Annotated in this window: 40 protein-coding genes, 1 tRNA gene, 1 other RNA gene and 2 pseudogenes; 13 read left to right on the plus strand and 31 right to left on the minus strand. The window is 65.0% G+C overall.

Annotated elements, in window-relative coordinates; all coding sequences use genetic code 11:
- Positions 1–257 precede the first annotated feature (257 nt).
- The 20 genes from flhA to purL form a co-directional block, all read right to left on the minus strand.
- Positions 258–2369, minus strand: a complete 2112-nt coding sequence (flhA, locus tag G372_RS0104395) for a flagellar biosynthesis protein FlhA (RefSeq protein ID WP_018864357.1) — start codon at positions 2367–2369, stop codon at positions 258–260.
- Positions 2369–3520: a flagellar biosynthesis protein FlhB gene (gene flhB, locus G372_RS0104400; protein ID WP_018864358.1), complete on the minus strand. Its 1152-nt coding sequence runs from the start codon at positions 3518–3520 to the stop codon at positions 2369–2371. The genes flhA and flhB overlap by 1 nt, the downstream gene beginning before the upstream one ends.
- 1 nt (position 3521) lies before the next feature.
- Positions 3522–4283, minus strand: coding sequence for a flagellar biosynthetic protein FliR (gene fliR, locus G372_RS0104405; RefSeq protein WP_018864359.1), 762 nt, complete (start codon positions 4281–4283; stop codon positions 3522–3524).
- An 18-nt stretch (positions 4284–4301) separates the two neighbouring features.
- Positions 4302–4571 carry a flagellar biosynthesis protein FliQ gene (gene fliQ, locus G372_RS0104410; protein ID WP_018864360.1) on the minus strand — a complete coding sequence of 90 codons (270 nt, stop codon included), beginning with the start codon at positions 4569–4571 and terminating at the stop codon, positions 4302–4304.
- Positions 4572–4583: 12 nt separating this feature from the next.
- Positions 4584–5351 (minus strand): flagellar type III secretion system pore protein FliP, encoded by a 768-nt coding sequence (fliP, locus tag G372_RS0104415; RefSeq protein WP_019624265.1) that lies wholly within the window; start codon positions 5349–5351, stop codon positions 4584–4586.
- Complete coding sequence (gene fliO, locus G372_RS0104420) at positions 5351–5794, minus strand: flagellar biosynthetic protein FliO (RefSeq protein ID WP_018864362.1); 444 nt, start codon at positions 5792–5794, stop codon at positions 5351–5353. The genes fliP and fliO overlap by 1 nt, the downstream gene beginning before the upstream one ends.
- 3 nt (positions 5795–5797) lie before the next feature.
- Entirely contained in the window at positions 5798–6412 is a 615-nt protein-coding gene (gene fliN / locus G372_RS0104425) for a flagellar motor switch protein FliN (protein ID WP_019624266.1), read from the minus strand.
- Positions 6413–6424: 12 nt separating this feature from the next.
- A complete protein-coding gene (gene fliM, locus G372_RS0104430; protein ID WP_019624267.1) occupies positions 6425–7399 on the minus strand; it encodes a flagellar motor switch protein FliM in 975 nt (324 codons plus the stop codon).
- 8 nt (positions 7400–7407) lie between these two features.
- Entirely contained in the window at positions 7408–7899 is a 492-nt protein-coding gene (locus G372_RS0104435; protein WP_018864365.1) for a flagellar basal body-associated FliL family protein, read from the minus strand.
- Between the two features lie 294 nt (positions 7900–8193).
- Positions 8194–9291: a flagellar hook-length control protein FliK gene (locus G372_RS0104440; protein ID WP_019624268.1), complete on the minus strand. Its 1098-nt coding sequence runs from the start codon at positions 9289–9291 to the stop codon at positions 8194–8196.
- Between the two features lie 65 nt (positions 9292–9356).
- Positions 9357–9809 (minus strand): flagellar export protein FliJ, encoded by a 453-nt coding sequence (locus G372_RS0104445; RefSeq protein WP_018864367.1) that lies wholly within the window; start codon positions 9807–9809, stop codon positions 9357–9359.
- 1 nt (position 9810) lies between these two features.
- Entirely contained in the window at positions 9811–11187 is a 1377-nt protein-coding gene (locus G372_RS0104450) for a FliI/YscN family ATPase (RefSeq protein WP_018864368.1), read from the minus strand.
- Complete coding sequence (locus G372_RS0104455; protein ID WP_019624269.1) at positions 11184–11885, minus strand: FliH/SctL family protein; 702 nt, start codon at positions 11883–11885, stop codon at positions 11184–11186. The genes G372_RS0104450 and G372_RS0104455 overlap by 4 nt, the downstream gene beginning before the upstream one ends.
- Positions 11882–12895 (minus strand): flagellar motor switch protein FliG, encoded by a 1014-nt coding sequence (gene fliG, locus G372_RS0104460; protein ID WP_019624270.1) that lies wholly within the window; start codon positions 12893–12895, stop codon positions 11882–11884. The genes G372_RS0104455 and fliG overlap by 4 nt, the downstream gene beginning before the upstream one ends.
- Complete coding sequence (fliF, locus tag G372_RS0104465) at positions 12885–14543, minus strand: flagellar basal-body MS-ring/collar protein FliF (RefSeq protein WP_019624271.1); 1659 nt, start codon at positions 14541–14543, stop codon at positions 12885–12887. The genes fliG and fliF overlap by 11 nt, the downstream gene beginning before the upstream one ends.
- Before the next feature lie 29 nt (positions 14544–14572).
- Entirely contained in the window at positions 14573–14902 is a 330-nt protein-coding gene (fliE, locus tag G372_RS0104470; RefSeq protein WP_018864372.1) for a flagellar hook-basal body complex protein FliE, read from the minus strand.
- A gap of 138 nt (positions 14903–15040) precedes the next feature.
- Positions 15041–16414, minus strand: coding sequence for a sigma-54-dependent transcriptional regulator (locus G372_RS0104475; protein WP_019624272.1), 1374 nt, complete (start codon positions 16412–16414; stop codon positions 15041–15043).
- A gap of 187 nt (positions 16415–16601) precedes the next feature.
- Positions 16602–17990, minus strand: coding sequence for a sigma-54 interaction domain-containing protein (locus tag G372_RS0104480; protein WP_019624273.1), 1389 nt, complete (start codon positions 17988–17990; stop codon positions 16602–16604).
- Positions 17991–18076: 86 nt separating this feature from the next.
- Entirely contained in the window at positions 18077–18610 is a 534-nt protein-coding gene (locus G372_RS0104485) for a PilZ domain-containing protein (protein WP_019624274.1), read from the minus strand.
- A 71-nt stretch (positions 18611–18681) separates the two neighbouring features.
- A complete protein-coding gene (gene purL, locus G372_RS0104490) occupies positions 18682–22557 on the minus strand; it encodes a phosphoribosylformylglycinamidine synthase (RefSeq protein ID WP_019624275.1) in 3876 nt (1291 codons plus the stop codon).
- Between the two features lie 240 nt (positions 22558–22797).
- Between purL and ssrA the strand changes: the two genes are divergently transcribed.
- From ssrA to G372_RS0104520, 7 genes are all read left to right on the plus strand, one after another.
- Positions 22798–23158, plus strand: a transfer-messenger RNA (tmRNA) gene (ssrA, locus tag G372_RS13805).
- Between the two features lie 473 nt (positions 23159–23631).
- A complete protein-coding gene (locus G372_RS0104495; RefSeq protein ID WP_018864377.1) occupies positions 23632–24084 on the plus strand; it encodes a CBS domain-containing protein in 453 nt (150 codons plus the stop codon).
- Between the two features lie 30 nt (positions 24085–24114).
- On the plus strand, positions 24115–24804 hold the full coding sequence (locus G372_RS0104500; RefSeq protein ID WP_019624276.1) for a DUF5752 family protein: 690 nt from the start codon (positions 24115–24117) through the stop codon (positions 24802–24804).
- The gene (locus G372_RS0104505) at positions 24801–26042 is read left to right on the plus strand and encodes a glycosyltransferase (protein ID WP_019624277.1); all 1242 of its coding nucleotides are present in this window, start codon (positions 24801–24803) and stop codon (positions 26040–26042) included. Before G372_RS0104500 ends, G372_RS0104505 begins: the two co-directional genes overlap by 4 nt.
- A gap of 102 nt (positions 26043–26144) precedes the next feature.
- Positions 26145–27725: a trehalose-phosphatase gene (otsB, locus tag G372_RS0104510; protein WP_244263182.1), complete on the plus strand. Its 1581-nt coding sequence runs from the start codon at positions 26145–26147 to the stop codon at positions 27723–27725.
- A gap of 15 nt (positions 27726–27740) precedes the next feature.
- Positions 27741–30341, plus strand: coding sequence for a glycoside hydrolase family 65 protein (locus G372_RS0104515; RefSeq protein ID WP_019624279.1), 2601 nt, complete (start codon positions 27741–27743; stop codon positions 30339–30341).
- 106 nt (positions 30342–30447) lie between these two features.
- Positions 30448–30867, plus strand: coding sequence for a secondary thiamine-phosphate synthase enzyme YjbQ (locus G372_RS0104520; protein ID WP_019624280.1), 420 nt, complete (start codon positions 30448–30450; stop codon positions 30865–30867).
- A gap of 63 nt (positions 30868–30930) precedes the next feature.
- Here the strand turns inward: G372_RS0104520 and rlmM are convergent, their stop codons facing one another.
- The 6 genes from rlmM to G372_RS0104550 form a co-directional block, all read right to left on the minus strand.
- Positions 30931–32013, minus strand: a complete 1083-nt coding sequence (gene rlmM, locus G372_RS0104525) for a 23S rRNA (cytidine(2498)-2'-O)-methyltransferase RlmM (RefSeq protein ID WP_019624281.1) — start codon at positions 32011–32013, stop codon at positions 30931–30933.
- 95 nt (positions 32014–32108) lie between these two features.
- On the minus strand, positions 32109–33842 hold the full coding sequence (gene soxB, locus G372_RS0104530) for a thiosulfohydrolase SoxB (RefSeq protein WP_026340386.1): 1734 nt from the start codon (positions 33840–33842) through the stop codon (positions 32109–32111).
- A 476-nt stretch (positions 33843–34318) separates the two neighbouring features.
- Positions 34319–35323 carry a class I fructose-bisphosphate aldolase gene (locus G372_RS0104535; protein WP_019624283.1) on the minus strand — a complete coding sequence of 335 codons (1005 nt, stop codon included), beginning with the start codon at positions 35321–35323 and terminating at the stop codon, positions 34319–34321.
- A 132-nt stretch (positions 35324–35455) separates the two neighbouring features.
- Entirely contained in the window at positions 35456–36013 is a 558-nt protein-coding gene (locus G372_RS0104540) for an RDD family protein (protein WP_019624284.1), read from the minus strand.
- A gap of 44 nt (positions 36014–36057) precedes the next feature.
- On the minus strand, positions 36058–37623 hold the full coding sequence (locus G372_RS0104545; protein ID WP_020008832.1) for a phospholipase D family protein: 1566 nt from the start codon (positions 37621–37623) through the stop codon (positions 36058–36060).
- Between the two features lie 135 nt (positions 37624–37758).
- Positions 37759–37835 (minus strand) — tRNA-Val (locus G372_RS0104550).
- A 428-nt stretch (positions 37836–38263) separates the two neighbouring features.
- Between G372_RS0104550 and G372_RS0104555 the strand changes: the two genes are divergently transcribed.
- On the plus strand, positions 38264–41743 hold the full coding sequence (locus G372_RS0104555) for a DNA methyltransferase (protein WP_019624286.1): 3480 nt from the start codon (positions 38264–38266) through the stop codon (positions 41741–41743).
- Between the two features lie 225 nt (positions 41744–41968).
- Complete coding sequence (locus tag G372_RS14170; protein WP_155998825.1) at positions 41969–42592, plus strand: hypothetical protein; 624 nt, start codon at positions 41969–41971, stop codon at positions 42590–42592.
- 540 nt (positions 42593–43132) lie between these two features.
- On the opposite strand, the gene G372_RS14300 is transcribed toward G372_RS14170, so the two are convergent.
- The 4 genes and pseudogenes from G372_RS14300 to G372_RS14440 all read right to left on the minus strand — a co-directional run.
- Entirely contained in the window at positions 43133–43282 is a 150-nt protein-coding gene (locus tag G372_RS14300; RefSeq protein WP_019624288.1) for a hypothetical protein, read from the minus strand.
- A 161-nt stretch (positions 43283–43443) separates the two neighbouring features.
- Positions 43444–44007: a hypothetical protein gene (locus tag G372_RS0104570; RefSeq protein WP_019624289.1), complete on the minus strand. Its 564-nt coding sequence runs from the start codon at positions 44005–44007 to the stop codon at positions 43444–43446.
- A complete protein-coding gene (locus G372_RS0104575; RefSeq protein WP_019624290.1) occupies positions 44004–44999 on the minus strand; it encodes a hypothetical protein in 996 nt (331 codons plus the stop codon). Before G372_RS0104575 ends, G372_RS0104570 begins: the two co-directional genes overlap by 4 nt.
- A gap of 499 nt (positions 45000–45498) precedes the next feature.
- Positions 45499–45600, minus strand: a pseudogene (locus tag G372_RS14440) (type II toxin-antitoxin system RelE/ParE family toxin); the annotation flags it as partial.
- Positions 45601–45791: 191 nt separating this feature from the next.
- On the opposite strand from G372_RS14440, the gene G372_RS0104580 reads away from it, so the two are divergent.
- From G372_RS0104580 to G372_RS0104605, 4 genes are all read left to right on the plus strand, one after another.
- Entirely contained in the window at positions 45792–46799 is a 1008-nt protein-coding gene (locus G372_RS0104580) for a restriction endonuclease (RefSeq protein ID WP_019624291.1), read from the plus strand.
- Between the two features lie 647 nt (positions 46800–47446).
- The gene (locus tag G372_RS13815) at positions 47447–48262 is read left to right on the plus strand and encodes a TonB C-terminal domain-containing protein (protein ID WP_081621276.1); all 816 of its coding nucleotides are present in this window, start codon (positions 47447–47449) and stop codon (positions 48260–48262) included.
- A gap of 408 nt (positions 48263–48670) precedes the next feature.
- Positions 48671–49942, plus strand: coding sequence for a 3'-5' exonuclease (locus tag G372_RS0104600; RefSeq protein WP_019624295.1), 1272 nt, complete (start codon positions 48671–48673; stop codon positions 49940–49942).
- A gap of 473 nt (positions 49943–50415) precedes the next feature.
- The gene (locus G372_RS0104605) at positions 50416–52377 is read left to right on the plus strand and encodes an HD domain-containing phosphohydrolase (protein ID WP_019624296.1); all 1962 of its coding nucleotides are present in this window, start codon (positions 50416–50418) and stop codon (positions 52375–52377) included.
- A 649-nt stretch (positions 52378–53026) separates the two neighbouring features.
- On the opposite strand, the pseudogene G372_RS13820 reads toward G372_RS0104605, so the two are convergent.
- Positions 53027–53236: pseudogene (locus G372_RS13820) on the minus strand (DUF4172 domain-containing protein); the annotation flags it as partial.

A 53236-nucleotide genomic window follows, 5' to 3' on the forward strand; every position in this document is an offset into this window, starting at 1 on the left:
GCTTTTGCGTGCGAACAAGGCGCGGTGACCGCCGTGCAGTCATTCTGCACAAGGGAGCCGCAACGCCGTGCGCGCGCAAAAGCGGCCGAGCCCCTTCGGGGTTGGCACCCCAGGTTCCCCGATCCTGCGTTGCGGCCCTTGCCGGTAGAACCACTACCGGCTGCGCACCGCGCCTTGTCTCGGAAAACCTGGGGTACCAACGCGAGCGTGTACATTGATCAGTGTTTCCCTCTCGTATCCGATCGCTACTGTTCGTCTCAGGCACTCGTGGGGGCTGCCTGGCGGGCCGAGTCTTCCTGACCCACCGTGGCTACCACACGGATCCGCCGATTGTCGGGGATCTCGGTAAAGGCCAGCACCGCCAGGTTGCGCACCGCCCCGCGCAGCCATCCGGCAATCCAGGAGCGGATCTCCGGGGCCACCACCAGGATGGCCGGCTGGCCGCTGGCCTCCTGACGCTGCGCCGCCTCCGACACCGAACGCTGCAGGCGTTCAGCCAGGCCCGGCTCCAATCCCACGGTCTCGCCATTGCTGCCCTGCAGGGACTTATGCAAGAGCTGTTCCAACGATGGGTCCAGCGCGATCAAAGGCAGCTCCTCGTCCGGCCCCACAAGGTCCTGCACGATCGAGCGCGACAGCGCCACCCGGACTGCCGCGGTCAAAACGCCGGGATCCTGACTCTTCACACCCTCCTCTGCCAGGGTTTCGGCGATCGTGCGCAGATCGCGGATCGAGACCTGCTCGGCGAGCAGGTTCTGCAGCACCTTCAGGATCACCGACAGCGAGAGCGTCTTCGGCACCAGGTTCTCGACCAGCTTCGGCGAGTGCCGTGCCAGCTGGTCCAGCAGATGCTGCGCCTCTTCGTGACCAATCAGGCGATGCGCGTTCTCGCGGAACACCTGCGACAGATGCGTGGCGATCACGGTGGAGCAGTCGACCACGGTGTAGCCGGCCCCCTGCGCCTGATCGCGATCAGCCGGATCGATCCACAGGGCGTCGAGGTTGAAGGTCGGGTCCTTGGTCGGCGTCCCCGGCACGGTGCCGAACACCTCGCCCGGGTTGATCGCCAGCTCGCGATCGGGAAAGACCTCGGCCTCCGCCACGGTGACGCCCAGTAGCGAGATGCGATAGGCATTCGGACCCAGTTCCAGGTTGTCGCGGATATGCACCGGCTGCAGCAGGAAGCCGAGTTCCTGGGAGAGCTTGCGGCGCACCCCCTTGATCCTCCCCATTAGCTGGCCATCCTGGGTGCGATCCACCAGCGGGATCAGACGGTAACCGACCTCCAGGGAGACCAGATCCACCGGCGGCACATCGTCCCAGGTCAGGTCGCGGCTCTCGGGGCTGCTGTCCGCGGGCTCGTCGGGAACACGCTCCACCTCCACGGCCTGCTCCCGCTCACGTCGCTGCATCAGGTAGGCCGAGCCCATGGCCAGCGAGGCCAGCCCCAGGAACACGGCATTCGGCATCCCCGGAACCATACCCAGCACCGCGATCACGCCACCGGCCACGTACAGCACGCGCGGGTTGGAGAACATCTGCCCGAACACCTGCTGGCCCATGTCCTGCGTGCTGTTGACCCGCGTGACGATGATGGCGGTGGCCGAGGACAGCACCAGCGACGGGATCTGCGCGACCAGTCCGTCGCCAATGGTCAGCAGCACGTAGTTGGTCGCGGCGTCGCCCATCGACATGCCGTGCTGCAGCGTCCCGATGGTCAGCCCGCCGATGATGTTCACGAACAGGATCAGGATCCCGGCGATCGCGTCGCCGCGCACGAATTTCGAGGCACCATCCATCGAGCCGTAGAAGTCGGCCTCGCTGGCGATCTCCTCGCGGCGCTTGCGCGCCTCTTCCTGGGTCAGCAGCCCCGCATTCAGGTCGGCGTCGATCGCCATCTGCTTGCCGGGCATGGAGTCCAGGGTAAATCGGGCGCTGACCTCCGAGACGCGCCCCGCGCCCTTGGTTACCACCACGAAGTTGATGATGATCAGGATGGCGAACACCACCAGCCCGACGGTGTAGTTCCCGCCCACGACGAAATCGCCGAAGGCCTGGATCACCTGGCCCGCCGCGTCGGTGCCGGTGTGCCCCTCCAGCAGGATCACGCGCGTGGAGGCCACGTTCAGCGCCAGGCGCAGCAGCGTGGCGACCAGCAGTACCGTCGGGAAGACCGCGAACTCCAGCGGGCGCGGCGTATACACCGCGACCATGATCACGACCAGCGACAGCGCGATATTGAAGGTAAACAGGACGTCCAGGGCGATGGGCGGCAGCGGCAGCACCATCATCGAGAGCATCGCGATCAGCAGGATCGGCGCCCCCAGCCCCCACTTTCCGACAGTCCCCAGGCGGTCGAAGAAGGCCATCAGCGGTTCCTCCTGCGGCCGCGCTGCTGCTCCGGATCGAGATAGTCGTCCGGCACCGGCAGGTCATCCGGCATCGCGACGTCCGCATCCGAGCGCTTCAGCTGATAGACATAGGCGAGGATGCGCGCGACGGCGACGAACAGCCCGTTCGGGATCTCCTGGTTCAGGTCCGTGGTGAAGTAGATTGCGCGGGCCACCCGTGGCGCCTCGACGCGAATGATCTTGTGTTCGTCCGCCACTGCGCGGATCGAGGCCGCGACCTCGTCCGCACCCTTGGCCACCAGCTTCGGGGCCGCCATGCGTGAGGCCTCGTAGGTGATCGCGACGGCGTAGTGGGTCGGGTTGGTGATGACCACATCGGCCTTGGGCACCTCCTCCATCATCCGGCGCTGTGCCATCTCCTGCTGCAGCTGGCGGACCTTCTGCTTCACCTCCGGCTTGCCGTCCGTCTCCTTGTATTCGTCCTTCAGCTCCTGACGGGTCATGCGCAGCTGCTTCTGGTGATTCCACATCTGGAACGGCGCATCGATCGCGGCGACCAGAATCAGCGCGGCCGACACCGCGACGAAGGTGCCGAGTGCCAGCTGTGCGGCATGCACGATGGCCTGTTCCAGGGGCTCGTAGCCAAGCATCAGCAACCGGTCCGAGAACATCCACAGCACCGATACCGCGACCCCTGCGATCAGTACAAACTTGGCAAAGGTCTTGCCGAACTCCATCAGCCCCTGCCAGGAGAAGATGCGCTTGAGCCCCTTGAGCGGATTGAGCTTGGAGGCCTTGGGTTTCGCCGCCTGCCAGGAGAAGTTCGCCCCCCCAATCACGATGGGCGCGAGCACCGCCGCCACCATCAGTACCCCAAACAGCGGGAGCAGCGTGCGCAACGTGGCGAAGATCTGTTCCGTGAGATAGGGCAGCAGCAACGAGCTGTCGTAGGCCAGCTCGCGTTCGAAGTCGAAGCGAGCGGCCGTCTGCTCGGCCAGCTGGCCGCCCATCGTCGGGCCGAAGAACGTCATGAAACCGCCGGCCGCCATCAGCACCAGGAACGTCGAAAGCTCCCGGGAACGCGGGACCTGACCCTTCTCCTTCGCCTCGCGCAGGCGTTTCGGAGTCGGCTGTTCGGTTTTCTCTTGTCCGCTCTCGTTCTCGGCCATCCTAGAACCCCAGCATCGCTTGCATCAGGCCAAAGCCGTCGAACAACAGATCGCCGAGACGCTCCGGCAGGCCGGGCATCGTCAGCAGCAGCAGGATGAAACCCATCAGGATCATCATCGGGAAGCCCACCGCAAAGATGTTCAGCTGCGGCGAGGCGCGCGTGATCACGCCCATCGAGAGATTGACCAGCAACAGCGAGGCGACCGCCGGAATGGCGACCAGCACCGCTCCCTGAAACATCACGCTGCCGAATGCGATCAGCGACATCAGCGCCTCGGCATTCAGCCCCGAAGGGGCGACCGGAAGTGTTTCGAAACTGGTCAGCAGCAGCTCCAGCGCGATCAGATGCCCGTTCATCGCCAGGAAGATCAGCGTGGCCATGATCACGAAGATCGTGGAGACCACCGGCACCTGCACGCCCTGCGCCGGATCGACGATCGAGGCAAAACCAAGCCCCATCGACAGCGCAATCACCTCGCCCGCCTGGGTCAGCGCGGAGAACACCATCTGCAGGATGAAGCCCATCACCAGGCCGATCAGGATCTGGTGCACGGTCACCACCACGCCCTCGATACTGATCGGGTCTACCGCCGGCAGCGCCGGCCCCTGCATGGCCACGAAGACCGCGAGCACCAGGGCAAACAGGATGCGCACCGTCGCGGTGAGCTGGTCGCCCCCGAACACGGGCATCACCAGGAGCATCGCCCCAATGCGGGCGAACGGCCACATGACCGCCCCCACCCACACAAGGATCTGATCCATGGCGAGGTTCACGGACGGCTACCCCACCATACCCGGCGCGGCGTCATAGAGCCGCTCCGTAAAATCGATGATCAGTGCCAGCATCCAGTGCCCGGAGATCAGCAACGCGGCAAACATCGCCAGCAGCTTGGGGATGAACGAAAGCGTCATCTCCTGGATCTGCGTCGCCGCCTGCAGCATCCCGATCGCCAGGCCCACGGCCAGGGCCGTCAGCAGCGGCGGCGCGGCCAGCAGGACCACGACCGTGAGCGTCTCGCGCCCGACATCAACCACCATCTCCGGCGTCATCGCGGAATCCCCCTAAACAAAGAAGCTGGTGGCGAGCGTGTTCATCATCAGCGCCCAGCCATCGACGAGGACGAACAGCATCACCTTGAACGGCAGCGAAATAATCAGCGGCGACAGCATGACCATCCCCATCGACATCAGGACCGAGGCCACCACCAGGTCGATAATCAGAAACGGAATCAGGATCAGGAACCCGATCTGGAAGGCCGTCTTCAGCTCGCTGGTGACGAAGGCCGGGACCAGCAGGCTCAGCGGGACGTCATCGGCATCCTCGAATCCGTCGATGCCGTTGATCTCGGCGAACATGCGGATATCGCTCTCGCGGGTATGCGCGAGCATGAAATCACGAAGTGGCTGCACCCCCGCCTGCAGGACCTCCTCGGTCCCCATCTCCTCGTTCATGTACGGCACGACCGCGGTTTCGTAGATCTCCTCGAACACCGGCGCCATCACGAACAGCGTGAGGAAGAACGCCAAGCCGATGAGGATCTGGTTCGAGGGGGTCTGTGTCGTCCCCAGCCCCTGGCGCAGGATCGCCAGGACCACCAGGATGCGCGTGAAGGCCGTCATCATGATCAGCGCTGCGGGCAGCAGCGTCAGCACTGTCATCAGCAGCAGAATCTGCAGCGTGACGGAATAGGTCTCGCCACCGTCCCCGTCGGTGGTTACCGACAGTGCCTCGATGCCCTCGCCGCCGAACTGGCCCCAGGCCAGCCCCGGAAGCAGCAACAGCGCCAGCGCCACAAAGGTGCGCGGCAGGTATCTGAGCCGCCCGACCATCACGTCCGTTCGCCTCCCGCCTCGCGACGGCCGGAGACCGCCCGGCGCAGGGCGCTCGAGAAATCAGGTGTCGCGGTTTCCTCGACATTCACCGGCTCGCGCAGCGTATGGAGGGTTCGCATACCGGAGGGCGCGACCCCGATCAGGACCTGCTCCCCTCCCACCTGGACCAGCATCAGGCGTTCACGGGTACCCACCGAGCGCACCGCGACCAGTTCGATGGCCTGCGATCCCCGGCTCAGGCCACCCTGCGTGCGCCGCAGAATCCAGCCCAGAAGCACGATCGCCACGATCACGATCACCAGACCGCCGATCATCTGCGTCAGGTGAGCGGCGGCCGAGATCCCGCCACTCGCCTCCTCGGCGAGGGCGATCGCGGGCCAGAGCCCCCCTGTGCCGGCCAGTCCGAGGACTGCCAGCGAGCGTAGAAAGCGTAGTTTCATCAGTTACTTGAGCTTGCGGATTCGTTCACTCGGGCTGATCACGTCGGTCAGCCGTATGCCGAACTTTTCGTTGACCACCACCACCTCGCCGTGCGCGATGAGAGTCCCGTTGACCAGCACGTCCAGCGGCTCCCCTGCGAGCCGGTCGAGCTCCACCACCGAGCCCTGGTTCAGCTGCAGAAGGTTGCGGATCGGGATTCGGCTGCGCCCGATCTCCATCGAGATGGTGACCGGTACATCCAGCACCATCTGCAGATTGATGTCTTCGGCCGACATCCCCGCTGACGCAGCCAGCTCCTCCGGCTTCAGGGGTTCAGCGTCCGGGTCGGGCTTGTGCTTGCGCTCCCGCTTTTCCGCCCCGGTCAGCGCATCCACCGATTCGCCCCCAGCAGCGTTCGCCTGCGCCTCGTTCAGCAGCGCGTCCGGGTCCGCCGCCGCGTCGCCGTCGGTCTCCTTCTGCTCGGCCAGCGCCGCGGCCCACTCGTCCGCGAGGGCGTCCTGGTCTTCCTCGGGCGCATCGCCCTCGGCGCCTTCGGCTGTTTCCGTCGTCACATCGCCCTCCTCTTCGGAGGCCCGAGTTTCATCTTCTTTCTTCTGGTCGTCGTCGGTGTCTGCCATGGGTGCAGCCCTCTATCGCTTGATGATGCGATCCGTCACCTGGATCGCATTCATGCCGTCGGATACGCCGAACTTCCCGCGAAACAGCGGGATATCTTCGACTTTCAAGGTCACGACCTCGGGGAGATCGATCGGGATGATGTCGCCCGGCTGAATGTCGAGCAGTTCCTGCACGGTCACTTCGGTCTCGGTCAGGATCGAGCTGATCTCGACCTCGGCATCCTGGATCTCTTCCTCCAGTGCTTTCATCCAGCGCTGATCCACATCCGAACGGTCGGATTGCAGCCCGGTATCGAGCTGTTCACGGATGGGCTCGATCATCGAGTACGGCAACGTGAAATGCAGATTGCCGCCACCACCATCAAGCTCGATATGGAACTCGCTGATCACCACGATCTCGGTGGGCGACACGATGTTCGCGAACTGAGGGTTCACCTCCGAGTTCAGGAACTCGAAACGCAGATCCATCACCGGCTTCCAGGCCTTGGTCATGTCCTCGAAGGCACCCTCAAGGATGCCGTGGACCACCCGCATCTCCATCGGGGTGAAATCACGCCCCTCGATGCGGGTATAAAAGCGCCCGTCGCCGCCGAAGAAGTTGTCGACCAGGATGAACACGAGCTTCGGGTCGAACACGAAAAGCCCCGTCCCGTGCAACGGATGGGCCCGGACAAGGTTCAGGCTGGTGGGGACAAACAGGGAGTGCATGTACTCCGAGAATTTGGAGACCCGAGTCCCGACCACCGAGATCTCGGCCGACCGACGCAGCATGTTGAACAGACGGACCCGCAGATGTCGTGCAAACCGCTCGTTGATCATCTCCAGCGTGGGCATCCGCCCACGAACGATGCGATCCTGCGTGGCGAAGTTGAACTCCCGAGCCTGCCCGTCATTCGGAAACGGATCTTCCGTCTCGATATCGCCGTCATCGACGCCATGCAGGAGGGCGTCGATCTCGTCCTGACTGAGAATGTCCGTCTGCGCCATGGCGGGACCTACTGCATGACCAATTCGTTGAAACGCACCGCTTCCACATCGTGTGGCGCGTCCCGCTCCTCGAGAATCTGTGCAATGGCATCGCGCAGATCCTCCGCCAGGGACTCCTTGCCCTCGCGGGTATTCAGGTCGTCGTAGTGCATCTCACCAAGAAGCCCCAGCACGTCGTTGCGCACGGCCGGCATATGCCGCTCCAGCCCTTCGATCACCTCGGGGTCGGTCGTAACGACGCTCAGCTCGACCCGCAGATAGCGGATGCGGCCGGGCCCGTCGATATTCACCGTCATCGGCTCCAGCCCGTGGTAGTGGCGCTCGGCCGGGCCTTCCTCACTGGCCTCGTCCTCGTCCGCACCACTCGCCAGGAAGAACCACGCCGCGGCGCCCCCCGCGCCGGCGAACACCAGCACCAGCAGGATGACAAGCAGGATCAACCCCTTCTTGCCCTTCTTGCCGGCGCCCTCTTCCTCCAGTTCGACTTCCTTTTCCGCCATTTCCCGCCCTCGAAGTTCTCGCATCCGCCCATGCTGATGGCACAGGCTCACCCTGACTATTGCGTGATGTCATTGCAAAGCCGGTGCCAATATCATTTTTGTGCTTGAGTTCAGTGACTTACAAGACGGTCGATACGGACTGACGGGAATCCAGCGCGTTACCGGGGAAGGGAATCGTCAAGATTCAGCCGCGCCAGCCCCGGTAGAAGACGGGATCTTGGCGGGATGATGGAGCGGGCGGACCGTTACAGGACCGGCGGGCGGCCGGTCCCGGCCCCTGAAGAAAAGCAGCGCTCAGGCGAACAGATCGAGGCGACGGTTCAGGATGGACAGGGTGCTGTCCGCGCCCTGCTCGTCGTCGATCTCTGACTCGTCCGCGTCTTCCGCTGCCACGGCTCCGTCGGCCCGGGCCTGCTGACCCTCACGCTCCTCGGCGGCCTGATCCGACACCGTGGCATCCTCGAGAGTGAGCCCGCTCTGGGCAAGGCTCTCGCGCAGGCGGGGCATCGCGGCCTCCAGTACCTCCCGGGTGACCGGATTGGTGCTGATGAACTGGACGGTCGCCCGATCACCGTCCACATTCAGGCGCACATCCAGCGTCCCCAGCTGCGGGGGGTGCAGCTTGATCTCGGTGCGCCCGCCCTGGGCACGCGCCAGCATGCGGATCTGGTCGCTCAGTTCGCGCTCCCCCCCGGGCTGCAGCAGGCGGGTCAGGTCCAGACGAACCGGGCTGCGCGAAGCCTCGCTGCCTTCCGCGGCCTGTACGTGCGCCGGCAGGATCCCGGCGAGGGGTTCGGCGCGGGCCTGCCCCCGCTGCGCATCACTCCCCTGGGCCATCCACTGCGCCAGCAGCTCGAGGACGTTCTCGCGCGACAACCGGCTGTTCGGGCCAAGCAGATCCGCGGCCGCTCCTTGCCCGTTTGCGTTGCCCTGTGCGGTCGCGTTCTGGCTGGATTCAAGGAACAGCCGCATGACCGCCGCGGGCAGTGGCTTGACCTCGCGTGCGCCGCCACCGTCTTCGCTCTGGCTTGTCCGCGCGACCGGCGCAGCAGGGCGATCATCCACTGCCGGCATCAGCGCGGCCAGCGGCAATTCCTTGCCGCCGGTGTCCATCTCGGCGGCAATCCCATCCTCGTCCATCAACGTCTGGAGACGGACCAGCATCGCCTCCAGGTCGAGCCCGTCGAGTTCCTCCTCGCCGACGCCCAGATCGGCCAGCAACGCCTCGAGCTGTGGCTGAAGGATGTCCAGGAAACTCTGCCCGTCAGCGGTCTTCAGCTCCTTCAGACCTTCCAGGCCCTCCAGGGCCTGCAGGTCTTTGAGGTCACCGCCGCCCCCCAGCAACTGCAGTAGCGGCATCATCCCCTGACCGGAATTGCTTGTCGCGATCATCAATGGATCCTCTGATTCATTGCCCGGCTCACACGGCCGGGCTGGGTATTACCCGTCTCTACTATTCAAGAACCTTGCCAGTCGCCACTCGGATCCTGCGTGCGGGCATGCACCTGCCGTGTCGCCCAAAGGTCCTGTTCGTGCTGACGCCTCCGGTCGGCCTCCCGTTGTTGTTCGGCAACGCGCCGCTCGAGCAGCTTCTCCAGAGACATCACGGCCCGGTGACGGAGCAGCCACTCCTGGCGCGCCTGCTCCGCTTGCGCCCCCGCGGCCTGGGCACGCAGGTCCTGCTGTTCCAGCGCGTGGCGCAGTTGATCCCGCATCCCGGAAAGCCACTTGAGTCGATTCGTATCGTCGGGTAGCGGCGCGCGCAGATACTCCAGCTGATAGCCCTCGAGCTGAGTCCGTTGAGCCTCCACCGCGTCCAGTTGTTGCAGTCGCGTCCCCAGCTGGCGGGTCGCCTCGCTTTCCTCGATGCGTCGCAGACGCAACAGACGCTCCAGCCGCCGAGAGTCCATATCAGGCGCCTCCGGTCAGCGCCAGCAGTTCGTCGCGCGCCTGATCAAACCCGATGGCCTCGTCGCGACCCTGACCAAGGTAGGCCTCGATCCGGTCATGCATGGCCACCGCTTCGTCCAGGTGCGGATCCGCACCCTTGCGGTAGGCCCCCACGGCGATCAGGTCGCGGTTGCGCATGTAGGTCGACGCGAGGTCGCGGAAGCGTCGGGCTGCCCGTTCGTGCTCCGGCGTGATCAGCGCGCTCATCACTCGCGAGACCGACGCCGACACGTCGATCGCGGGATAACGCCCGGTCTCCGCGATCTCGCGCGACAGGACCACGTGCCCGTCGAGGATCGCACGTGCCGCGTCCACGATCGGATCGTTCTGGTCATCCCCCTCGGCCAGCACCGTGTAGAACGCCGTGATCGAGCCACCGCCCACATCCCCGTTGCCGGCCCGCTCCACGAGCTGGGGCAGGCGCGCGAAGACCGACGCGGCATAGCCTTTCGAGGCCGGCGGCTCGCCGATCGCCATCGCGATCTCGCGCGCCCCCTGGGCAAAGCGCGTCAACGAATCCATCAACAGCAGTACATTGAGTCCTCGATCACGAAACGACTCGGCCACGGTCGTGGCCACCCAGGCACCATGCTGGCGCAGCAGCGGCGATTGGTCCGCCGGTACCGCCACCACCACGGTGCGCTGTCGAGACTCCTCGTCCAGGATCTCGTGGATGAACTCGTTGACCTCTCGCCCACGCTCCCCGATCAGCCCGACCACGATCACATCGGCATTGGTATTGCGGGTCATCATCCCGAGCAGGACACTCTTCCCGACGCCGGAACCGGCGAACAGGCCCAGACGCTGGCCCCGTCCGACCGACAGCAGCCCGTTGATCGAGCGAATGCCGACATCCAGCGGCTCCCGTACCGGCGCCCGCTGCAGAGGGTTGATCGGGCGCCCCGAAAGTGGGCTGTGATCACGCGCGCGCAATGGCCCCTTGCCGTCCAGCGGCTGGCCGTTGGCATCGATCACGCGCCCCAGCAGCGCGTCCCCGACCGGGATCTCGCGCTGGGCGTCGAGCGGCTCGATGCGCGCACCGGGCGTCAGGCCCGAGGCCAGCTCTTCCGGCATCAGGAACGTCCGGTCATTCTGGAACCCGACGACCTCGGCCGGAACGGCCATCCCGGTCTCGCCGTGGATCAGTGCGCGCCCCCCCATCGGCAGACGCAGGCCCTCGGCCTCGAAAGTCAGGCCCGTCAGCCGCGACAGCCGACCCTCGGACTGTGGCGGATGCACGCGTTCCAGCCGCCCACGCGACTGCTGCAGGCGATCCAGCAGCCCCGTAGTCAGTTGCTCCTGTCCGCGCTTGCGCAGGGAGTCGAGACGCGAACTCACGACTCCTCCTCCGATCCCGACCCATTCTCGGACGGCATCGAATCGGCAGGATCTACCAGTTCGCCCCAGACCGCCTCAACCGCCTGTTGCAGACGACGTTCAAGCGAGGCATCCACAGACGCGGCGCCGGCTTCGACGCGGCAGCCACCCCGCGCCAAGTTGGAGTCGGCGATCCAGTGCACCCGCGCATCCAGCGACTGCGCATAGTCGTCCAGCAGGGCGCGGTCCTCCGGGTGAACATGCACCCGCACCTCCTGGTGCCGCCCCGGGAGCTGCTCCAGGGCCTTGTGCAGTACCCGTTCGATCAGCTCGGGGCGGGTGGTGAGTTCGGCATTCAGGACCTTGCGGGCCAGTGCGACCGTCAGGGCCAGCAGTTCCGGCTCCAGCTGGTCAGTCGCCTCGGCGAGGGGGTCGGTCAGGCCACCGGCAAGGGACTCCAGGGTAGCGACTGTCTCGCGCAGCTGTTTGTCGGACTTCGCGCGGGCGGCCTTCTCGGCCTCCTGCTTTCCGATCTCGTGCCCCTCGGCGTAACCGACCTCGAATCCGTTCTGACGCGCCTGCTCCTCGATCTCCTCGATCTCGGCAGCGGTAGGCAGCCGGCGTGGCGGACGCAGCCCTTCCTCGCCAATCTCCGGCGGCTCCCAAAGCGATGCATCGGGCTCTTCGAGCTGCGCCTGGGCAACCGGACGCGAGGTCACAACATCGCCTCGCTACCCTGTCCGCCGAGCACGATCTCGCCGTTCTCGGCCAGACGGCGGGCCACCGCCAGGATCTCCTTCTGCGCCCCTTCGACCTCGCTGACGCGGACCGGGCCCTTGGCCTCCAGGTCCTCACGCAGCATCTCGGCCGCGCGCTTGGACATATTGCGGAAGATCTTGTCCTTCAGTTCATCTTCGGCGCCCTTCATGGCCAGCACCAGCGAGTCCGTGGAGATCTCGCGCAGCAGCGTCTGAATACCGCGATCGTCGATGTCGACCAGGTTCTCGAACACGAACATCTCTTCTTCGATGCGGCCGCCAAGATCCGAATCGGACTCCTTGATCGTCTCCATGATCTCGGCCTCGCGAGATCCCTCCATCAGGTTCATGATGTTGGCCGCTGTGCGCACCCCGCCCAGCATCGAGGTCTTGCTGGCGGCATTCCCCGAGAGCTGGCGATCGAGGATCTCGTCCAGTTCCTGCAGCGCCTGCGGCTGGATGCCATCCAGGGTGGCAATCCGCATTACGATGTCGCTCTGCACCCGGGAAGGCAGATATTGCAGTGTGTCCGATGCCTGGTCGGAATCCAGGTGCGACAGGACGATCGCGACAATCTGCGGATGTTCGTTACGCAGCATGTCGGCAATCGCGCGCGGATCCAGCCACTTCAGGGCATCGATCCCTTTGGAATTGCGCCCCAGCAGGATCCGGTCGATGACGCCCGAGGCCTTCTCCCCCAGCGCATTCTCCAGAACGCTGCGCACGTACTCGTCAGCACCCACGCCGAGCGCCGTCTGTTCCTGAACATGCGTGGAAAAATCGTGCAGCGCGGCGTCCACATCGGCTCGCGAGATGCGCTCCATCGAGGCCATCGCGGTCCCGATCTTCTGCACCTCTTTCGGCCCCATGTGGCGCATGACCTCGGCGGCGGCATCCTCGCCGAGGCTCATCATGAACACCGCGGCGCGTTCCGCGCCATCCATCTTCTTGGCTTGCTTGTCAGCGGCCATCGTCACCCAACCAGGTCTTCATTACCTGTGCCACGCGCTTCGGGTCCTCGCGCACCATCTCGCGTACCGCCTCGAGATCCATCTCCTGCTGATCCGGCCCCTTGGGCCCGGTCAGGGCGGCCACGGCCGAGGGCGACTCCGACGGCGCGGCGGCGGCACCTTGTTCCATCTCGTCCGTCAGCGCCCGTGGTTGTTCCGCCCGCGTATCGCGCGGCGGCCGAGCCGTCAACTGCTTCAGTGCCGGGCGCACCACCGTCAGCAGCAGGATCAGCGCCAGCAGCAGGCCTGCGCCGATCTTGACCATCTCGTGGAACCATGCCTGCGACCAGAACGGCACCTCGTCCTCGACCATCTCCTCCACCGGTGCCTCGAACGGTGCGGTCACCACGTTCAGCGTATCGCCACGGGCCTCCGAGAATCCAACCGCCTCGCGTACCAGGGCCTCGATACGCTCGAGCTCCTCCGCGTCGCGGGCCACACTCTCGGTGGCGCCGTCTTCGCCCGCCTGCTCGCGAAAGTCCACAACCACCGCAGTGGACACTCGGCGAATACCGCCCGGTGCCTCGCGGATATGATTGATGCGCCGATCCACCTCGTAGTTGCGGGTGACATTCGCGCTGCGATTGCTCGGCAACGGGGCCGGCGCCACCTCGCCCTCCGGATCTTCCACCGCGCCACCTTCCGGCGGCTGATTCGTCAGCGCCCCGGGGACCCCGGTCGGGCCGCCATCCATTCCGGTGCGCTCGTCCTCGCGCGTCTGCTCCGACCGCAGGGCAATGGTCTCCGGATCGTAGAGTTCCTCGGTGCGTTCCACCTGCGAGAAATCGATATCGGCGTTGACCTGAACGCGCACCTTGTCCGAGCCCACGATCGGTGCGAGCAGGTCATGGATGCGTTCCGCATAGCGCTGCTCGACCTCGCGCGAGTACGAGAGCCGGTCACTATTCCCCATGCCACCGCGATCGCCTCCGTCCTGCGTCAGCAGTCTGCCCCGCTGGTCGACCACGGTCACACTCTCCGGCTCCAACTCCGAGGTACTCGAGGCCACCAGGTGCACGATCGACGACACTTGGGAATCCGACAGGGAACGACTCCCCCGCAGGTGCACGACCACCGAGGCACTCGCTGGGCGGCGATCGCGTACAAATACTGACTCTTCCGCCTGCGCAATATGCACCCGTGCACGCTCGACCGCGTCCAGGGAGGCAACGGTGCGCGCAAGCTCTCCCTCCATCGCGCGATGGAAGCGGGCCCCCTCAATCATGCGGCTGGTACCCAGCCCCGTATCTTCCTGCAACAGTTCGAAGCCCACATCGCCCGAGCGCGGCAGGCCCTCCGATGCCAGCTGCAGGCGGGCCTCGGCCACGTCCCCCTGCGGCACCTTCACCTGTCCGGTGGTGGAATCCACCTCATAGGAGATTCCAGCCTGCGAGAGGGCCTGCACCACTTCCGCCGCTTCCTCGCTTTCCATGCGCGGGAACAGCGGCACATAGGTCGGCCGGAAGGCCCAGTACAGCACGGCCACGATCACCACGATCGCGCCGGCCAGCATGCCCAGCAGCGCAAGCTGGCGACCGGCCGGCATGCCATTGAACTCGCGAAAACCGCCGGTGATCACGGCGGGCAGGGTTTGTGCGTTCTCGGCCATGGGTGCTTATTCTCCGTAAGGTCCCGGCGTCAGACCTGCATCCGCATGATTTCCTGATACGCGTTCAGAAGCCGATTGCGTACCTGGTTCGTCGCCTCGAATGCGAGGCTGGACTTGTTCATCGCGACCATGACCTGCGGCAGGCTGACATTCTCGTCGCCGAGTTCGAAACGGGTCTGAAGATCGCTTGCATCCTGCTGCACTTCATTCACCCCGCGTAGCGAGTCACGCAGCACGTTCTGGAAGTCCGCACCGCCAACCTGACCCGGCTGCTGCGTGGGATTGGTTTGCTCCACGCCCGAGTTCTGGGTCAGCTGGCGCATCTGGGCCAGTACGTTCTGAATCTGCATCTCGCTCATGATTCAACTCCCCTTTTCACCACCACGCGCGGCACGAAAGACGTTTGGCCCTACGCGTGACCGCCTCGTCCGGCAATCGCCCTGTGGGCCCCGGCAGCTTCGCCATAGCAGAAAGCAAGGCCCGTGCCAGTGATCGCCCTAGTTCCCCGAAGAAGGCACCGCGAATCCCGACTCGCGCAGCCGGGCGATCTTGTAACGCAATGTTCTGGGGCTGATTCCCAGTCGCTCCGCCGCCTCCTTGCGACGCCCGCCCGACTCGCGCAATACATTCAGGATGACCCGGCTCTCCTGGGTCTGCAGGGTCTGTTCCAGCATCGGCGTCGAGTTCTCGTCGGCGGGCCGGCAGTCATCGAACTCACCCGTGTCCGATGCCTGACACTCGTGTGTGCCCCAGGGCATCAGCATATCCAGGTCCAGCCAGATCGCCTCCACACCAATGGTCGATCCGCGTGCCGGGTCGTGCAGGGTGACTGCACGTTCCATCACATTCGCCAGCTCGCGAACATTGCCCGGCCAGTCATGCTCGACCAGGCGCCTCTGGGCCGAGGTATCGAGATCAGTCAATGCATTGCCGCTCAACCGACGCAGCAGGGTGCGCGCCAGCGGAACGATATCCTCCGGGCGCTCGCGCAGCGGCGGGATCCAGACGGGGAAGACATTCAGACGGTAGTACAGGTCATCGCGCAGCACGCCTTCGGCCAGGGCCTCGCGCAGGTCGCGGTTCGAGGTGGCGATCACTCGCACGTCGATACGCCGGCTTTGCCGCCCGCCGAGCGGCTCCACTTCGCGTTCCTGAAGCACGCGCAGCAGCTTCGCCTGCAGGTTGACCGGGATCTCGGTGACCTCGTCGAGCAACAACGTCCCGCCATGCGCCTGGACGAACTTGCCCGGCCGCGCCTCCAGCGCCCCGGTGAATGCACCCTTGGCATGCCCGAACAGCAGGGCCTCCAGCATCGTCTCCGGCAACGCCGCGCAGTTGACGGCCTCGAACGGCCCGTTGGCACGCGGCGAACGCGCGTGCACCTGCCGCGCCAGTACCTCCTTGCCCACACCCGATTCGCCGGTCACGAATACCGTGGCCGGGCTCGCGGCAATCCGCGATACAAAGGCATCCAGCAGTTGCATCGAGACGCTCTGCGCCACCATGCGGGGGACCACGATCCCGGGAGACGGCTTGACGACCGAACGCAGCCACTCGGCCATGGGCTCGGCCATGTCGGGGAGCGCGAAATGGGCGGTCAGGCCCTCGCGCAGGGCCCGGATCTCGTCGTCGTGTGCCGCGTCGTGTCCAACGGCGGCGACCGGCACCTGCCCGTTCAGGGCGCTCCAGTCACGCCGAACGCCACGATTCGCCACCAGTACCGCGCGCGGGCGATGCCTCTCCAGCGCATCGGAAAGTTCGTCACCCTGACAGGACTCCAGCCGTACCCTGGGGATCGTCGCCAGCACGCGCACCACCGCCTCGCGCAGCGCGGGTTCCGCATCGACTAGGAGAATGGTCGCTCTGGACATAAACCGGTTCCTCGGAAGTTCGGGAGGCAACCAGCAAGAACCAAGCCAGAACAGACAATAAGGGTGTATTACAAAGACTTAGGGTATATTCCGGATGCTTGCCGTCAATTCATCGTCGGGTCTTAGGACTGCAGGACCATCATTAGATGACGGCTTCCCGACGATGTAGAGTCCGGCGAATGTTCCGTCAGCCCTTGCCCAGTCCGAACTTGCGCATGCGCTCGACCAGCGTCGTACGTCGCATGCCGAGGCGCCGGGCGGCCCGGGCCACGACCTGGCCCGTTTCGTTCAGCGCGGCGACGATCATCTCGCGCTCCAGGTCATTCAGATAGCCGCGCAGGTCGACACCTTCGGGCGGGAGACCCTCGCGCGCCAGTCCCAGCGCCCCATTCGGGACATTGGCGAGCTGGCCATTGGCATCGGCCTGCGGCGGCACGGTCAGGTCATCGATTCCCTCGGGACGGACACGCGGGGGCAGCTGACCGAGGTCCACCGGCAGGTCGGGATACATGATGGCCAGCTGCTCCAGCAGATTCGCCAGTTCGCGGATGTTGCCCTGCCACGGCAGCTGGCTCAGGTGCGCCATCACGGCCGGCGTCAGATGCGCCGGCGTCATGCCCTGCTCCCGCAGCCGGTCCTCCAGCGCAGCCACCAGCGACGGGATGTCGCTGGCGCGCTCGCGCAGCGGGGGCAGTTCGATGGGAAATACATTCAGCCGGAAGAACAGATCCTGGCGGAAGCTGCCTTCCGCCACCGCGTCATCCAGGTTGCGATGGGTGGCCGCGATGATCCGGGCGTTGGTGGAGACCGACTTGTTCGAACCAACCCGCTCGAACACCCGCTCCTGCAGCACGCGCAGCAGCTTTACCTGCATCGGCAGCGGCATGTCGCCGATCTCGTCCAGGAACAGCGTCCCGTCGCCGGCCAGTTCGAAGCGACCCGTGCGGGCGGTAAACGCACCCGTGAATGCCCCTTTTTCGTGGCCGAACAACTCGCTTTCCAGCAGATCGGCCGGGATCGCCCCACAGTTGACGGCGACAAAGGGCTTGTCAGCACGATCGGAGGCCGCATGAATCGCGCGCGCGATGACCTCCTTGCCGGATCCCGTCTCCCCGAGGATAAGCGCGGTCGCATCGGTACGCGCCACCTGCGCGACGAGACGCTTGACCGCCAGCATGGTGGGGTGCACCCCCACCAGACCGGGCATGTCGTCATGTCCTGGCTCGCGCCCGTAGCGCAGCCACTGCAGGACCTGACTGACCTGGGCGATCGACAACGGGTGTTCGACCACGCAACCCGAGCCCGGCGCGTTGACCGTTTCGCCATCGGTTGGCTGAACGACCACGGTGGTCTGGTCGTTGAGACCCTCGAGCAAGCGCGAGTCGAGTTCCGCCCCCGGGCCGCACCACCACACCGCGGCGGCATCGGAACCGCGGTCGAGCAGCGCCTCGGGGCTTTGGTGGGACTCGGTTTCGCAGCCAAGACACGTCAGGATCGCCTGCGTATCGCGGGCTGCGCCGGGTTCACCGGTGAGAGCTATCCGTAGTTCCTGGTCGCGCCCGTTCAGATCCGTCATTCCGGCCACCGCTAGCAGACTGAGTTAACTCATGCAGGGTCTTCGCCAAACCCATACAAATGTGTGATGAGCGTCTCAGTATCGGGCTAGTTGTGACCGCCGTCAACTTTCTGTCGTTTGTCGGCAATCTCGCGTCGGTGAAGCCGGAAGATCCAGCGCCCGAGCGCTTCGCGCAGGCTGTCCTCCATGCCGGTCCAGCGCATCAGCTGGACGTTTCCGGCAGTAGTCGGACTCTCGACACCCAGCACACAAGGCTGCGGCAGGAGACGGCTGAGGTAGATCTCCACCCTGTCACAATCCTCCGGAACGGTGCCTGCCGGCAACACAAGCCCGTGGCGCGACAAAGTCGCCTCCACGGGGGCCGGGCGTTCCGGGTGCAGCGACTCGGCCACCAGATGCAGCAACAGATCGAGCTTGTGCTCCAGGCGCTGGATCTCGGGTGCCGCTTCGTCTTCGTGCGGGACCGAACGCGGATGCGTGTCGTCGAACAGGTCCAGGCTCTCGATCAGACGCTGCGCGAGCCCCGGGTCGGTAAAGGCTCGGTCGGACGGGCCGATCGCGAGCGAGCTGGTCACTCGCAGATCATCCCCCAGGTATTCGCTCCATTCGCTCGCCGTCATCGGACCTCCTGGTTACCGACGGGTCAGGTTCCCGCCGCGCTTGCGCGGCTTGTACAGACGCTTATAGACGATCAGCCCGCAAACACGCGCGCGTTGCGGAACAGCCGCATCCAGGGACCGTCCTCGCCCCAGTCCCGCGGGTGCCAGCTGTGCTGTACCGTACGGAATACGCGTTCCGGGTGCGGCATCATGATCGTCGCGCGCCCATCCTGCGAAGTGAAACCCGTCGCCCCACCGGGCGAGCCGTTGGGATTGGCCGGATAGCGCGTCGCTGGCGTGTCGTCCGCCTCGACGTAGCGCAGCGCCGCCTGGTCGTGCACCGGGGCCTCTTCCCGATACGCCACGCGGCCCTCCCCGTGCGAGACCACCACCGGAAGCAGGGACCCGCCCATGCCGTCCAGCAGCACCGAGGGGCCCGGCTCCACCCGCACCAGCGACAGCCGCGCCTCGAACTGCTCGGAACGGTTGCGCACAAAGCGCGGCCAGTGGTCCGCCCCGGGGATCAGCGGGGCCAGATGGGACAGCATCTGGCAGCCATTGCAGACCCCGAGCGTAAAGCTGTCGGTACGGTCGAAGAAGGCCTGAAACTGATCGCGCAGCGCGGCATGTTTCAGGATAGTCTGGGCCCAGCCACCCCCGGCGCCGAGCACGTCCCCGTAGGAAAACCCGCCGCAGACGGCAAGACCCTGCATCTCGTCCAGCGCCCGCCGCCCGGAGAGCAGGTCCGTCATGTGTACATCCACCGGCTGAAACCCGGCACGCTCGAATGCCGCAGCCATCTCCAGCTGCCCATTCACCCCCTGCTCGCGCAGAATCGCGACGCGCGGACGGACACCGGTCGCGATCAGGGGAGCGGCAAGGTCCTCCGAAGGATCGAAACCGACACGCGCAACCAGTCCCCCGTCCGCCTCGACCCGCGAGAGCTCCTCGTCGGCACACTCGGGATCGTCACGCAGGCGCTGCATCGCGGACGAGGTCGCCTGCCACTCGCCCTGGAGCTGCGCGCGGGTGGACTCCAGCAGGTCCTTCGGCCCCTGGCGCACCAGGATATGGTCGTCCACGCGCAGGGTCGCAACGCGATGCAGGTGCGCGCCCAGCCCGACGGCGTTCAGCCCGTCACGAAGCGCGGCCTCCGCCCCCGGCGCCAGCTGTACCACCGCACCCAGTTCCTCGTTGAACAGCCATTCCTGAGCCCGATGGTCGTCGGGGACCGTCACATCCAGGCCACAGCGACCGGCAAAGGCCATTTCCACGAGCGTGGTGAACAGGCCACCATCGGAGCGGTCGTGATACGCGGTCAGCAGCCCCTTGCGGCGCAGCCCCGTGATCACGTCAAAGAAGCCCCGCAGTCGTGCCACATCGACCAGATCCGGTGCCTCGCGCCCGATATGCCCCCAGGCCTGGGCCAGCGCCGAACCGCCCATGCGCGTATGCCCCTCGCCCAGGTCGATGAGCCACAGGGCCGGGTCCGCATCCGGATTCAGTTCGGGCGTCACGCTGCGGCGGACATCGACCACCGGTGCGAATCCCGAGACGATCAGCGATACCGGCGCATGCATGTCGCGCGCCTCGCCACTCCCGGTCTCCCAGACCGTTCGCATCGACAGCGAGTCCTTGCCGACCGGGATCGAGATCCCCAACCCCGGGCACACGTCCTCGGCCACCGCGCGTACCGTATCGAACAGGTTCGCGTCCTCTCCGGGGACGCCCGCGGCGGCCATCCAGTTAGCGGACAGTCGGATCCTGTCGGTACTGTCGATATCGGCGGCAGCCATATTGGTCACGACCTCGCCGATCGCCATGCGCCCGGAGGCCGGGCCGGAGAGGATCGCCAGGGGCGTACGCTCGCCCATGGCCATCGCCTCGCCGGTATAGCCCTCGAAGTCGGTCAGCGTCACCGCGCAGTCGGCCACCGGTACCTGCCACGGGCCGACCATCTGGTCGCGCGCAACCAGGCCGCCCACACTGCGATCACCGATCGTGATCAGGAAGTGCTTGGCCGCCACCGCCGGCATCTGCAGCACACGACGGACTGCCTCATCCAGCGGGCAATCGGCCGCGTCAAAGTCGGTGGCCGGCGGTGCCGTGCGGCGATCCTCGCGCGTCATGCGCGGCGTCTTGCCGAGCAGCATCCCCATGGGCATATCCACGGGCGGCTCGTGGAACAGCCGGTCCTCGACCTTCAGGTGACCCTCCTCGGTGGCGCGTCCGACCACCGCGAACGGCGCCCGCTCGCGCTCGGCCAGCATGCGGAACGTCTCCAGACGGGCGGCGTCCACCGCCAGCACATAGCGTTCCTGCGCCTCGTTGCACCACAGCTCCATCGGCGACAGCCCCGGCTCGGCGGTCGGGACCTCCCGCATTTCGATCACACCGCCCCGACCGGCATCGTCGAGGATCTCGGGGATCGCATTGGAAAGGCCGCCCGCACCCACGTCGTGGATCGACCGGATCGGGTTCTGCCCCCCCAGCGCGGTGCAGCGATCGATCACCTCCTGGCAACGCCGCTCCATCTCCGGATTTCCACGCTGCACCGAGGCGAAGTCGAGCTGCTCCGCACTGGCGCCACTGGCCATTGACGAGGCCGCCCCGCCGCCCAGGCCGATCAGCATCGCCGGCCCGCCCAGGACCACGATCGGCGTGCCCGGGGGCACATCCTGCTTGTGCACGTGTTCGCCGCGGATCGACCCCAGCCCGCCAGCCAGCATGATGGGCTTGTGGTAGCCGTAGAGGACCTCGCTCCCGTCCGGGCGCGGCAGCGCCATCTCGAAGGTGCGGAAGTATCCAGCCAGCGCGGGGCGCCCGAATTCGTTGTTGAATGCGGCGGCACCGATCGGGCCGTCCAGCATGATCTGGCGCGCACTCTCGATACGCTGCGGCCGGCCGAAGTCGCGCTCCCACGGCTGCGGCAGATCGGGGATCTGTAGATTGGAGACGGTAAACCCCGTCAGCCCCGCCTTGGGTTTGGAGCCCTGGCCGGTGGCCCCCTCGTCGCGGATCTCGCCGCCCGAGCCCGTGGCGGCACCCGGGAACGGAGAGATCGCAGTCGGATGGTTGTGGGTTTCCACCTTCATCAGGATCGGCAGATCCAGCGATTCGCGCTGATACTCGCCGGTGATCGCATCCGGCATCAGGCGGATGCCCGCGTGCCCGGCGATCACCGAGGCATTGTCGCTGTAGGCGGACAGCACGCGCTCCGGGTGCTTCTGGTGGGTGCTGCGGATCATCCCGAACAACGTGCGCTCGTCCGCCTCGCCATCCAGGATCCAGGCGGCGTTGAAGATCTTGTGGCGGCAGTGTTCGGAGTTCGCCTGGGCGAACATCATCAGCTCGGCATCGGTGGGCGCGCGCCCGAGCGCCGCGTAACCCTCCGCCAGATATTCGATCTCGTCCGGCGACAGCGCGAGCCCCAGATCGACATTGGCGGCTTCCAGCGCCCGCCGCGGGTCGTCGCCCAGCTCAACGCGACCCAGCGAGCGCGGGGTCTCGGACTGGAACAGCCGCGCCGCCTCCGCCGGATCCTCGATGACCGTCTCGGTCATCCGGTCGTGCAGGAGGTCCCCAAGAGCTTCCAGGGCCGCACCCCTCGCTCCCTGCCCACCGATCTGCCAGTGAATGCCGCGCTCGATCCGCACAATGGCCTCTTCCAGGCCGGCGTGGTGCGCGATTTCGGTGGCCTTGGACGACCACGGGCTGATCGTGCCGAAGCGCGGGATCACCACCAGCTCACGCTGAACATCAAACTCGGGCTCCTGCCAGGCCTCGCCCTCGCGCAGCAGGTGATCCAGGACCGCATCCTCCTCCGTCGTCAGACGCCGCCGAGGCTCGATAAAGTAGACAAACCGTGCCGCGAGCGGGCCCGCGTCGGGGACGCTCGCCCGCAGGCCGGCCTCCAGTGCCCGCAGCCGAAACGACGAGACGGCGATACCCCCTTCCACAAACCGCATTGCGCTTCCTCGAAACCAGACGTGCCAAAAGCCGCGCATTGTACCGGACCCGGTCCCGGATCGGATCCTCCGTGACGCAAATGCCGAACCAAGCCGCCCCGGCCCTGCCAGAGACCATGCGGCGGCAAGGGCGGTGGAAGGGTCTACCGCTGCCGCGTGGGTTCTCCCCAGCCCGTCCGGCCGGGGAATTCGCAATGGTCCGGGAACCTCCGATGGGTTACACTGTCAATGTAACTGCAAGGGGGCGACTTGGATTCGACGCGGGTCGCGAAACCTTAGGTGCATGCCGAGGATGTGGTGAGCCTCGTAAAAATCACCGCAAAAAAATAGTTGCCAACGACGACAACTACGCACTCGCCGCTTAAAAACCGGTAGATGCCGTCCGACTGGAGCCGTGCTTATGCGTCCAGTATCGGGCGTCGACTCTCATAAGCTCGTGGTGAAGCGCGCCCGGCGTGGATCCATTAAAACTCAACCGGGATCGCCAGTTGTTTTCCCTGCCTGTCGGGTAGCGGCTGGTTAAACTGAAAGACGGGATAAGCATGTAGAGCCGAGGGCGGAGGGCCTGCGGACGCGGGTTCGATTCCCGCCGCCTCCACCAGTTCTTACCATTGAATCAGCCACCTTCGGGTGGCTTTTTTGTGTCCGGTACACCTGTCGCGGCCCACCCGTCGGGCCCGAACCCGCCATGATCGCGGGCTCTGTCCACTCAACTGTCCACCATGGACATATCCCGAAGCCGTACAGCCACGGCCCGGGCTCGCAACTCCCCTCCGCGGTGGCCTCCTGGTCGATGGCCACCTGCCCTCCCACTGCTGGCGATAACGGGCCCCGCATCGCTTCGTCCCTGATGCCTTCGGGGAGGTCCTCGCCCGTATCCCGTAGTGCCGAATCCGCGAGCCCGAGACTGCGCGCAGCGGATTGATGGACTATTTTCCATGAAAGCGACAACGGCGATTGCCCGGGACTGCCCGAGGCCTCACAGGGCCGTTTTCCGGAAGCCGCAGGATCCGGGCGGCACGAGGCCGGATCGGTCCCGGTTGAACGAATCATGCTGATGGCGGGAGAACGTCCATGTCCGCAGGCGAATACGCAAACCGCGACGTGATCGTGGTGGAGGAACAGGAATCCGTGCGCACGGCGGTGAACATGATGCGCGAACATCATGTGGGCACGGTGGTGGTCGTGGCGCGCGACGCAGGGCGGCATCCGATCCCGCGCGGCATCCTGACCGATCGCGACGTGGTGCTGGAGATCCTCGCGGAGGGCGTCGATCTGGACGAAGTCACCATCGGCGACGTGATGAGCTACGAGCTGGTCACCGTGCCGGAGAAGACCGGACTGATGGAGGTCATCGAAGTGATGCGCGACAAGGGGGTACGCCGCGTCCCGGTGGTGGACAACCGCGGGACCCTGATCGGCATCCTCAGCGTGGATGACGTGCTGGAGTTGATCTCCGAACAGCTGGAAGACCTGGTACGCCTGATCGGCCGCGAGCAGCGTCACGAACGCACGCGGCGCAAGTAGCGAACACGGGCAGAGGAAAAGCGTGCCACCATGAACGGACCCGGATTCGAGCACGCACCGCCGGCGGCACCCTTCCGCTTCCGCGACTGCGCACTGATCCCCATCGCCTCCGGCCGCCGGGCCAGCTCCCTGAAGGAGCTCCGCGACCACCTGGTGCAGTCCGGGCGCGACACGCTCTACTACCACTTCTGGGGTGCGCTGCTGCAGCCACGCTTCGAGGAGCGCGAATACCACAACGACTTCGCCGCCTGGGTCCACCACGCCGTGCGTGACGACGTGCTCGCGGAGCAGCTGGCGATGGTCGATCCCGACGAATACGACGACGTCGAGGAGCTGCGCCTGGTGATCCTGGAATACATCGACCAGCGGCTGGAGGACACACCGTTCCTCGAGTGGATCCCGGCCACCCAGGTGTTCGAATTCATCCATGCGCAGATCGTCGTGTTCGACGCCGGCCTGGAGGCCGGTGACTACCGCGACCTCGTGGGACACATCCCGCGCATGCCGCTGAGCAGCGTGTTCTACCATTTCGTCGATGCCCGCCGGCGCACGCCGGATCGCACCGACGACTTCAGCGCCTGGCTTGCGGGATTCGACCACGAGCACCAGGAGCTGGTCGATGCCCTCGCCGACATCGATCCCTACTTCAACACCCTGTCGGAACTGCGCGACCAGCTGGGGGCGCTGTTCCGGCGCCACTTCGGCGAGGGCGTGGCGTGAGCTCGCTGCTGGAGGCCTACGCGGCGGTCGCCGGCGAGGACATCATCCGCCACCTGCGCCAGCTGTCCGCACCGCTGCAGGGGCGCAGCGTGGTCCACGTCAACTCGACGCGCCTGGGGGGCGGCGTGGCCGAGATCCTGCACAAGCTGGTACCACTCAGCCGCGAGCTGGGGATCGACACCCACTGGGAAGTGATCAGCGGGGACGCCGACTTCTACGAATGCACCAAGCAGATGCACAACGCCCTGCAGGGCAGCCGCATCCAGATCCCGGATCGTCTGCTGCAGCATTATGAGGAGGTCAACGAACAAAACGCGGCCCGACTGCGCCCGCTGCTGGAGGACGCCGACTTCGTGGTGATCCACGACCCGCAGCCGGCCGCCCTGCTACGCCACTGCCCGAACCGCGGTGGCCAGTGGGTCTGGCGCTGCCACATCGACGCCAGCCGGCCACAGCGGCATGTCTGGCGGTTCCTGGAGCGCCACGTTCGCGCGTTTGACGCCAGCATCTTCTCGCTGCCGCAGTTCACCCGCGCCCTGCCGCACCCGGAATACATCATCGCGCCCAGCATCGATCCCCTGAGCGACAAGAACATCGACCTGCCGCAGGAGGAGATCGACGCCATCTACCACCGCTTCGAGCTGGACCCGGAGAGCCCGATCATTGCCCAAATCTCCCGCTACGACCGCTTCAAGGACCCGGTCGGAGTGGTCGAGGCGTTCCGGATGGCGCGGCGCTTCGTGCCCCGCCTGCAGCTGGTGCTTGCCGGCGGCACCGCCACCGACGACCCGGAGGGCGACGCGGTGCTGGCCGAGGTGCGCGAGGCCTCCGACAACGACCCACACATCCGCATCCTCACCCTGCCCCCGGACGCCCACCGCGGCATCAACGCCCTGCAGCGCGCGGCGCACATCGTTCTGCAGAAATCGACCCGCGAGGGCTTCGGACTCACCGTCACCGAAGCCATGTGGAAGGGCAAGCCGGTGATCGGCGGCGACACCGGCGGCATCCGCCTGCAGGTCAGCAACTATCACACCGGGTTCCTCGTCAACACGCCCGAGGGTGCCGCACTGCGCATACGCTATCTGCTGCAGGCCCCGGAAAAGATCCAGCACATGGGCGACAACGCACGCGAACTGGTACGCGAGAACTTCCTGCTGACCCGTCAGCTGCGCGACTACCTCACGCTGATGGTCGGCCTCCACCACCGTGCGGCCGACCGGATCGACCTTGTCTGAGCCGAACGCCATGTTGCCTGCGCATATCCAGGACCCGCATCGACACGACCCCGACCCCGGCAGCACCCGGGCACCCCGGCGCCGGCCACCGGAGGGCGCCGCATGAGCCGGACGGAATCCGTGCCTGCCCCGATGCGCGTGAAGGGCGTGGTATTCGACATGGACGGGGTGATCACCGACACCGCCGAGGCCCACGCGGCGGCGTGGAAGCGCATGTTCGACGAGGCCCTGCCGCGCATCGCGCCCGGCCAGGAACCGTTTGACGCGGTCGGCGAATACCGGCTCCACGTGGACGGCAAGCCGCGGCTGGAGGGCCTGGCCGACTTCCTCGCCGCGCGCGGCATCGAACTGCCACGTGGCGAGCTCGGCGATGCCCCCGGCACCTCGACCCTGCACGCCCTGGGCAACCTGAAGAACCGCTACTTCCGCGAGTGGCTGGACGAGCACCCGGTGGCGGTGTTTCCCGGCAGCCGCCGCCTGCTGGGCGAACTGCGCGCCGCCGGCGTGCGCTGCGGCGTGTTCACCTCCAGCCGCAACGGCCGCCGGGTGCTGGAGAGCGCCGGGATCACCGACCTGTTCGACGCCATCATCGACGGCGAGGATGCCGCCGCCGACGACCTGCCCGGCAAGCCGGCACCCGATCTGCCGGTGGCCTGCGCCGAGGCCCTGGGCGTCGCGCCGGACGAGGCCGCGCTGGTGGAGGACGCCCCGGTGGGCATCGAGGCCGGGCAGCGCGGCGGCTTTGCCCTGCTCGTCGGCATCGACCGCAGCCGCGACCACGGCGAGCGCTACCGCGAGGCCGGCGCGCAGGTGGTCATCTCCGACTGCGCCGCGCTGCGGCTGGGCGACACCGGCCTCGCGGTGGCGACACTCGACGCCCTGCCCACCCTCGAGGATGCCGAGGCCCTGCTGCGCGAACACCTGGAAGAGCGCCGGCCCGCCCTGTTCCTCGACTACGACGGCACCCTGAGCCCGATCGTGGAAGACCCGGACGCGGCGGTGCTGTCCGCGCCCATGCGCGAGGTCCTCGCCCGGCTCGCCGGATGCTGCCCGCTGGCCGTGATCTCGGGGCGCGACCTGGACGACGTGCGCCGCCGGGTCGACCTGGAGGACGCCTACTACTCCGGCAGCCACGGCTTCGAGGTCGCCGGCCCGGACGGCTTTCACGAGCGTCTGGGTCAGGGCGAGCACTACCTCGACGAACTCGACGATACCGAGGCCGCCCTGCAGCAGGCGCTGGAGGATGCCGGCATGCCCGGTGTGCAGCTCGAGCGCAAGACCTTCTCCCTCGCCGTGCATGTACGCCGGGCCGCGGCCGAGGATGCCGAACGCACCGAGGAACTGGTGCGCGAGATCCTCGACCGGCACCCGGGTCTCGCCCTGAGCCACGGCAAGAAGGTATTCCAGGCGCAGCCGCGAACCAACTGGCACAAGGGGCGTGCGGTGCACTGGCTGCTCCGGCGCCTGGACCTGGACCGGGACGATGTCCTGCCGATCTACCTGGGCGACGACATCACCGACGAGGACGCCTTCGAGGCCCTCGCCGGCACCGGGCTCGGCATTGCGGTGCGCGGCGAGGAAGATCGCCCCACCGCCGCCGACCTGGCACTGGACGACACCGAAGGCGTGCGCCGCTTCCTCGAAGTCCTCGCACGCCTGCTGAACGCCCGAGGTAACCACTGAGCAACCGGAGACCCCATGTCCCGCTGGCACCTCTCCTTTGATGGCTACGACCCCGACAAACAGGGGCTGCGCGAGGCCCTGTGCACCACGGGCAATGGCTATTTCTGCACCCGCGGCGCGGTCACCGACAGCGGCACCCGCGAGGGCCGCTGCGCGCGCCCGGGGGTGCACTACCCCGGCACCTATCTGGCCGGCGGCTACAACCGCACCTCCGCCACCGTGGCCGGGCACGAGGTGGAGAACGAGGACCTGGTGAACCTGCCCGACTGGCTGCCGCTCACCATCGCCATCGCCGACGGCCCGTGGTTCCGCATCGACGCGGTCACGGTGCGCGACTACCGTCAGGAGCTGGACCTGCGCGAGGGCGTGCTGTCGCGGCGCTTCCGCTTCACCGACGAGGCCGGGCACAGCACGCTGTGGGAGGAGCGCCGATTCGTCAGCATGGACCACCCCCACCTGGGCGCGCTGCAGGTCACCCTGACCCCGGTGGACTGGAGCGGCCCGCTGCGAATCCGCTCGGCGATCGATGGCGGCGTGATCAACGACGGCGTCGAGCGCTACCGCGACCTGACCGGCCGCCACCTGGAGGTGCTGGAGATTGCCCACCCGCCAGCCCCGGAGGGCCGGGATGGCGCCTGCCTGGCCGCACTGCGCGCGCGCACCCTGCAGTCCCGGCTGGAGGTCGCCGTCGTGACCTCCACCCGCGTCCACGCTGCCGACGGCGCACCGCTCCCCGCCGCCGTCAGCCGCGACGACAGCGAGGTCGAGGCCGTGCTGCTGCTCGAGGTGGAGGCCCGGGAAGCGGCCCCGATCACCGTGGAAAAACGGGTCGCCCTGCACACCTCGCGCGACTACGCCATCAGCGAGCCGCTGGAGGCCGGCATCCGCCTGCTGGAAGACGCCCCGCCGTTCGACAGCCTGCTGCAGGCCCACCGCCGCGCATGGCAGCAGCTGTGGGACGACTTCGACATCGGTCTGGAGGCCGAGACCGACACCTGCGGCGCCCCCGAAGGCAACAGCGAGGCGGAGATGAAGCTGCGCCTGCACACCTTCCACCTGCTGCAGACCGTCTCCGAACACACCACCGAAATGGACGTCGGCGTGCCCGCCCGCGGCTGGCACGGCGAGGCCTATCGCGGGCACATCTTCTGGGACGAGCTGTTCATCTTCCCGTTTCTCAACCTGCGCCGCCCGGCCCTGACCCATGCGCTGCTGCTGTACCGCTACCGCCGCCTGCCCGAGGCGCGCCGCGCCGCACGCGAGGCCGGGCATAGCGGCGCACTGTTTCCCTGGCAGTCGGGCGCCAGCGGCCGCGAGGAGAGCCAGCGGCTGCACCTGAACCCGGAGTCCGGCCGCTGGCTGCCGGACAACACCCACCGCCAGTGGCACATCAACGCCGCCGTCGCCTACAACATCTGGCACTACTGGGAGGTGACCCAGGACCACGGCTTCCTGCACGCCGAGGGTGCGGAGATGATGCTGGAGATCGCCCGCTTCTGGGCCTCCGTCGCCACCCACGACCCGGAGGATGACCGCTACGACATCCGCGGGGTGATGGGGCCCGACGAATACCACGACGCCTACCCCGACGTGGATCCCGAGCAGGAAGGCGGACTCGACAACAACGCCTACACCAACGTGATGGTCGCCTGGCTGATGTCGCGCGCGGTGGACGTCTGGGAGCTGATGCCGGCCGGCGAGCGCGAGGCCCTGTGCGACCGCCTCGGCATCGGGCCGGAAGACCGCGATCACTGGGAGACCCTCAGCCGCCGCCTGCGCATCCCGTTTCACGAGGACCCCGATGGCCAGCCGGTCATCAGCCAGTTCGAGGGCTACGGGGAGCTCGAGGAACTGGACTGGGAGGACTACGGGCGCAAATACGGGCTCAACATGCGCCTCGACCGCATCCTCGAGGCCGCGGGCGACAGCCCCAACCGCTACCGGGCCTCCAAGCAGGCCGACGTGCTGATGCTGTTCTACCTGTTCACGGCCGAGGAGCTGCAGCTGATCTTCGAGAAGCTCGGCTACCGCTTCGACCCCGACCTGATCCCGCGCAACGTCGACTATTACCTGCGGCGCACCTCGCACGGCTCCACCCTGAGCTTCGTCAGCCATGCCTGGGTGCTGGCGCGTTCCGACCGCGAACACGCCTGGCGGCTGTTCTGCACGGTGCTGGACAGCGACGTCCACGACCTCCAGGGCGGGACCACCCCCGAGGGCATCCATACCGGCGCCATGGCCGGGTCCATCGATATCGTGCAGCGCTGCTTCCTCGGCATCGAGACGCGCGAGGACATACTGCACCTGGACCCGGTGCTGCCGGACGGCGTGCGCCGGCTGCGCGCGCGCCTGTACTACCGCCGCCACATCCTCGATGTCGAGGCCGACCACGAGACCCTGCGCGTGCACAGCGCGGTGCTCCCGGCGCCGCCGATCCACATCGCCTACCGCGGCCACATCCGCGTCGTCGGACCCGGTATGGACTTCGCGATGCCGCTGGTCAAACCCTGGGCACACCCGGCCGACCCCGAGGAACGCCGGCGCCAGCGCGAACGCCGCGAGCGCCGCGAACGCATTGAGGCCGCAGCCCCCTGCGCGCGCGGCAGCGATCGCTGAGGCCGCACCCCCAACGCCGTGCCGGTCCTGGCCCTCCGGGATTGCACCCCACGCCGTGCCCGCGCAATCTGTTGCGCCCCAACCCCAAGCCGCAACGGAGTACCGCGTGGCCGTATACCAGGACAGCATCCAGATCCGCACCGACGGGCGCGGAACCACCCTGATCACCCGCCAGGTCGAGGATGTCGTGCGCGCCTCCGGCATCACCACCGGGACCTGTCACGTCTTCCAGCATCACACCAGCGCCTCGCTGCTGGTGACCGAGAACGCCGACCCCGACGTGCGCCGCGACCTGGAGACCCTGATCGCGCGCATGGCCCCGGACGGAGACCCCGCCTACCACCACGACATGGAAGGCGACGACGACATGGCCGCACACGCCCGCGCCATGCTCACCCACAACGACCTGACCGTGCCGGTGGGGCGCGGCCGCCTGGTGCTCGGCACCTGGCAGGGCCTGTTCCTCTGGGAACACCGCTACGCCCCGCACACCCGCACGGCCACCATTACCGTGCAGGGCGAGTGACGCGGTAACGGGCATCGCCACACCGAGGTCTGTCCCGCGGGGGCCTGCGGGTTCCGCGTGAACTCAGGCGTCGAGCCGGCGCACGTGCACCGTGATCTCCTCGCGGTCGTGGTAGAGCTGGCGCGCCTGCAGCGCATGCGGGATCCCCGCCGCGTCCAGCCGCTTGCGCACCTGCTGCAGGCAGTCCCGCGCCGCCTGCCAGCGCTGCTTCATCGGCAGCTTCAGGTTGAACACCGCCTCGCGGCACCAGCCGGCCTCCAGCCAGTCGGCCATGCGCGCGGCCACCCGCGCCGGCTTGTCCACGATGTCGCAGACCAGCCAGTGCACCGGATTGGGCGGTGTCCAGGTGAAGGCGTCCTGCCGGTGGTGCTCGACCTGGGTGGTGGCCATCAGCGCCGCGTCCATCGGCCCGTTGTCCACCGCATGCACGTACATCCCGCGACGCACCAGCTGCCAGGTCCAGCCGCCGGGGGCCGCCCCCAGGTCCACTGCCTGCATCCCCTCGGCCAGCCGCGTGTCCCACTCCGCGCGCGGGATGAAGGTATGCCAGGCCTCCTCCAGCTTCAGTGCGGAGCGGCTGGGCGCGTCAGGCGCAGTCCGCAGGCGCAGCTTGCCTTCCGGCCACTCGCTGCGCTCGCCGGGCCTGGAGAACGCGATCTGGACGCGATCGCCGGCGGACCAGAACAGGTGCGCGCGCATCCCGGCCGCGTCCGGCACCAGCAGCCCGCGCTTGCGCAGCACGGCCTGCAAGGGGCGGTCGAGTGCCCGAGCCAGCCGCACGAGCGACTGCCCCTCGTTGGTATCCGGGCACTCATGCCAGACCGAATCAAAACAAAGCCCCGTCAACTGGAGCTGGTCCAGGATCGGGGTCACCCGATCCTCCCGGCTCAACCGTTCCAGTGGGTGCAGCGCCAGCAGGCGCTGGCGGGCAAAGATCAACCCATCCAGTGGCAGGGCCGCGGCCAGCCCGGCCAGATCACCATCCGCCGGGACAAAGCGTACGTAACCGGTATCCGGCTTCGCACGCGGGTAGCCGGCCATCCCCGCGTTCGCGGCCCGCTCCGTCAGCTCGGCAATCAGGTCCGGCTCGAATCCCGGGCGGCAGTAGAACAGCAGTTCGGACGCCGTCGCCTCGATCGACTCCATGTCCCCTCCATGAAAAAAGCCGCCCCACCCGAGCGGGTGAGGCGGCTTCGAGGGTACCCGGACCATGACATCCGGGCCACCACGGAACGGTCGAATTACAGATCCAGGCCCGGATCTCCTTCGACGTTCTTCAGCTTCGGCACGTAGGGCTTGCTGACCTCGACCGTGCCCTTGTCGCGCAGGTAGTCCTCGACCACCTCCCAGACCGGCGTGGAATCGAGGGGTTCGGCCACGCTCGCCCAGCCGGCGACCACGTACTTCTTGTCCATGTCGATCGGCTCGCCGTTGATCTCCATATCGCTGATCCGCGAACCCATCGACTCGTGCGGGTTGATGGTGTACTTGATGCCACCGGTGCGGACCATGTCGCCACCGCGATGGTGGTACGGGTTCTGGTTGAAGATCGAGTTGGCCACGTCTTCCAGCGTGTTCTTGAGCTGCTCGCCGGTCATCTCGTTGCGCGTGGTCTCGGAGTAGGTCGTCACCGTCTGGGTCATCAGCTCTTCGTAGGTAATCGGCTGACCCGGCAGCACGCTCACGCCCCAGCGGAAGCCCGGCGAAAGCGCGATCTCCGCGTCGAGCTTGTCGCGCAGCGCGTCCAGGATCACTTCGTCGAAGGTGCCGTTGAAGTTGCCACGGCGATACAGCACACCCTCGGTCACCGCCAGCTCTTCGTTCAGCTTGCCCTCGTACGGTTCGTGGACCTTCTTAATGTGTTCTTCCATCTCCGGATCGGGATCCAGCAGGTTGGAGAACACCGGCAGCATGTGGAACTTGTAGTCGCGCACGCCGTTGTCGCCCACGTCCAGGTCCAGCAGCCCCAGGAACTTGCCGTTGGAACCGGCGTTGGTCACCAGGGTGATCTCGCCGCCGGCATTTTTGATCTCCATCGCGCCCGGAATGGCGTCATGGGTATGACCACCCATGATCACGTCCACGCCTTCCAGATTACGGGCCATCTCCATGTCGGTAACCATGCCGTTGTGCGACAGGATCGCGACGACCTTCGCACCCTTCTCGCGGCATTCGTTGATCATCCGCTGCATGTTCTCGTCGCGGATGCCGAAGCTCCAGTCCGGGAACATGTAGCCCGGGTTGGCCACGGAGGTGTACGGGAAGGCCTGGCCGATCACCGCCACCGGCACGCCATTCATCTCGCGGATGGTATAGGGCTCGAACACCGGGTCGCCCCAGTCGCGGTCCTCGATGTTCTGCGCGAGGAAGTCGATGCCATTCGGCTTGAAGTCGTTCTCGACGATCTCCATCACGCGGTCGTCACCGAAGGTGAATTCCCAGTGACCCACCATGATGTCCACGCCCAGCAGCTTCTGCGCATCGACCATGTCCTGGGCGTCTTCCCACAGCGAGACCGCGGTGCCGTGCCAGGTGTCGCCGCCGTCCAGCATCAGCGAATTCGGCCGGTCGGCGCGCAGCTTCTTGACCAGCGTGGACAGATGGGAAAAGCCCCCCATGCGGCCGTATTTCTCCGCCGCGTCGACGTAGTCGAGATGGGTGATGGCGTGCGCCATCGGCGAACCGGGCTTGATGTCGAACCACTCGAGCAGCTCCTTGCCCACCAGCACCGGCGGCTTGCCCTGCATGTCGCCCACGCCAATGTTCACGTTCGGCTCGCGGAAGTAGATCGGCTTCAACTGCGCGTGGCAGTCGGTGTAGTGCAGGAACGAGACGTTGCCGAACTTCGGAATGTCGTAGATCTCGCTGCTCAGGGGCTTCCAGGACCCCTTCTCGCCGGCCCAGGCATTCATCGAGAAGCCGGCGGCACTCGCCGCGACCATGGCTTCGAGGAATTCTCTCCGAGTCAGATTCATTGACTGGCTCCTATTGGTGGTTTGAATTGGATTGAGCGCAAATACCAGCTGGGCCTGTTCCGGCCCTCTTCCCGGTTATTCCGGACGTGCATCGGCCGATTTTGTTCCATCGGTCTGGCCGCAAACGGGTGCGCAGACTACCGGAATTGCTGCGCATACGCGCGGGATAGAATGAGAATCGGCCCTGTTTCATTCCGATCTGCGCGGACAAAAAAATGCTCCGGGAGCCTGCCAGAGCCACCACACAGGTCACAAAAAAGGCCTGTCACCCTGGGGGTAACAGGCCAAGACGCGACATACACCGCCGGAGAACAGATGCGGGGGGGCACAGCGCCGACAGCGCTGATCCTTGTGCCCCCGCCGATCGGCTCGTACCCGGCAGTCTCAGTCTATGAAGCTCAAAGCGGGCAGGGATTGATTCAGATCAACTATGCCGCAGGTTGCATATCGCGCCCGCTGCTCGCGATCCACGCGACTTAGGCCGCGTACTTGCCCTCCGCGGCCAGGCCATTGTCGCGGGCACGCTCGTACACCGTCTTCTGCGCGCTCTCGAAATTCGCCTGCATGTCTTCACCCCAGAGCTTCAGCGCGGCCTGCTGCATGCCACGCCCGTAGGAGAACGACAGCGGCCAGGGCGTACCACCAATGCGGTTCATCGCATCCAGGTGCGCGGTCGCATCCTCGTCACTCTGGCCACCCGAGAGAAACACGATGCCGGGCAGGATCGCGGGCACCGCGGAGGCAAGGCAGCGCAGGGTCGCGTGGGCCACATCGTCCGCACTCACCTGCTCCGGGCAGTCCTTGCCGGGGATCACCATGCTGGCCTTGAGGATCGTGCCCTCCAGCAGCACGTGGTGGTCGTACAGAGCGCGGAACACCGCGCGTTGGGTCGCCTCGGTGACGCCGTAGCAGGTCTCGATGTCGTGATCGCCATCCATCAGGACCTCCGGCTCCACGATCGGCACCAGTCCCTGCTCCTGACAAAGCGCAGCGTAGCGCGCCAGCGCATGGGCATTGGCCTCGATACAGGTATCGGTCGGCATGGTTTCGCCAATGGTGATGACCGCGCGCCACTTGGCGAACCTCGCGCCCATCCTGGCGTATTCCTCGAGACGCTCGCGCAGCCCGTCCAGGCCTTCGGTCACCTTCTCGCCCGGGAATCCCGCCAGGTCCTTCGCGCCCGTATCCACCTTGATGCCGGGCAGGACGCCCGATTCATTCATCACATCCACGAACGGCTTGCCGTCCCGCGTGGACTGGCGAAGGGTCTCGTCATAGAGGATGGCGCCGGAGATGTATTCGTTCAGCTTGGGCGTGGTGAGCAGGAGTTCGCGATAGGTCCGGCGATTCTCCTCGGTGTTCTCAACCCCCACCGCATTAAATCGCTTGCCGATCGTGCCGGTGGATTCGTCGATCGCAATAATGCCCTTCCCGGGGGCGACCATCGCCTCGGCCGTCTCGATCAGTGTGTCGATTTTCATCTCTGCTCCTTGGGGCTGGTATACCCGTATGGATTTCCGTTGGAGACTAGTTCCCCGCCAGGGGTTCTTCCATACGGACTCCCAACGCCCGGGTGCAGTTCACAAACGCGCGAGGCCCATCTCGGCCACTCTTCAGTTCAGCCACTCCTTGCGTACAACAAAGGTCTCCGCGATCAGGTCGTGCAGGGCCTGGCGGCGGCGGGTAAAGGCCACCATCAGATAGCCGATGCCGAACAGCAGCCCGGAAAGGATCTCCGCGAGATAACGGCCCGTGGCGCGCATGAAGGTGATGCGCTCGCCGTGATAGTCGACCACACGCAACCCCACCGCCATCTTGCCCACCGTCGCCTGATAGCGGGAGCTGTGCATCCCGGCCCAGTACAGCCAGGCCACCAGGATGTTGATCAGCATCCAGGCAATATCGGCCGTCATCAGCTCGGGCTCCGGCCCCTTGGGCGCCATCGTCTCCGGGCTGATCACCATCTGCGCCATGATCTGCGGCACCCCGATCACCACCATGTCGACCAGGGTAGCCAGCACGCGCCGCCAGAACCCGCCAAAGGCCGCGCGATCCTCCGGCGGCCCGGCGTGCGCCTGCGGCGATGCGGCCGCCTCGATCAGATTCGCTCCACAACCGTTGCAGTAGCGCGCCTCGGGCGGGTTGTCCCGCCCGCATGCATTACATTCCATGTAGATACCCCTTTCCAATATCGGCCGGCAGGACAAGCCCCTGTCTACAGGAGCGGCTCCACCGGTACCAGTCGTGTCACACCCGAAAGGAAGCGCCGCCAGATACCGGCCTTCGGATCGGTGCGATAGAGCGTGCCCTCGTCGTCCGTCCAGACCGGCCAGCCCTCGTCATCCAGCCGCACCTGATACGCCAGCTCCGGCCGCGTGCTGTGCTCGTACAGCTCCAGCAGTTCCTGCACGATCTCCGGCTCGCGCAGGAACACGCCCAGCTCGGTGTTGGTGTATCGCGAGCGCGGATCCAGGTTGAACGAGCCGACAAACCCTTCCTCGCGGTCGATGATCAGCGCCTTGGTATGCAGGCTCGCATGCGACGAACCGATCCCCATATCGCGATCCTCGGCCGCGCGCGGCGGCAATGCGGTCGGGCGCAGCTCGTGCAACTCCACCCCGGCCTCCAATAGAACGGGCCGGCGCCGCGAGTAGCCGCTATGGGTAAAGGCCACATCATTCGCCGCCAGCGAGTTCGTCAGCACGCTCACCCGCACGCCCCGCTCGCGCATCGCGACCAGCTGCGCCGTGCCGTCCCGCCGCGGCACGAAGTACGGCGAGATCATCAACAACTCGTGCTCCACCTCGTCCAGTCGCCGCGCCACCGCCTCGGCCACCCCCTCGCGATTGTGCTCGTGCCCCTTCGCCTTGCCCACGTCATCCACGACCAGCTTCGCCTGATCCGTCCAGGTGTAGGCCCCGGCATCATCAATCGGCTGGGCGAGGGGCACGCCATTCAGCGGTTCCAGCGTCAGCAACGGATGTTCCTGGTGCTCGGCCCGCCAGGCATCGAGCTTGTCCCGGTGGCGTGCGAGCTTCTCCGGGTCCTGTTCCACCCGGCGCATGCGCTCCAGTTCGATTGCCGCCCGGCTGTTCCAGTACTCCACGAACGAATGACCCACCTCCGTCGCCAGCGGGCCGACCATGACCAGATCCAGATCCGTGAAGTTGTAATACGGGCTGACCTCGAAGTACTCGTCCCCGATGTTGCGCCCGCCGATAATCGCCAGATGCCCATCCACCACCCACGTCTTGTTGTGCATGCGGTGGTTCAGGTCACTGCCGCGAAAGACAAACTCCACCCCCGCGCGCACCGCCCCCCGGCGCGTACGAAATGGGTTGAACACGCGAACCTCGATATTGGGATGCTGATTGACCGCGGCCAGCAGGTCATCACTGCCGCGTAAATCCATGTCGTCCAGCAACAGCGATACCGCCACGCCCCGGTCCGCCGCATCCAGCAGCTCCCCGAGCAGCGTGCGACCGGCCACGTCATCGCGCCAGATGTAGTACTGGATATGGATGCGCTCCTGCGCCTTGCGCGCACTCTGCACCCGCCACTGGAAGGCCTCCGCCCCGGTATCCAGCAGCCGGAACCCCGTCTGCCCGTCGTCCTCGACCGCTGGAAGGCTGCCCAGCCAGGTCGCCAGTTCGCCTTCGGCCGTCGGCGCCTGCGGAACACGATCCACCCGGTCCGGTGCCGGCTGCATCGGGGTACAGGCCGCCAGAAACGCCAGCAGCAACGCCGCAAGCAGCGGCTGAAGCCACGTACGCGCGTTCATTCGCAGATGTCCGACACCCGCCCCCAACGAAGCACCCATACCGGCAGCATGTACCGACCGTGCGAACCTTTCCATGGTCCGTATCCCCAAAACAAAAAAGCGAGCCGGGAGACCCGGCTCGCTTTCTCAAAATGCTGGTAGGCGCGATTGGACTCGAACCAACGACCCCCACCATGTCAAGGTGGTGCTCTAACCAACTGAGCTACGCGCCTGTCGTCTTCGAGCCGCGTATTCTACGCGCTCCCCGCCCCCTGTCAAAGCCTATCGCACCGCGACGCCCCCAGACCGCTCTCACCCGCTCCACTCGTCGCAAATGACACTGCTGGTCCGCGTCACCACCTCACGGCAACGGCCTCGTCACCCCTGACGCAACTCCCCTTCCTCACCACCCGTGCCCCCTCGCCATTCCCGCCGCAGCCCCTCCTCGTCATCCCGACCGCAACCCCCTCCTCGTCATCCCGGCCGCACCCCCCTCCTCGTCGTCCCGGCCGCAGCAACACCCCCCTCCCCGTCATCCCGGCCGTAGCGAAGCGGAGAGCCGGGATCTCCCAACGCAAGCCACCCCCACAACCAACCCAGACAGGACAACCGCGCCCGGAATCGGTAAGGTCTCCACAGAACGAAAACGGACGTACGTCACATGGATGGACTCGCGGCCCGCCCGGCCCACGCCGAAGAATCCGGCCCCGCCCCCATTGCCGCGCCGGAGCAGGTCGAGGCCTTTCTCGACCGCTGGCGCGACACTGGCGGCAGCGAGCGCGCCAACTACCAGCTCTTCCTCACCGAGCTGTGCGCGCTGCTGGACCTGCCCCAGCCCGACCCGGCCAGCGACGACACCCGCGACAACGCCTACGTCTTCGAGCGCCGCGTCACCATCCGCAACCCGGACGGCAGCGAAAACCGCGGCTACATCGACCTCTACCGCCGCGGCTGCTTCGTGCTGGAGGCCAAGCAGACCGGCAAGGGCCTGCACACCCAGGGCTGGGACAAGGCCATGCTCGCCGCGCAGAACCAGGCCGACCAGTACGTGCGCGCCCTGCCGGAAGACGAAGGCCGCCCGCCGTTCATCGTGGTCACCGATGTTGGCCGCAGCCTCGAGCTCTACGCCGAGTTCTCCCGCTCCGGCGGCACCTACGTCCCCTTCCCGGACCCGAGCCGCCACCGCATCCGCCTGGAAGACCTGCGCGACCCCGAGATCCAGCAGCGCCTGCGCCACCTGTGGCTGGCGCCCGACCAGCTCGACGCCAGCAAGCACGCCGCCCGCGTCACCCGCGAGGTCAGCGCGCGCCTGGCCGAACTGGCCAAATCCCTCGAACAGCAGGGCTTTGATGTCGAGCGCGTCGCCCACTTCCTCAAGCGCTGCCTGTTCACCATGTTCAGCGAGGACGTCGAACTCCTGCCCAAGGGCAGCTTCACCGCCCTGCTCGAGCGCCTGCAGCAAAACCCGGAACACTTCCCCGACGCCATGCGCTCGCTGTGGGAGACGATGAACACCGGCGGCTACGAAGGCCAGCTGATGCACAAGGTGCAGCGCTTCAACGGCGGCCTGTTCCAGAACATCGACCCCATCCCGCTCAACGCCGACCAGATCGGCCTGCTCATCCAGGCCGGCAAGGCCGACTGGCGCTTCGTCGAACCCGCCATCTTCGGCACCCTGCTGGAACGCGCGCTGGACCCGCGCGAACGCCACAAGCTCGGCGCCCACTACACCCCGCGCGCCTACGTGGAACGCCTGGTCATGCCCACGCTCATCGAGCCCCTGCGCGCCGAATGGAACACCGTGCAGGTCGCCGCCGAGGCCTGGCTGCAGCAGAACAAGCCCGACAAGGCCCTGGACGAACTGCACCGCTTCCACCAGCGCCTGCGCGAAGTGCGCGTGCTCGACCCCGCCTGCGGCTCCGGCAACTTCCTCTACGTCGCGCTGGAACACCTCAAGCGCCTCGAAGGCGAAGTGCTCAACCTCATCCGGGACTTGAGCGCCGGCCAGGCCACCTTCGACACCGAAGGCCTCACCGTCGACCCGCACCAGTTCCTCGGGCTCGAGATCAACCCGCGCGCCGCCGCCATCGCTGAAATCGTGCTGTGGATCGGCTACCTGCAATGGCACTACCGCCTGCACGGCCGCCTCAGCCTGCCCGAACCCATCCTGCGCGACTTCCACAACATCGAATGCCGCGACGCGCTGATCGAATTTGATGCCCGCGAACCCATGACCGACGAGCACGGCCAGCCCGTCACCATCTGGGACGGCATCAGCTACAAGAAAAGCCCCGTGACGGGCGAACTCATCCCCGACGAGACCGCCCGCACCCCCGTCTACCACTACAGCAACCCGCGCCGCACCGAATGGCCCGAAGCCGACTACATCGTCGGCAACCCACCGTTTATCGGCGAAAAACGGATGCGAGACGCGCTGGGCGACGGTTACACCGAAGCTGTCCGCGCCACCTATACCGAGCTGCCCGCCTGCGACTTCGTCATGTACTGGTGGCACAAAGCGGCCGAACTCGTATCGAAAGGCGCGGTTCGGCGTTTCGGCTTCATCACCACCAACAGCATCGTCCAGAGCCGTAACCGGGGTGTCGTCGATCCCCATCTGCGCAGATCACTCGCCTTGCTGTTCGCCATCCCGGACCACCCCTGGGTGGATTCCGTCGACGGCGCCGCCGTCCGTATCGCGATGACGGTGGGCGGACAAGCGCCCGCCCCGGGCATCCTTCAGCGCGTACGCACCGAAGAGGATTCCGGCGATGAAGCGCGGACCATCGAGTTTCTGGAACGACGGGGCATCCTGTTCGCCGACCTCACCGCCGGCGCCGCCTTGGTGGATGCGCAGCCCCTCGCCTCGAACGACGGGCTGGTCTTTCAGGGCGTGAAGCTGGTCGGCAACGGCTTCCTCGTCAATCCGGAGCAGCGACATCACTGGCTCGCCGAGAACCCCGACTGGGCTCGCTTCCTCCCGCAACTCATAGCCGGATCAGACCTCACGAAGCGACGTGAACCACGCTATTGCATCGACTTTTTCGGCTTGGACGAAGGCGACGCAAAAGATGCCTTTCCGCCGGGTTTTCAGAAAGTCGTCGACGAAGTAAGACCACACCGCGAACACAACAAGGACCGATTTTTCAGAGAGAACTGGTGGCTCTTTGGGCGTGGCCGCGGCGAAATGAGAGCCGCGCTGCGCGGGTTGTCCAGGTACATCGCCACCAGCGAAGTCTCCAAGCACCGATATTTCGTCCTTCTTGACCGTGCCACTACGCTTGCCGACGGCTCGCTGGCAGTCATCGCCCTTGAGGAGCCACATTTCTTCGGCATTCTCAGCAGCCGGCTCCATGTCCGGTGGGCACTTGCCCAGGGGGGTACGTTGGAAGACCGGCCGCGCTGGCAGAATGGTCCTTGTTTCCTGAACTTTCCCTTCCCGGAACTCGACGACCCGCAGCCCGCCACCATCGGCGACCTCGCCGAACGCATCGACGCTCACCGCAAGGCACGCCAGGCCGAACACCCGGACCTCACCCTCACCGGCATGTACAACGTGCTGGAAAAACTGCGCGCCGAAGAACCGCTGACCGACAAGGAACGCACCATCCACGAACAGGGCCTCGTCTCCCTGCTGCGCGAACTGCACGACGACCTCGACCGCGCCGTCTTCGACGCCTACGGCTGGAACGACCTCGCCGACCGCCTTGTCGGCCGCCCCGGCGCCACCACCCCGCTGCCGGACAAGCCCGCCGACCAGGCCGAAGCCGAAGAAGAACTCCTCAGCCGCCTCGTCGCCCTCAACGCCGAACGCGCCGCCGAAGAAGCCCAGGGCCACATCCGCTGGCTGCGCCCCGACTTCCAGGCCCCCGAAGCCACCCAGACCACCGCCACACTGGACGCCAAACCCGAGGCCGCCGCCGAGACCGCGACCGAACCGGCCAAAAAGCCCACCTGGCCCAAATCCATGCCCGACCAGGTCGAAGCCGTCCGCCGCCTCCTCGCCATCGGCCCCCAGACCCCGGAAGCCCTGGCCAGCCACTTCAAGCGCAAACCCACGAAGTCCATCACCCAGGTCCTCGCCGCCCTCCAAATCCTCGGCCAGGCCACCACCGACAACGACCACTGGCGCCTGACATGACAATCGCGCATAAGCACAACGGATTCATGGCCCATCGTGGGCGCCAACCGCAGCGACCGCTGAGCGAGCTTTCCCTGCACTGAGCACCACCACGCACACACATCCCACTAATTTCAATTCCTTTTTCTACACGGTGAGACCGGACCAACATTCAACTAAACACACGCGCACGTTAATCCAATAACCGTGCCCCTACCCAATCACAGCTAGTGAATCGGAGGCGTCGTGGAAGAAAGCATATTAGTGGCTGTATTCTTGTTTGCCGTATTAGTTTTCTACGTCCCATTTTTGCTCATTGTAACGAAAGGCCTTGTTGCTAAGAATGGAAGGCGGCAGTTCTTCCGATCTATAAAAAACATCCTTCATCGAGAACCCGACGATTCAAGGGCTATTGAACAAATTTCGATCATTTACAGACAAGTATCGGGCAGCAATCAGGAATTCTCAAAGCGATACCGAACTCCGATCGATATATGCGAAGATCTCCTAACTCGTGTGACCGGCTATACGCCTTTTATTTTCAATCTGCATTATTCCCTAAGTTTTACTGAAGAGGAAATAAGCCGATTGGCAAGCATCATTAAATCAATTGAAAATGATCTTCCATTCGTGGCTCTATCGCCAAAGCATGGAAACCAGCTCGAGATGTTAAAGCTAGCTTATGACTCCAATGATTCAGAGATGGGGTTCAATGGCTTAAAGCAGCTAGCAAAGGACATCAAGTTCCTAGAGTCGACAATTGAAACCAAAGATAAGAAGAACCGGGCCTCAATTGCAGTCTCTGTGATTGGTGTAATTCTTACCATCGCATTTGGCGGAGTTTCACTATTTCAAATATATACAAATTGATCAATCCTCTAACATTAGGTACGGCAGATAACGGAGTCGGATCACGTCAACTCTCTGTAGTCTGGCCGGCATCGACCTGGCGTTAGACGACCGCGTGCCGCAGCCCCTCCTCGCGGTTGGTGCGCCGCTGTTCTATGTCGGGACAGGCGCTGTTCGCGCTCGGCGAACTCGGTGGGGAGGGTCGGGGGAAAGCGCTGGCAGCGGCATGGGCGGGCTGGCGCTGCTTGGGCGGGCTGGCGCTGCTGCGGGCCGGGCGTGTGTTGAGTAGGCACAGACACCTCCTGGTGGTGGACACTGAACTCGGTAGCGGCCGTGGGCCCACGCCGGCGGGCTTCCTCGCCAAGGAATTCGATGCCAAAAAAATGGAATGACGTTGTCCGCTTCCGCAGCGCCGGAGCGTTCTACCAACCACTCGCGGAACCGCTGGAAGAACGCGGAAAACACCTACCCCCCGAACCAGAGGAAATCTGCGTCGCTGAACGCCGCCGACACCTTCTTGACCCGCCCCCGGTGGACCCAGCCGGAAAAGTCAGGTTGCACCTAGCGCGGACGTGCGGCAAGCAGCAACGCGGGGTCGCTGTATTCGACCGCTTCGACCCCACCATAGACCGGGCCATCGGTGCGCGGATGGCTCAGCACAATCGGGGCCTCGTGGAGCGCCGGATCATACACCCGGGCGATTTCTTCCACGTCGGACTCGGAAAAGGTCAGGTCGCCGCCGCTGCTCGCCGTGTGCTGTCCGGCCCGTCAGATCGGGATACGCTTCAAGGCGGAGCCTCCGCTCTTCGTTCCGATGAGCGCAGACTAGAAGGCGCCCTACGGGCCGCGGGCGATGAAGGGGTTCAGAGGGGTTACTGCATGCGGCCGTCAATTACCCGCTGCTTGTCATCGGGCAAGGGTTGATCATTCGCTTCCCGCAGTCTGCCCAGAAAGGCTTCCTTGTCCTTCTGCTGTTCGGCCTTTTCGCACAGCCTGCGTTGGGCGTTACTCACCTGTGCCAGCCAGACAAGCATGGACACGACGAAAAACAGGATCAAGACACCGGCCGCCGGCGGGAATGCTGCCCAGTATGGCTGCAGTACCTCAGGCGAGGCGGGCCCCACGACCGGCAAAGCGAGCATGAGCAACAGAAACGTAATTGCGACCGCAAAGATGCCAGCCAAGCGGATCCGAAGGCGGTGGACCACCGAAACCCGCCGAACCTTTTCTCTCCAGCCCATCTTCACGTCTTCTGCCACGAGGTGCTGGAGATGGGTAAGCAACAAGGTCACCACCCCCCCTGCGATCGCGGTTCCCGCCGAACCGCCCCAACGGGCATGAAGAAAGATGTCGTCATGCAGCTCATACGGTATCCAACACGCCCCCGCAAAGAGGGGCGCGAAAAATAAGACCGCTGCCGACAAGGCCCATTTCATACAGTTATCGATCCATCCTCAATCTTTTGCTCAAGCCATTCCTTCATAGAGTGGAACAGCTTGTTCCTGAGGGGTACCCCTTTTTCGCATTCTATGTGCCGCTTCTCGGTCAGATACAGTGTCTCACCCTGGATCTTGCCCTGCTTGGTGTCCACAACCACATCCTCCATGTGGCTATGTCTTAGGTGCGTGGTTAGTGCCGTAATGGTGTTCTCGGCGGGATTACCAGGCCTCGTTGAACCACCCTTGCGCTTGACAGTGATCTGGACCTCCAGATTGTCTGCCCCCTCTAGGTCGTCGACCCCGAGGCCGTCCAATCCGCCACTGCTGAAGATCGCCTCAAGAACCTCCTTGCCCATGTCCGTCAAAACAAATCGAGTGCGAAGGTTACCCTTGTGGGTTGGACTGTCAGGCGCTGGTGTCTGTTCCCGCCGCATAAGCGGTGCGCCGATTTGCACCGAGCGCACTCCGCTCATCTGTGTCTTGGCGGTTACGCTCAACTCCCGTTTTAGGACGATGACCTCGCCGTCTTCCAGCTTGTTAGCACATTCGAATAGTAGCCAGTTGAGGTGCCCTTCCAGATCCCGGTCCCGAAGCGCGAGCGATTGGACAACCACCATGTGGTTGTCGATAACCATGAAGTAGACGACTCCCTCGATAAATTCCCGCGCTTCCCCGGCGGAGGTCTTAGGCGCCCTGATCTGCTCTGTAGGCAGCTCCTCCAGATCCTCGTTCACGGTAACCGTCTGCTTGTTCTGCCCCAAAGCGTAGAGGATCATTTCACCAAAGAGGGCGTTACCGTCCTTGGCCTTGTGGTTGACACAGCGCCGGACTTGCTCGTCTGGATCGTCTCCCGTAACGGACTCGGCGCGCTGCTTAATGGTCTTGTATTCGTGATACAACACCGGCCTAAGCAGTTGCTCCAATGTCCTCCCGTTACTCAGGCCTTCCACGTAGCGATATTGAAAAGTCTTGGGTTTGCGCTCCGGCATATGTTCTCCCTGTCCTGTGGAAACGAATCATAGTAAAGAGGACACCCATCTTCTTCCAATGTAGCCACAGAAGGATCGGCGCCTCGCGGTCGGGAGGCACACAATAAGGATTAAAGGCATGACGGGGTCGGACCACGGTAACGCATTGTAGAAAATGGACTTTCGGGCGCTCAAAGGCGATTTGTGAGCCTTAGACCAGGGATTTCGCCCCCGAAATGGGGCCTTCACGCACTCTGGACAATCCCAGCTGTCCACTTCCCCGGATTAGGTCCACGCATAACTAGAGGCCACGATAACGGGGGCGGACCACGGCAACCAGAAAAACGGGGACAGATTTATTTTTCCGCGGCCAAAGCGTCATCCCGGCCAGAGCGAGGCGGAGAATCGAGATCTCTGACGCTAACGCCTACCCCGCCGGCCGAGATCCCGGATAACCGCTTTGCGGTTTCCGGGATGGCGCTCAAACGCCACGAACCGTGAGCGGAGGTCTGGTGGCGGCCTAGTTCTTGTTCGACGCTCCACCAGGCAGGTGCAGCAGGCGTTCGCTTCGCCAGACGCGGACAACCCTCACCCGACCGGAATCACGCCGGTACACGATGCGAGAATGACGGGGTCGGACCACGGTAACCATCTGTATTGCAGACGATTACCGTCCCCTGAAGGCTTGTTCAACGCCTTAAAGCGCCCATTTCGACGCTGAAATCGGCCGCCGGGGGCGCCGGGCGGAGATCGTGTAAGGCGACGACGGAGAGGCTGCCATACTGAACCGGATCAAGATGTTGAACAGGGGGCATGATGGCTGAAGTGAATATGTGGATGGTGCGTGCGGGCCAGGGAGGGCGGCAGGCCGATGAGTTTCGAGAAAAGGCGCATGTCGGGATTGGTTGGGAAGAGATAGGCGATCTTTCCGCCTTCGCGGACAAGGCATCGCTGGTACAAGAATACCGCTCACGCTTTCCGGACTGGCCCGACGGCCGACGCCTGAGCGCGGCGAGCCAGCTGATCCGTTTTCGGGACGAGATGGCCGCGGGAGACCGGGTACTCACGTACGACTCCAGTCGCCGGATCTATCACGTGGGCACGATTACGGGGGAGTACCGGCACGACACGGCAGTGCTGCCGCCCTGCGAAAACGTGCGCGCCGTAGAGTGGCAGGCGGAGCTGGATCGGGACCGTTTGTCGCTCGCTGCGCGGAATTCTCTCGGGTCTACCCTCACGCTGTTCCGGCTCTCGGATGCCGTCAGGCAGGAGATCGAAGCCCTGGTGAGCGGGCAAGCGACCGCACCGGTTCCCGCAGAGGAACAGGATGACGGCGAGGACGAGGAAGCCCTGCTGAAACGCTACCGCGAAGAGGCGGTGGAGATCATCAAGGATCGAGTGAGCCGTCTGGATGCCTGGGAAATGCAGAGCCTGGTGGCCGGCCTGCTACGTGCGATGGGCTACAAGACGCGAGAGTCTTCACCGGGGCCGGATCGGGGCGTGGACGTGATCGCCTCCCCCGATGGGTTCGGATTCGAGTCGCCGCGCATCGTGGTCGAGGTGAAACACCGTCCGCATACAACCATGGGCGCGCAGGAGGTGCGCAGCTTCCTGGGCGGACGCCACGGCGACGACAAGGGCCTTTACGTGAGTACCGGCGGCTTCACCAAAGAAGCCCGGTACGAGGCGGATCGGGCGAAGATCCCGCTAATGTTGATGGACCTCAACGGCCTGGTCACCGCCCTGATGGAACACTACGACCACGCCGATTCAGAAACCCGCGCGCTGGTCCCGCTGACCCGCCTGTTCTGGCCCGCGTAGTTTGAGGGAAGGCGGTCATGTAGGACTGTAAGGGACAAGACAAGGAGCCTGAGATGGGACTTTACGATCGCGACTACATGTACGAGAAAAGGACGCCACCGAACAAGAAGGGCGCAAGCAATCGAACCAGCCCTAAGCATGGCTTTGATTCCAACACCAGGGCGTCTCAGACACCACGCCCAACGACGTCCAGCCCTACCCCGGACACTCCGGACTGGAAGACGGTAATTCTTTGGGTTTCGATCACCACGAACATCATTTTGCTGCTTGCCTTGTTCATCCTCCACACCGGTTAGTCACGCCGAGCTTCGCGGACCCGGGGCAGACCTTCCCTTTGGCCCATAAAGCACTGAACAAAAGCGAACAAGGGCTAACCCCTACGTGCTGCCAGGCCTGGTCTGGCATATCGCTGCCACCGCCAGCAGTTTCTGCTCAACTTCTAGCGCGACCGTGCCAACTGGCGTCGATGGCTGCTTGAGGCCCGGAAGCCTGCAGGCTTTGCGTCCTCGCAGAGCAAGGGTCCAGATCTGCCCCCCCTGCCCCCACAGATCAGTGCGTTGCAGGGGCTAGAGTGCACGCATAGGCTGGCTGCACATAGACTGAAGGACCTGCCAGGTGAAGGCCTGCGGAGAGGAAAGGTGATTTCCATGGGTGTCGAGCGTTTGTCGTCGATCTTTTTCGTTCTCACTATGCTGCTGATAACCGCTGGCGCACCGGCTATGGCTGCGCTACCGCAGGGGGCATGGCTTGACCTCTTGGAGCTCCGAGCCGACCAGGCCATGGACGCCGGTGATTACGCAGAGGTGATGCACGTCCTGGAACTGTACCGCCGAGCGGATGGGGAGCCTGGAATCAAGCTGAGGGCGCAGGAAATCGTTGCCAAGGCTCGACATTCCGGCGATCCCGGTTCGGCCTTCGTCCCCTTGGGCGAGTTAATTGCTGAAGCAGGACCGCAGCACCCATTCTACCGCTCGGCGCTAGAGCTATATGCAGAACTGGAGCGGGAGGCTCCTCACCCACATTACCGGCCCCCCGCTCATGAACAAGCGGAACGCAAGGCAGGGGAACAACTTCGGCCGGAGCGCAGACTGGACACGCAACGTCGGAGCGAGGCGCTGGCACGCGAGCGTGAACGCTTGGAAAAGGCGCAAGCCCGTCGCGATACCGCCGAGCGCCAAGCGCAACAAGACCGGCAAATGAACGAATGGGCTGCCCAAGTACAAGCCGTTGTTCTACGTCGCTGGCGACAGCCTTCGGGGCTAGACCCGTCGAGCCGTTCGATTGTGCTCGTACGTACGAATGAGTCCGGGCACATCACCAATTTCGATATCGAGAGCTGTTCGGGCGGCTCAGTCTTCTGCGAATCGGTGTGGGAAACCATGGACCGCTTGTCCTCGTTACCGCGCCCGCCGGATGCGGATGCCGTTCGCGATGGGGTCCGAATCCGCTTCGAGCCTAACTGAGAGCGAGAAAGAGGACACCCACCTTCTTTCAGGCGCCACGCCGTCATCCCGGCCGAAGCGAAGTGGAGAGCCGGGATCTCTGAAGTCCGCTCCTGCTCCAACGGCCGAGATCGCGGATAACCGCTGCGTGGAGTCCGGGATGACCATGCGTGGCGTCGGAGTCAGGCGCTGCGGCTTGTCAGGAGCTCCGGGGCAGACCTCGCTATTTGCCCTTGGTCAGCTATGGAGGCAGGCAGCAAGGTCTGGCCCTCTGGCCTCTGGCATGCGGACCCTCTGGCACGATTAGGCATGGGGCACACAGTGCTCCCAATCCGAATGCCTTGAATACTGGGCCACCACCGGGTCTTATTGTGTCCGAGGGGAGACGTTAAGCCAGCCCCGCAAGGTCACCAGCAACGGAGCGCCATCATGTATGTCGTAATAGACACGGAGACTACCGGCCTTAGTCCGCGTCATGACCGAATTATCGAGTTTGCGGCGATCGGACTGGATGACACGGGCGCCATCGAGTGGGAATGGTGCTCGTTGATCAACCCAGAACAGGCGGGCACCGGAAACGGGCTGGCAGTCCAGGTTCATCAAATCTACCCCCGAGACGTTGCCGAGGCCCCGACGTTTGCCGATTTGGCCGGCCACCTCTCACGAATGCTATCCGGACGGGCACTCGTCGGCCACAACGTCCGCTTTGACCTCGGAATGCTTGCCGCCGAGTTTAAGCGACTCCAGCAAGATGTCCCCGAGGTGCCACAGATCTGCACCTCAACCCTCGCTCGGCAGCTTGGATTTCGCCCCTATGGACTCAAGGATTGCTGTGACGCGCTGGACATCGACCTCGACGGCATGCACCACGCCCTCGCCGACGCTCGCGCCACAGCCCGACTTGCCCAGCGACTGGTGGACTTCTCCAGCGAGACGATGCGGCGTGAAATCACGAACTGCACGCGCGGTCTTGAACCTTGGCCGAACGTGCCTGTTGTTACCGAAACTGCAGTGACACGACGCATTCCGCCCGTTCGCGGACGTGCCATGGCTAAACCCATCCCGCCAGAAAGTATGGGTAGAGAAACACAGTCCACAGAGAGCGAGGACGCACTTTCCGCGATCGAAACCTTCTCCGTAGATGCTGACGCTGTCGAATCGCAGTATTTGTCCGCTGTCGAACGGGTTCTTGAAGACCGCGAAATCTCTCCCGAGCAGAGGCAGGCCTTAGCTGATCTCCGAACCGACCTCAATCTCAGCGACGAGCAGGTCCGCAATGTGCACATGACTTTCATTCGCGGCCTAGCGGGCAGCATGTGGGCTGACGGTGTTTTATCGAACCATGAGAAGTTCGACCTCGAGCTCGTGGGCGAACTCCTCAACCTCAACCTTGAGGACATCGAGTACGCTCGCGATCACCCCCTCGAGCTCGACCTGACGAACGAAGATTGCATGCTCCAGGAAAGCAACGCCGTCGTCTTTACCGGGGATATGTCTATGCCACGGTCAGCCTGGAAGGCACGCGCCCAAGCAGCCGGCTTACGTGTCACAGGATCCGTTTCGAGGAAAACAGATTATCTGGTCGTCCCATTTGGTGAGACCGGATCGACCAAGTCGCGAAAAGCGCGCGACCTGGGGGTGCGCGTCGTGAGCGAACAACGATTCCGTCGGATGATCACCCGGCTGGAACGTCAATCCTAGGAGGCATGGTTTCGGACCACGGTAACCAGGCCGGGGCGGACCTCCGTACCTGTTTGTCTTTATTGCTTTTTGTGAATCTGAAGGGGCGATTCCCCTCCCAGTGGCGAGAAAGAGGACACCCATCTTCTTCCTGGGACCACACGGTCATTCCGGCCAGAGCGAAGCGCAGTGCCGGGATCTCTGGCGTCCCCTCCTGCCCGGGCGCCCGAGATCCCGGATATCCGCAGCGCGGTTTCCGGCATGACGATGCGTGGCGGCGGGGTCGGGCCTTGCGGTGTGGGGCTGGGCGCAGGGGTTGGACGTTGCTTCTTGCCTGCCTTGCTGGCCAGGGCCAAAAGGCAAGGTCTGGCCCTCTTGTTGTTGCACGCTGGTCGTTACAGCAGATCAGCTCCAGGCGCGACAGACTGCTAGGATGGCTTTTTCTTGACGATGCCGGCTCAAGAAGAGCCGGATTTGTGGCAAGGATCGCGAGCATGCCGAACACGTATTTCGAAAGGACCGTGGATTTCACTCGGCTGCTTTTCGAATGCCCCAGGATCGAACAGGCCCACCAGCAGTGGCTCCAGGCGCTGGACGCCATTCCGGATCCCATCCTGCTGCACGACAGCGACGGGCGGATCCTGCGCGTCAATCAGGCCTATGCCGAAAAGGCGGGCGCTTCTTATGACGCGTTGATCGGCGCACCGTACTGGCACTTCTTTCCGCAGCAGGCGGGTCCCCTGCCGGAGTGCCAGGCGATCGCCGACGGGGCGGATTACCGCAGCCGGGAACTCCACCTGGGCTCGGGGGAGTCCTACCAGCTCTTTGCCTACGCCGTGCGGGATCCTGAAGGCGACCAGCGCTTCGGTTTCAACCTCTTCCGCGATATCACCGACGAGGTGCGGCATCGACAACAACGGCAGGAGCAGGAGGCGTTCTTTACCACCCTGGCGGAGACCGCCCGCGACGCCGTCATGGTCATGGATCCGGAAGGCAAGGTGGCGTACTGGAACCGGGCAGCTGTGCAGGTTTTTGGATATTCCTCCGAGGAGGTGCTGGGCAGGCCCCTGCATCCGCTCATTGTCGCACCGCACTACCAGGGGAAATACGAGGCAGGCCTGGGCCGCTTTGCGGAAACCGGGGACGGACCCGTGGTCGGGGAGACCCTGGAACTGGAGGCCCGGCACAAGGACGGAACAGTCTTCCTGGTGGAACTGTCGGTTTCGGCGGTTCAGTTCGAGGGCGGCTGGCACGCCCTCGGGATCCTGCGGGATATTACCCTACGCAAGACCCGCGAACGCCGGCTTACGCGAACGACCGAGTACCTGCGAGCCCTGATCCAGGCTCATTCCGCGCTAGTGACTGCCACAGAAGAGGGCCAGTTATTCCAGGATGTCTGCCAGGCCCTGGCCGATGCCCGGGAGTACCCCCTGGTCTGGGTAGGAATGGCTCGGAAAGAGGCCGGCCACCCGGTGGAAGTAGTGGGATCGGCAGGCACGCGCACGGATTATCTGGAAACCATCGTGGTGACCTGGGGTAGTCGCGAGCAAACGGGTCAGGGCCCCACCGGCCGGGCCATCCGGGAGGGCAAGCCCCAAATGACCCGCAACATCGCCACCGACCCCAGCTTTACCCCCTGGCGGGAGCCGGCCAGGGAACGCGGATTCGCGTCTTCCATCGCCCTGCCTCTCCAGATCGATGGCGAGGCCATTGGGGCCCTCAACGTGTATGCCACCGAGCCCGAGGCCTTTGACGATGAAGAGCAGTCTCTGCTGGCAGGACTGGCAAAGGACCTCGCTCGCGGCCTCGAGGCCCTGCGTACACAAAAGGAGCGCGACGAGAGCCAGACAGCTCTGCAGGAGGCCCTGGTCGATACGGTCGAAGCGATCGCGCGTCTCGTGGACAAGCGCGACCCCTACACGGCCGGCCACCAGAAGCGCGTGGCCGAACTGAGCCAGGCGATCGGCCGCAAGCTCGGATTGCCCGAGGACCGGGTCAAGGGCCTCTACCTGGCCGGCCTGATCCACGACCTGGGCAAGATCAGCATCCCGGCCGAGATTCTGAGCCGCCCGGGTACGCTGTCACCCAAGGAGTTCGAGCTCATCAAGGACCATGCCCGGGCCGGCTACGACATCATCCGGGATATCGCCTTCCCGTGGCCGGTGGCGGACGCCGTCCTTCAACACCACGAGCGATTGGATGGCTCCGGCTACCCCGACGGCCTGAGCGGTGACGAGATCCTTCTCGAGGGCCAGATCCTTGCCGTGGCGGATGTGGTGGAGGCCGTGTGTTCACACCGCCCCTACCGACCGGCCTTCGGCATCGAGGCAGCCCTGGAAGTCATCGAGAAGGGACGCGGGATTCAGTTCGGTCCCGATATCGTGGATGCCTGTCTGGCACTGTTTCGGGAAGACGGTTTCCTGTGGGGGGATGCCGAAGCAAGGTTGGCGCCCTGAGTTCCGTTCTGCAGGCTCAACGGAAGGCGCAGGCGCTACCAGGGTCGGGCCTTCCCCTCCTCCCGGCGCGAACGCCGCGTCGGACAGAGAAAGAGGACACCCATCTTCTTCCAGGCGCCACACCGTCATCCCGGCCGGAGCGAAGTGAAGAGCCGGGATCTCTGACGTCCGCTCCTGGGCCAAGAAAGACGGGGTCGGACCAAGGTAACCCACTGTAGGAAGGCGACTTCCAGCCTCTCAAGGCCGGTTTCTGAGCCTTAAACGAGGATTTTTTGCCGGCGAAATGGGGTCTTTGGGCGCCTCGGGCGCGCACACGCGCCATTCGCTCAAGATTGAGATGGTCTCCCGCAGGGACCCGGCGAGCGTGTTTGCGGTCAGGCCTTGCCTTTTGGCTCAAGGCATGGGTGTCCAGGAGACCTCGCGGACTTCGGGTCAGACCTTGCCTTTGGCCCCCGCATCAAGGGAGAGGCAAAAGGCAAGGTCTGACCCCATGACTCCTCAGTTCGTAGCCCGCGAGGTTGTGGCGCACGTGGTTCAGGTGCCCTGAATAAAGGTAACAGCCGGGTTCCTGCGGATGCCTGAGCGCACGGCGCATGCACGGGGCTTGCCCCCTACCGCATTCCTTGTCGACCTGGTGCGACGAGACGGGTCATCCGAGCGTGTCCGGCAAGGCGTAACTCGTGCTGCGTCCACCGCCCGGGTTCTTCTTTAATGCGCCTCGAGCCACCAAGTCCGCAATGTCGCGCTGCGCCGTATCCTGCGAGCACTTGGCCATCCGGGCCCAACGTGAAGAGGTCATCCCACCTTCGAATCCGTCCAGCAGGCGATTGAGAACCTTGATCTGTCGGGCATTGAGCGG

It is taken from the genome of Thioalkalivibrio thiocyanoxidans ARh2, assembly GCF_000385215.1.
Taxonomy (GTDB): Bacteria; Pseudomonadota; Gammaproteobacteria; order Ectothiorhodospirales; family Ectothiorhodospiraceae; genus Thioalkalivibrio; species Thioalkalivibrio thiocyanoxidans.

What these genes read in the sequence shown, in the direction of transcription:
- fliN (WP_019624266.1), bottom strand. Translation starts at nt 6,412, where the DNA reads ATGGCAGACACCGACGACGACCAGAAGAAAGAAGATGAAACTCGGGCC.
- G372_RS0104545 (WP_020008832.1), bottom strand. Translation starts at nt 37,623, where the DNA reads ATGAACGCGCGTACGTGGCTTCAGCCGCTGCTTGCGGCGTTGCTGCTG.
- G372_RS0104570 (WP_019624289.1), bottom strand. Translation starts at nt 44,007, where the DNA reads ATGAAATGGGCCTTGTCGGCAGCGGTCTTATTTTTCGCGCCCCTCTTT.
- fliF (WP_019624271.1), bottom strand. Translation starts at nt 14,543, where the DNA reads ATGGCCGAGAACGCACAAACCCTGCCCGCCGTGATCACCGGCGGTTTT.
- G372_RS0104500 (WP_019624276.1), top strand. Translation starts at nt 24,115, where the DNA reads ATGAACGGACCCGGATTCGAGCACGCACCGCCGGCGGCACCCTTCCGC.
- G372_RS0104580 (WP_019624291.1), top strand. Translation starts at nt 45,792, where the DNA reads ATGATGGCTGAAGTGAATATGTGGATGGTGCGTGCGGGCCAGGGAGGG.
- G372_RS0104445 (WP_018864367.1), bottom strand. Translation starts at nt 9,809, where the DNA reads ATGGACTCTCGGCGGCTGGAGCGTCTGTTGCGTCTGCGACGCATCGAG.
- fliE (WP_018864372.1), bottom strand. Translation starts at nt 14,902, where the DNA reads ATGAGCGAGATGCAGATTCAGAACGTACTGGCCCAGATGCGCCAGCTG.
- G372_RS0104600 (WP_019624295.1), top strand. Translation starts at nt 48,671, where the DNA reads ATGTATGTCGTAATAGACACGGAGACTACCGGCCTTAGTCCGCGTCAT.
- purL (WP_019624275.1), bottom strand. Translation starts at nt 22,557, where the DNA reads ATGCGGTTTGTGGAAGGGGGTATCGCCGTCTCGTCGTTTCGGCTGCGG.
- G372_RS0104575 (WP_019624290.1), bottom strand. Translation starts at nt 44,999, where the DNA reads ATGCCGGAGCGCAAACCCAAGACTTTTCAATATCGCTACGTGGAAGGC.
- soxB (WP_026340386.1), bottom strand. Translation starts at nt 33,842, where the DNA reads ATGAATCTGACTCGGAGAGAATTCCTCGAAGCCATGGTCGCGGCGAGT.
- fliM (WP_019624267.1), bottom strand. Translation starts at nt 7,399, where the DNA reads ATGGCGCAGACGGACATTCTCAGTCAGGACGAGATCGACGCCCTCCTG.
- flhB (WP_018864358.1), bottom strand. Translation starts at nt 3,520, where the DNA reads ATGGCCGAGAACGAGAGCGGACAAGAGAAAACCGAACAGCCGACTCCG.
- G372_RS0104555 (WP_019624286.1), top strand. Translation starts at nt 38,264, where the DNA reads ATGGATGGACTCGCGGCCCGCCCGGCCCACGCCGAAGAATCCGGCCCC.
- G372_RS0104540 (WP_019624284.1), bottom strand. Translation starts at nt 36,013, where the DNA reads ATGGAATGTAATGCATGCGGGCGGGACAACCCGCCCGAGGCGCGCTAC.
- G372_RS0104475 (WP_019624272.1), bottom strand. Translation starts at nt 16,414, where the DNA reads ATGTCCAGAGCGACCATTCTCCTAGTCGATGCGGAACCCGCGCTGCGC.
- G372_RS0104495 (WP_018864377.1), top strand. Translation starts at nt 23,632, where the DNA reads ATGTCCGCAGGCGAATACGCAAACCGCGACGTGATCGTGGTGGAGGAA.
- G372_RS0104485 (WP_019624274.1), bottom strand. Translation starts at nt 18,610, where the DNA reads ATGACGGCGAGCGAATGGAGCGAATACCTGGGGGATGATCTGCGAGTG.
- flhA (WP_018864357.1), bottom strand. Translation starts at nt 2,369, where the DNA reads ATGGCCTTCTTCGACCGCCTGGGGACTGTCGGAAAGTGGGGGCTGGGG.
- G372_RS0104435 (WP_018864365.1), bottom strand. Translation starts at nt 7,899, where the DNA reads ATGGCGGAAAAGGAAGTCGAACTGGAGGAAGAGGGCGCCGGCAAGAAG.
- G372_RS0104480 (WP_019624273.1), bottom strand. Translation starts at nt 17,990, where the DNA reads ATGACGGATCTGAACGGGCGCGACCAGGAACTACGGATAGCTCTCACC.
- rlmM (WP_019624281.1), bottom strand. Translation starts at nt 32,013, where the DNA reads ATGGAGTCGATCGAGGCGACGGCGTCCGAACTGCTGTTCTACTGCCGC.
- G372_RS13815 (WP_081621276.1), top strand. Translation starts at nt 47,447, where the DNA reads ATGGGTGTCGAGCGTTTGTCGTCGATCTTTTTCGTTCTCACTATGCTG.
- fliG (WP_019624270.1), bottom strand. Translation starts at nt 12,895, where the DNA reads ATGGCCGCTGACAAGCAAGCCAAGAAGATGGATGGCGCGGAACGCGCC.
- fliP (WP_019624265.1), bottom strand. Translation starts at nt 5,351, where the DNA reads ATGGTCGGGCGGCTCAGATACCTGCCGCGCACCTTTGTGGCGCTGGCG.
- G372_RS0104605 (WP_019624296.1), top strand. Translation starts at nt 50,416, where the DNA reads ATGCCGAACACGTATTTCGAAAGGACCGTGGATTTCACTCGGCTGCTT.
- G372_RS0104515 (WP_019624279.1), top strand. Translation starts at nt 27,741, where the DNA reads ATGTCCCGCTGGCACCTCTCCTTTGATGGCTACGACCCCGACAAACAG.
- fliR (WP_018864359.1), bottom strand. Translation starts at nt 4,283, where the DNA reads ATGGATCAGATCCTTGTGTGGGTGGGGGCGGTCATGTGGCCGTTCGCC.
- otsB (WP_244263182.1), top strand. Translation starts at nt 26,145, where the DNA reads ATGAGCCGGACGGAATCCGTGCCTGCCCCGATGCGCGTGAAGGGCGTG.
- G372_RS0104535 (WP_019624283.1), bottom strand. Translation starts at nt 35,323, where the DNA reads ATGAAAATCGACACACTGATCGAGACGGCCGAGGCGATGGTCGCCCCC.
- fliO (WP_018864362.1), bottom strand. Translation starts at nt 5,794, where the DNA reads ATGAAACTACGCTTTCTACGCTCGCTGGCAGTCCTCGGACTGGCCGGC.
- G372_RS0104440 (WP_019624268.1), bottom strand. Translation starts at nt 9,291, where the DNA reads ATGATCGCGACAAGCAATTCCGGTCAGGGGATGATGCCGCTACTGCAG.
- fliQ (WP_018864360.1), bottom strand. Translation starts at nt 4,571, where the DNA reads ATGACGCCGGAGATGGTGGTTGATGTCGGGCGCGAGACGCTCACGGTC.